This is a genomic window from Nonomuraea sp. NPDC052116 (genome assembly GCF_040680035.1).
GTDB lineage: Bacteria > Actinomycetota > Actinomycetes > Streptosporangiales > Streptosporangiaceae > Nonomuraea > Nonomuraea angiospora_A.
The window spans coordinates 1-55446 of sequence record NZ_JBFAWA010000017.1; the positions used below are offsets into that span (position 1 = coordinate 1).

54 protein-coding genes (1 of these 54 only partly in view) are annotated in these 55446 nt (G+C 71.4%); 30 read left to right on the forward strand and 24 right to left on the reverse strand.

What is annotated here, in order from left to right; all coding sequences use genetic code 11:
• Positions 1-280 precede the first annotated feature (280 nt).
• From AB0L65_RS29825 to AB0L65_RS29860, 8 genes are all read left to right on the forward strand, one after another.
• A complete protein-coding gene (locus AB0L65_RS29825) occupies positions 281-667 on the forward strand; it encodes a metalloregulator ArsR/SmtB family transcription factor (protein ID WP_364251635.1) in 387 nt (128 codons plus the stop codon).
• The gene (locus AB0L65_RS29830; protein ID WP_364251638.1) at positions 667-1566 is read left to right on the forward strand and encodes a cation diffusion facilitator family transporter; all 900 of its coding nucleotides are present in this window, start codon (positions 667-669) and stop codon (positions 1564-1566) included. The genes AB0L65_RS29825 and AB0L65_RS29830 overlap by 1 nt, the downstream gene beginning before the upstream one ends.
• Positions 1567-1655: 89 nt before the next feature.
• Positions 1656-2360, forward strand: a complete 705-nt coding sequence (locus AB0L65_RS29835; RefSeq protein ID WP_364251641.1) for a DUF4097 family beta strand repeat-containing protein — start codon at positions 1656-1658, stop codon at positions 2358-2360.
• A gap of 105 nt (positions 2361-2465) precedes the next feature.
• The gene (locus AB0L65_RS29840) at positions 2466-3464 is read left to right on the forward strand and encodes a DUF418 domain-containing protein (RefSeq protein WP_364251644.1); all 999 of its coding nucleotides are present in this window, start codon (positions 2466-2468) and stop codon (positions 3462-3464) included.
• A 3-nt stretch (positions 3465-3467) separates the two neighbouring features.
• Positions 3468-3986 carry a sigma-70 family RNA polymerase sigma factor gene (locus tag AB0L65_RS29845; protein ID WP_364251647.1) on the forward strand — a complete coding sequence of 173 codons (519 nt, stop codon included), beginning with the start codon at positions 3468-3470 and terminating at the stop codon, positions 3984-3986.
• Positions 3983-5140, forward strand: a complete 1158-nt coding sequence (locus AB0L65_RS29850) for a hypothetical protein (RefSeq protein ID WP_364251650.1) — start codon at positions 3983-3985, stop codon at positions 5138-5140. The genes AB0L65_RS29845 and AB0L65_RS29850 overlap by 4 nt, the downstream gene beginning before the upstream one ends.
• A 54-nt stretch (positions 5141-5194) precedes the next feature.
• A complete protein-coding gene (locus AB0L65_RS29855; protein ID WP_364251653.1) occupies positions 5195-6004 on the forward strand; it encodes an alpha/beta hydrolase in 810 nt (269 codons plus the stop codon).
• 64 nt (positions 6005-6068) lie between these two features.
• The gene (locus AB0L65_RS29860; RefSeq protein ID WP_364251657.1) at positions 6069-6887 is read left to right on the forward strand and encodes a patatin-like phospholipase family protein; all 819 of its coding nucleotides are present in this window, start codon (positions 6069-6071) and stop codon (positions 6885-6887) included.
• A gap of 128 nt (positions 6888-7015) precedes the next feature.
• Here the strand turns inward: AB0L65_RS29860 and AB0L65_RS29865 are convergent, their stop codons facing one another.
• Positions 7016-9169, reverse strand: coding sequence for a polysaccharide lyase 8 family protein (locus AB0L65_RS29865; RefSeq protein ID WP_364251660.1), 2154 nt, complete (start codon positions 9167-9169; stop codon positions 7016-7018).
• 15 nt (positions 9170-9184) lie between these two features.
• A complete protein-coding gene (locus AB0L65_RS29870) occupies positions 9185-10168 on the reverse strand; it encodes an AsnC family transcriptional regulator (RefSeq protein ID WP_364251663.1) in 984 nt (327 codons plus the stop codon).
• Between the two features lie 82 nt (positions 10169-10250).
• Here AB0L65_RS29870 and AB0L65_RS29875 point away from each other — a divergent pair, with 82 nt between their 5' ends.
• The gene (locus AB0L65_RS29875; protein ID WP_364251666.1) at positions 10251-11618 is read left to right on the forward strand and encodes an MFS transporter; all 1368 of its coding nucleotides are present in this window, start codon (positions 10251-10253) and stop codon (positions 11616-11618) included.
• Positions 11619-11621: 3 nt separating this feature from the next.
• On the opposite strand, the gene AB0L65_RS29880 is transcribed toward AB0L65_RS29875, so the two are convergent.
• The 3 genes from AB0L65_RS29880 to AB0L65_RS29890 all read right to left on the reverse strand — a co-directional run bounded on the left by AB0L65_RS29880 (position 11622) and on the right by AB0L65_RS29890 (position 15058).
• Positions 11622-13043 (reverse strand): WGR domain-containing protein, encoded by a 1422-nt coding sequence (locus AB0L65_RS29880; protein ID WP_364251669.1) that lies wholly within the window; start codon positions 13041-13043, stop codon positions 11622-11624.
• Positions 13044-13121: 78 nt separating this feature from the next.
• A complete protein-coding gene (locus tag AB0L65_RS29885; RefSeq protein WP_364251672.1) occupies positions 13122-14471 on the reverse strand; it encodes a hypothetical protein in 1350 nt (449 codons plus the stop codon).
• A gap of 119 nt (positions 14472-14590) precedes the next feature.
• Positions 14591-15058 (reverse strand): ATP-binding protein, encoded by a 468-nt coding sequence (locus AB0L65_RS29890; protein ID WP_364251675.1) that lies wholly within the window; start codon positions 15056-15058, stop codon positions 14591-14593.
• Between the two features lie 215 nt (positions 15059-15273).
• On the opposite strand from AB0L65_RS29890, the gene AB0L65_RS29895 reads away from it, so the two are divergent.
• Positions 15274-15450, forward strand: a complete 177-nt coding sequence (locus tag AB0L65_RS29895) for a hypothetical protein (protein WP_364251678.1) — start codon at positions 15274-15276, stop codon at positions 15448-15450.
• A 61-nt stretch (positions 15451-15511) separates the two neighbouring features.
• Here AB0L65_RS29895 and AB0L65_RS29900 read toward each other — a convergent pair whose 3' ends face one another.
• The 4 genes from AB0L65_RS29900 to AB0L65_RS29915 all read right to left on the reverse strand — a co-directional run bounded on the left by AB0L65_RS29900 (position 15512) and on the right by AB0L65_RS29915 (position 20777).
• Positions 15512-17809 carry a xanthine dehydrogenase family protein molybdopterin-binding subunit gene (locus tag AB0L65_RS29900; protein ID WP_364251681.1) on the reverse strand — a complete coding sequence of 766 codons (2298 nt, stop codon included), beginning with the start codon at positions 17807-17809 and terminating at the stop codon, positions 15512-15514.
• A 114-nt stretch (positions 17810-17923) separates the two neighbouring features.
• Entirely contained in the window at positions 17924-19372 is a 1449-nt protein-coding gene (locus AB0L65_RS29905; protein WP_364251684.1) for a multicopper oxidase family protein, read from the reverse strand.
• Entirely contained in the window at positions 19369-19758 is a 390-nt protein-coding gene (locus tag AB0L65_RS29910; protein ID WP_364251687.1) for a hypothetical protein, read from the reverse strand. Before AB0L65_RS29910 ends, AB0L65_RS29905 begins: the two co-directional genes overlap by 4 nt.
• Positions 19755-20777, reverse strand: a complete 1023-nt coding sequence (locus tag AB0L65_RS29915) for a carboxymuconolactone decarboxylase family protein (RefSeq protein WP_364251690.1) — start codon at positions 20775-20777, stop codon at positions 19755-19757. Before AB0L65_RS29915 ends, AB0L65_RS29910 begins: the two co-directional genes overlap by 4 nt.
• Before the next feature lie 166 nt (positions 20778-20943).
• On the opposite strand from AB0L65_RS29915, the gene AB0L65_RS29920 reads away from it, so the two are divergent.
• From AB0L65_RS29920 to AB0L65_RS29945, 6 genes are all read left to right on the forward strand, one after another.
• A complete protein-coding gene (locus tag AB0L65_RS29920; protein WP_364251693.1) occupies positions 20944-22113 on the forward strand; it encodes a sensor histidine kinase in 1170 nt (389 codons plus the stop codon).
• A complete protein-coding gene (locus AB0L65_RS29925; protein WP_350723993.1) occupies positions 22110-22769 on the forward strand; it encodes a response regulator transcription factor in 660 nt (219 codons plus the stop codon). Before AB0L65_RS29920 ends, AB0L65_RS29925 begins: the two co-directional genes overlap by 4 nt.
• A gap of 19 nt (positions 22770-22788) precedes the next feature.
• On the forward strand, positions 22789-23388 hold the full coding sequence (locus AB0L65_RS29930) for a sulfite oxidase-like oxidoreductase (protein ID WP_364251696.1): 600 nt from the start codon (positions 22789-22791) through the stop codon (positions 23386-23388).
• A 1-nt stretch (position 23389) separates the two neighbouring features.
• Positions 23390-24103 carry a ferredoxin reductase gene (locus tag AB0L65_RS29935; protein ID WP_364251699.1) on the forward strand — a complete coding sequence of 238 codons (714 nt, stop codon included), beginning with the start codon at positions 23390-23392 and terminating at the stop codon, positions 24101-24103.
• 11 nt (positions 24104-24114) lie between these two features.
• On the forward strand, positions 24115-24381 hold the full coding sequence (locus AB0L65_RS29940; RefSeq protein WP_185069447.1) for a DUF6510 family protein: 267 nt from the start codon (positions 24115-24117) through the stop codon (positions 24379-24381).
• 134 nt (positions 24382-24515) lie between these two features.
• Positions 24516-25922 (forward strand): LCP family protein, encoded by a 1407-nt coding sequence (locus AB0L65_RS29945; protein ID WP_364251701.1) that lies wholly within the window; start codon positions 24516-24518, stop codon positions 25920-25922.
• An 85-nt stretch (positions 25923-26007) separates the two neighbouring features.
• On the opposite strand, the gene AB0L65_RS29950 is transcribed toward AB0L65_RS29945, so the two are convergent.
• Positions 26008-26574: an NAD(P)-binding domain-containing protein gene (locus AB0L65_RS29950; protein ID WP_364251704.1), complete on the reverse strand. Its 567-nt coding sequence runs from the start codon at positions 26572-26574 to the stop codon at positions 26008-26010.
• A gap of 74 nt (positions 26575-26648) precedes the next feature.
• A complete protein-coding gene (locus AB0L65_RS29955) occupies positions 26649-27245 on the reverse strand; it encodes a TetR family transcriptional regulator C-terminal domain-containing protein (protein ID WP_364251707.1) in 597 nt (198 codons plus the stop codon).
• Positions 27246-27311: 66 nt separating this feature from the next.
• On the opposite strand from AB0L65_RS29955, the gene AB0L65_RS29960 reads away from it, so the two are divergent.
• Positions 27312-28580: a cytochrome P450 gene (locus AB0L65_RS29960; protein ID WP_364251710.1), complete on the forward strand. Its 1269-nt coding sequence runs from the start codon at positions 27312-27314 to the stop codon at positions 28578-28580.
• Here the strand turns inward: AB0L65_RS29960 and AB0L65_RS29965 are convergent.
• A complete protein-coding gene (locus tag AB0L65_RS29965; protein ID WP_364251713.1) occupies positions 28543-28713 on the reverse strand; it encodes a DUF3073 domain-containing protein in 171 nt (56 codons plus the stop codon). The two genes, AB0L65_RS29960 and AB0L65_RS29965, sit on opposite strands and share 38 nt — an antisense overlap.
• Before the next feature lie 87 nt (positions 28714-28800).
• Here AB0L65_RS29965 and AB0L65_RS29970 point away from each other — a divergent pair, with 87 nt between their 5' ends.
• Positions 28801-29133 (forward strand): metalloregulator ArsR/SmtB family transcription factor, encoded by a 333-nt coding sequence (locus AB0L65_RS29970; protein WP_090938046.1) that lies wholly within the window; start codon positions 28801-28803, stop codon positions 29131-29133.
• Here the strand turns inward: AB0L65_RS29970 and AB0L65_RS29975 are convergent.
• Positions 29126-29698 carry a hypothetical protein gene (locus tag AB0L65_RS29975; RefSeq protein ID WP_364251716.1) on the reverse strand — a complete coding sequence of 191 codons (573 nt, stop codon included), beginning with the start codon at positions 29696-29698 and terminating at the stop codon, positions 29126-29128. The two genes, AB0L65_RS29970 and AB0L65_RS29975, sit on opposite strands and share 8 nt — an antisense overlap.
• 59 nt (positions 29699-29757) lie before the next feature.
• On the opposite strand from AB0L65_RS29975, the gene AB0L65_RS29980 reads away from it, so the two are divergent.
• From AB0L65_RS29980 to AB0L65_RS29990, 3 genes are read left to right on the forward strand one after another with little or no spacing between them, the layout of a single operon-like run.
• Positions 29758-30270, forward strand: a complete 513-nt coding sequence (locus AB0L65_RS29980) for a PadR family transcriptional regulator (protein ID WP_364251719.1) — start codon at positions 29758-29760, stop codon at positions 30268-30270.
• 10 nt (positions 30271-30280) lie between these two features.
• On the forward strand, positions 30281-31159 hold the full coding sequence (locus AB0L65_RS29985; RefSeq protein ID WP_355193061.1) for a 1,4-dihydroxy-2-naphthoyl-CoA synthase: 879 nt from the start codon (positions 30281-30283) through the stop codon (positions 31157-31159).
• Positions 31160-31186: 27 nt separating this feature from the next.
• Positions 31187-32101 (forward strand): aminoglycoside phosphotransferase family protein, encoded by a 915-nt coding sequence (locus tag AB0L65_RS29990; protein WP_364251723.1) that lies wholly within the window; start codon positions 31187-31189, stop codon positions 32099-32101.
• On the opposite strand, the gene AB0L65_RS29995 is transcribed toward AB0L65_RS29990, so the two are convergent.
• A complete protein-coding gene (locus tag AB0L65_RS29995; protein ID WP_364251726.1) occupies positions 32089-33015 on the reverse strand; it encodes an NADP-dependent oxidoreductase in 927 nt (308 codons plus the stop codon). The genes AB0L65_RS29990 and AB0L65_RS29995 overlap by 13 nt on opposite strands.
• A gap of 142 nt (positions 33016-33157) precedes the next feature.
• Here AB0L65_RS29995 and AB0L65_RS30000 point away from each other — a divergent pair, with 142 nt between their 5' ends.
• Genes AB0L65_RS30000 through AB0L65_RS30010 form a run of 3 tightly spaced genes read left to right on the forward strand, consistent with a single transcriptional unit; the run spans position 33158 to position 40706 of the window.
• Complete coding sequence (locus AB0L65_RS30000) at positions 33158-33709, forward strand: hypothetical protein (RefSeq protein ID WP_364251729.1); 552 nt, start codon at positions 33158-33160, stop codon at positions 33707-33709.
• On the forward strand, positions 33709-35805 hold the full coding sequence (locus AB0L65_RS30005; protein WP_364251731.1) for a flotillin family protein: 2097 nt from the start codon (positions 33709-33711) through the stop codon (positions 35803-35805). Before AB0L65_RS30000 ends, AB0L65_RS30005 begins: the two co-directional genes overlap by 1 nt.
• Positions 35806-35810: 5 nt before the next feature.
• Complete coding sequence (locus tag AB0L65_RS30010; RefSeq protein ID WP_364251734.1) at positions 35811-40706, forward strand: DNA repair ATPase; 4896 nt, start codon at positions 35811-35813, stop codon at positions 40704-40706.
• Positions 40707-40856: 150 nt separating this feature from the next.
• Here AB0L65_RS30010 and AB0L65_RS30015 read toward each other — a convergent pair whose 3' ends face one another.
• Positions 40857-41276: a MarR family transcriptional regulator gene (locus AB0L65_RS30015; RefSeq protein WP_364251737.1), complete on the reverse strand. Its 420-nt coding sequence runs from the start codon at positions 41274-41276 to the stop codon at positions 40857-40859.
• Positions 41277-41377: 101 nt separating this feature from the next.
• Between AB0L65_RS30015 and AB0L65_RS30020 the strand changes: the two genes are divergently transcribed.
• Entirely contained in the window at positions 41378-42523 is a 1146-nt protein-coding gene (locus AB0L65_RS30020; protein ID WP_364251740.1) for an NAD(P)/FAD-dependent oxidoreductase, read from the forward strand.
• Here the strand turns inward: AB0L65_RS30020 and AB0L65_RS30025 are convergent.
• Positions 42485-43363, reverse strand: a complete 879-nt coding sequence (locus AB0L65_RS30025; RefSeq protein WP_364251743.1) for a 4-hydroxy-tetrahydrodipicolinate synthase — start codon at positions 43361-43363, stop codon at positions 42485-42487. The two genes, AB0L65_RS30020 and AB0L65_RS30025, sit on opposite strands and share 39 nt — an antisense overlap.
• Positions 43364-43434: 71 nt before the next feature.
• Between AB0L65_RS30025 and AB0L65_RS30030 the strand changes: the two genes are divergently transcribed.
• The gene (locus tag AB0L65_RS30030; protein WP_364251746.1) at positions 43435-44304 is read left to right on the forward strand and encodes a LysR family transcriptional regulator; all 870 of its coding nucleotides are present in this window, start codon (positions 43435-43437) and stop codon (positions 44302-44304) included.
• Here the strand turns inward: AB0L65_RS30030 and AB0L65_RS30035 are convergent.
• Positions 44301-44885, reverse strand: a complete 585-nt coding sequence (locus AB0L65_RS30035; RefSeq protein WP_364251749.1) for a TetR/AcrR family transcriptional regulator — start codon at positions 44883-44885, stop codon at positions 44301-44303. The genes AB0L65_RS30030 and AB0L65_RS30035 overlap by 4 nt on opposite strands.
• A gap of 82 nt (positions 44886-44967) precedes the next feature.
• On the opposite strand from AB0L65_RS30035, the gene AB0L65_RS30040 reads away from it, so the two are divergent.
• Complete coding sequence (locus AB0L65_RS30040) at positions 44968-45921, forward strand: zinc-binding dehydrogenase (protein WP_364251751.1); 954 nt, start codon at positions 44968-44970, stop codon at positions 45919-45921.
• A gap of 7 nt (positions 45922-45928) precedes the next feature.
• Here AB0L65_RS30040 and AB0L65_RS30045 read toward each other — a convergent pair whose 3' ends face one another.
• The 4 genes from AB0L65_RS30045 to AB0L65_RS30060 all read right to left on the reverse strand — a co-directional run bounded on the left by AB0L65_RS30045 (position 45929) and on the right by AB0L65_RS30060 (position 49798).
• Entirely contained in the window at positions 45929-46873 is a 945-nt protein-coding gene (locus tag AB0L65_RS30045) for a serine hydrolase (protein ID WP_364251754.1), read from the reverse strand.
• A gap of 70 nt (positions 46874-46943) precedes the next feature.
• Positions 46944-47471, reverse strand: a complete 528-nt coding sequence (locus tag AB0L65_RS30050) for a flavoprotein (protein WP_350724033.1) — start codon at positions 47469-47471, stop codon at positions 46944-46946.
• A 62-nt stretch (positions 47472-47533) separates the two neighbouring features.
• Positions 47534-48991, reverse strand: a complete 1458-nt coding sequence (argG, locus tag AB0L65_RS30055) for an argininosuccinate synthase (RefSeq protein WP_364251757.1) — start codon at positions 48989-48991, stop codon at positions 47534-47536.
• A 78-nt stretch (positions 48992-49069) separates the two neighbouring features.
• Positions 49070-49798: a class I SAM-dependent methyltransferase gene (locus AB0L65_RS30060; RefSeq protein WP_364251760.1), complete on the reverse strand. Its 729-nt coding sequence runs from the start codon at positions 49796-49798 to the stop codon at positions 49070-49072.
• Between the two features lie 127 nt (positions 49799-49925).
• Here AB0L65_RS30060 and AB0L65_RS30065 point away from each other — a divergent pair, with 127 nt between their 5' ends.
• The 3 genes from AB0L65_RS30065 to AB0L65_RS30075 all read left to right on the forward strand — a co-directional run bounded on the left by AB0L65_RS30065 (position 49926) and on the right by AB0L65_RS30075 (position 52813).
• Positions 49926-51293 carry an LCP family protein gene (locus AB0L65_RS30065; protein WP_364251763.1) on the forward strand — a complete coding sequence of 456 codons (1368 nt, stop codon included), beginning with the start codon at positions 49926-49928 and terminating at the stop codon, positions 51291-51293.
• Positions 51294-51419: 126 nt separating this feature from the next.
• A complete protein-coding gene (locus AB0L65_RS30070) occupies positions 51420-52349 on the forward strand; it encodes an ATP-binding protein (protein ID WP_364251766.1) in 930 nt (309 codons plus the stop codon).
• 77 nt (positions 52350-52426) lie between these two features.
• Complete coding sequence (locus AB0L65_RS30075) at positions 52427-52813, forward strand: SCO5389 family protein (protein ID WP_357746706.1); 387 nt, start codon at positions 52427-52429, stop codon at positions 52811-52813.
• Positions 52814-52846: 33 nt separating this feature from the next.
• Here the strand turns inward: AB0L65_RS30075 and AB0L65_RS30080 are convergent, their stop codons facing one another.
• The 3 genes in view from AB0L65_RS30080 to AB0L65_RS30090 are tightly spaced (at most 31 nt apart) and all read right to left on the reverse strand, a layout consistent with a single transcriptional unit that may run on beyond the window.
• On the reverse strand, positions 52847-53830 hold the full coding sequence (locus tag AB0L65_RS30080; protein WP_364251769.1) for an LLM class flavin-dependent oxidoreductase: 984 nt from the start codon (positions 53828-53830) through the stop codon (positions 52847-52849).
• Positions 53831-53858: 28 nt separating this feature from the next.
• Positions 53859-54530: a ribonuclease HII gene (locus tag AB0L65_RS30085; RefSeq protein WP_364251772.1), complete on the reverse strand. Its 672-nt coding sequence runs from the start codon at positions 54528-54530 to the stop codon at positions 53859-53861.
• Between the two features lie 31 nt (positions 54531-54561).
• Positions 54562-55446 carry the 3' portion of a LysR family transcriptional regulator gene (locus tag AB0L65_RS30090; RefSeq protein ID WP_364251775.1) on the reverse strand. The gene runs 93 nt beyond the window's last position, so only the last 885 of its 978 coding nucleotides appear in the window; its start codon lies off the right edge, out of view; it ends in the stop codon at positions 54562-54564.

Here is a 55446-nt window from a genome sequence, read left to right on the forward strand (position 1 = left end):
CCCGGCACCGCCGGATGCCGCCAGAAGTGCGCCTGCTCTTTCATTGAGGTCTGAAGGTCTTCGCGAACGTCTCGAGGCCCGGCCTGTTCAAGCCGGGCCTGACCACCGCAGGCTCCAACCCGGCCGGAGCAGGAGGCCCGGCCGGAGGAGGAAGCCGGGCCGGTGCCCCTTCAACGCGGCGGTCGGGTTTGAAAGAGGACGCGCGGAGAAAACTGACGGTGGGATCGCTTAGCGGGCTATTGTTGTTTATATGAATAGCTCTTCAAGTGAGCGAGTAGTCTTGTCCCCGGACGGCTGCGCGGTCCGGGTCGTCGACCCCGACCGGGTCGCCGCCGTGTGCGAGCGGATGCCGGCGGCCGACGATCTGGCCGACACCGCCGACGTCTTCGGCCTGCTGTCCGATCCGAACCGGCTGCGGCTGCTCGTGGCGCTGCTGGACGGAGAGCTGTGCGTGTGCGACCTCGCGGCGGTGACCGGCCAGAGCGAGTCCGCGGTCTCCCATGCCCTGCGGCTGCTGCGCGCCCACCGCATCGTCGTCGCCCGGCGCGCCGGGCGGATGGCGTACTACCGGCTGGACGACCCGCACGTACGCATGCTGCTCGACCTCGGGCTCGCCCACACCGAGCACACCGAGGCCATCCACCCCGAACGGGACGGGGCCGACTGATGGGCGCCGGTCACGGACACGGGCACGCCGGTGCCCAGCACCGGTGGCGGCTGGCGGTCTCCTTCGTCCTGATCGGCGCGTTCTTCGTGGTCGAGCTGGTCTACGGCCTGATCTCCGGCTCGCTGGCGCTGATGTCGGACGCCGGGCACATGGCCGCCGACGTCGTCACCCTGGGCGCCGCCCTGGTGGCCACCCGCATCGCCACCCGGCCGGACGCCACGGGAAGGCGCAGCTACGGCTCCTACCGGGCCGAGGTGTTCGCGTCCCTGCTGGCCGTGGTCATGATGCTCGGCGTCGCACTGTACGTGGTCATGGAGGCCATCGGGCGGATCGGCAGACCCGCGGAGGTCTCCTCCGGGCCGATGCTCGTCGTCGGCGGCATCGGCCTGGTCGTCAACCTCATCGCCCTGTTGCTGCTGCGTGCCGGGGCCGCCGAGAGCCTCAACGTCAAGGGCGCCTACCTGGAGGTCGTGGCCGACACGGCCGGGTCCGTCGGCGTCATCGTGGCGGGCTGGCTGATCACGGCCACCGGTCAGACGTTCTGGGACACCGTCGTCGCCCTCGCCATCGGCGTCTTCGTCGCCCTGCGCGCGATCTCCCTCGGCCGGCAGGTCTTCGCGGTGCTGGGGCAGCACGTGCCCGAGGGCATGGACGCGGCCGCGGTGGCGGCCGACCTGGCGGCGCTCGAAGGCGTACGCGACGTGCACGACCTGCACCTGTGGACCCTCACCTCCGGCATGAACGTCGCCACCGCCCACCTGGTCACCGTCGACCCGAAGGACCACCACGCCATCCTGGACAAGGCCCGCGACCTGCTGCTCCGCCGCCACGGCGTGGCGCACGCGACCCTTCAGGTGGAGCCCGCCGACCACACCGGCTGCGACGAACTCGGCTGGTGACCGCCCCCCGCCCCTGAGGGACTCTTCAGGGACGTCTCAGGGAACTCCCCGACGCCCGGGCAGGGCCCGGTGAACCACACTTGAGCGTCATGGGCATGAAGAGAGCGGGCATGATCGCAGGGCTGCTGGGGGTCGCGGCGGTGTTGACCGGGTGCGGCCTCGCCGGCCCCCTCGATGAGGACACCAAGTCCTACGACGTCACCGACAAGGTGGCCGGCATCAGGATCGGGTCCGACTCCGGCACCGTCGAGGTGGTGGAGTCGGACCGCCAGGGCATCCGCGTGACCGAGCATCTCGTCTGGCGCAAGAACAAGCCGGAGACCAGCCACGGCGTGGAGGGCGACACGCTCGCCCTGACGTACAAGTGCCCCCGCAGCTGGGGGCTGGGGAACGGGGCTGTGGCCTGCGACGTGGACTACAAGGTGGAGATCCCCAAGGGGCTCCGCGTCAAGATCGACTCCGACTCCGGGGACCTGACGCTGAAGGACCTGTCCGGCGAGGTGGACGTTCACAGCGACTCCGGGGTGATCGAGGCCGGCGGGTTGTCGGGCAAGCGGGTCGTCACGGAGACCGACTCGGGGGACGTCGAGCTCGTCTTCACCGCGCAGCCGGACAAGGTCGTGAGCTCCTCGGACTCGGGCTCGATCACGGTTCGCGTGCCGCAGGGGCCGTACAACGTGATCGCCAAGACCGACTCCGGCAGCAAGGACGTCACGGCGGCCACCGACGCCTCGGCGCCGCGTACGATCGAGCTTTCCAGCGACTCCGGCGACCTGGAGGTCGCCACCCCCTGAACCCCCCTGAACCACCTGAGGGCACAGGTCCGGCCGAAAGTACTGTCGCGAACCCTGCTTCCGGCCGAAGCCGCCACCGGCATGAGGCCCGCAGGATGAGGCGTCATGCCACCCGAAACTCCCGATTCCCGAAGAAGGGCGCGGATCACCGCGCTCGACGTCATACGCGGCTTCGCGCTCTGCGGGATCCTCCTGGCCAACGTCCAGCCGATCTCCCACGTCGGCGACGCCCTCGTCCCCGTCCAGCACGCGGCGCAGACCCCTGGCACGATGTGGATGGGGCTGCTGGTCGAGCAGCGGTTCTTCCCGATCTTCTCGCTGCTGTTCGGCATCGGCTTCTCGCTGCTCCTGGAGTCCGCGGCAGGGCGCACCGCCAGTCCGCGGCTGCTCCTGCTGCGCCGGCTCCTGGTGCTGCTCGCGATGGGCCTGGTGCACATGTTCGCGCTCTGGCGGGGCGACATCCTGACGATCTACGCCGTCGTCGGCCTGGTGGTGCTCCTGCCCTCGACCTGGCTGCCGCGCTGGGCCGTGGCGGGCCTCGCCGTCGCGTTCCTCGCCGCGGCGCTGGCCTTCGGCGGCGGGACCGCTCTGGTCCCCGGGCTGTTCCTGGCCGGGTCCGCGCTGACCCGGTACGGGGTGATCGACCGGATCGAGCGCTCCGCCCCCGTGGCGCTGACCGTGCTCTTCGCGGCCGGCGCGGCGGTCGCCCTGTGGCTGCAGGCCCGCGCGCAGGACGGATCGCTCGCCGTCGGCGGGCTCCTGATGGCGGGCGTGTACGTGTGCGGCCTGCTGGTCCTGCTCAGGACGCCGCTCCGGCCGGTCCTGCAGGCCGTCTTCGCCCCGCTGGGCCGGATGGCGCTGACCAACTACCTGTCCGCCACGATCCTCGTCCTGGTGATCTCCCGGTTCGTGGCGAGCCCGCCGGAGACCTGGCCGGTGACGACGGTGCTGCTGATCGCCGGCGCGATCCTCGCGGCCCAGTGGCTGGTCTCCACCCTCTGGCTACGCAACTTCCGGTACGGCCCCATGGAGTGGCTCTGGCGCTGGGCCACCTGGCTGCGCCGCCCGGCGATGCAGCGGATCGGGGACGGTGCGCGTTCCTAAGGCATGAACGGTGAGACAGTCGCTCGCGCGCCCGCGCCACCCGAAGCCGAGGCGGTGCTGGCGAGTCTGTACCGCGAGCACTGGCTCGCCCTGGTGCGCCTGGCCGTGCTGCTCGTCGGCGACCGGGAGAGCGCCGAGGACGTCGTGCAGGACGTCTTCTCCAGGTTGCACGGCAAACGCCCCGGGAAGCTCACCCTGGCCTACGTCCGCGTCTGCGTCCTGAACGCCTCCCGCTCGGTCCTGCGCAGGCGCGGCGTGGCCGCCCGGGCGCCGCTGGGCGGGCCGGGCGAGCCGGTGGACTCCGCGGAGACGGCGGCGCTGCTGGGAGAGTCGCGCGAGGAGATGCTCGACGCGCTTGCCCGGCTGCCCAGGCGGCAGCGCGAGGTCCTCGTCCTGCGTTACTACCTCGATCTTTCCGACGCCGAGATCGCGAAGGCGACGCGCGTCAGGCAGAGCACCGTGCGGTCCACCGCCTCCAGGGCCCTGGACCGGCTCCAGCGCGAACTGGGAGGCAAGGCATGACCGGCATCGAGGAACGCCTCAGGGACGCGCTGGCCGCCAAGGCCGAGGCCGTGCGCGACGACGGGCGGCCCCGCCGGCTGCCCGCGCCGCGCGAGCGGTCGTCCGGCGCGAGGTGGTGGGCGCCGCTGGCGGTGGCGGCCGCGATCCTGATCGTGGTGGCGACCACTGTCGTAGTCACCCGTACGGTCACGTCACCCGCTCCGGCGGTCCGGCCGACCCCCGACACGTGGGCGCCCCCCGTCGAGCAGGTGTGGCCGGGCGCCGTGCACGAGATCCCGGCCGAGGGACCGGGCGGCGCGGTGTTCATGCCGGACGTGTTCGTCAGCGATCGGGTCGTGGTAGGACGGGGATACCCCAAGCGCCGGCCTGACGAGATCTGGTCGTACGACCTGGACAAGCGGACGTTCACCAGGATCGCGCAGCTCGAGAAGAGGAGCCCGCCGTTCGGCCCGATGGTCTTCGGCGACGGTCACCTGGCGTGGGCGTCGATCCGCGGCCCCATGAAGGAGGTCTGGACGGTACCGGTCAAGGGTGGCGTGCCCCGCCGGATCTTCTCGGACCGCGCCACGGTCATCCGCGACAACATGGTCCTGGGGATCCGCCGCATGGCCATCGCGGACGGCATGGTCGTGTGGTCGCCCGACGACGGTGGCGTCCACCGGGCCCCGCTGAAGGGCGGCAAGGCGACCTTGATCGACGGGACGAAGGGTTACAGCCTGGTCGAATGGCCCTGGGCCGGGTCGCCGCGAAATGACAACCTGGCGGACGACTTCAGCCGGCGTCCCGTGGAGCACCTGAAGAACGTGCTCACCGGCGAACGCAGGGATGTGGTCCCGCCCTCCGGAAGAACGTCGTGGACCGACTGCGGGGTGACGTGGTGCTTCAACGGTTCCGAGGCATGGCGGCGCGACGGCACGGCCCTGCGGAAGCTGCCGGGGAGCGCCCACGGGGAGCTCTCTTCGGGCCGCTTCGTCCGGCTCCTCCAGGGGGCCTCCGGAAAACAGGCGATCGGCATGCACGATCTCGCCACGGGACGCACCGGCCTGCTGTTCCAGATCCCGACGCCCACCACCCTTCACCTGAAGGACGGCATCGCCTGGCTCCAGAGGGAACGGAGCACCCTGGTCATCAATCTGGCCGCCATCGGCCGATGAGTTTCGCCGGCGACGCGAGTCAAAGCGACGACGGTGAAACGACTGGAGGTTTCCATGACGACCACGCACACCCTCGCCATCCCGGGTGGACGCCTGAGCTACGAGGTCCGCGGCGCCGGCCCGGTGCTGGTGATCACGGGGTCGCCGATGGCCGCGGCCGACTTCGCGCCGCTGGCCGAGGCGATGGCGGGCGACTACACGGTGGTCACCCACGACCCGCGGGGCATCTCGGGCAGCGTGCTCGACGACCCCACCCAGGACTCCACCCCCGAGCTGCGGGCCGACGACCTGGCCCTGCTCCTGGACGCCCTGGGCGCCGAGACCGCCGACGTGTTCGGCAGCAGCGGCGGCGCGGTGACCGGCCTGGCGCTGGTGGCCCGGCACCCCGGCCGGGTCCGTACGCTCGTCGCGCACGAGCCGCCCTCGCTGGAGCTGCTCCCCGACGCCGCCGACCAGCGCGCCGCGACCGAGGACATCATCGCGACCTACCACCGGGACGGCGTCTGGGCGGCTTTCGCGAAGTTCATGGCCACCGCCGGGTTCGACGAGGGCGACGAGGGCGCCCCGGCCGGCCCTCCCGGGGAGCCGACGGAGCAGATGCTGGCCGACAGCGCGCGCTTCTTCGCCCATGAGCTGCGCGGCACCACCCGCTACGTGCCCGACGTCGCCGCGCTGAAGGCCGCCCCGGCCCGGGTCGTGGTGGGCATCGGTGACGAGTCGGGCGGGCTGGTCACATACCGGACCTCCGTGGCACTGGCCGAGCTGCTGGGCACGACTCCGACGGAGTTCCCCGGCGACCACGGCGGATTCATCGGCAGGACCGAGGAGTTCGCCGCGGTGCTGCGCAAGGTGCTCGCCGGCTGAGATCGGCGGAAGACGCCCGCGGGCCCCGGGCGTTGGGGTGGAAGAACCCCTATGAGGAGGGCCGATGAGCAAGCGGGCACTGGTACTGGGTGGCGGCGGGGTCGCCGGGATCGCGTGGACGACGGGCGTGCTGGCGGCGCTCGCCGACGGCGGTGTGGACGTGACAGGGGCCGACCGCATCGTCGGCACGTCGGCGGGCTCGGCGGTCGCCGCCCAGGTCACCAGCGGCCGGCCGCTCTCCGAGCTGTTCGAGCGGCAGGTCGATCCCGCGCTCCAGACGCTCGAACTGCCCAGCGGGGTGCGGGTGGAGGAGATGTGGGCGAAGCTCATGGAGGTCTACGAGAGCACGTCCGACCCGGTCGAGCAGCGGCGGAAGATCGGCGCGCTGGCGCTGGCCGCCGACACGGTCAGCGAGGCCAGGCGGCGCGAGGTGATCGAGGCCCGGCTGCCCGTGCACGAGTGGCCGCGGCGTGACCTGGTGATCGTGGCGGTCGAGGCGGTCAGCGGCGAGACCCGGCTGTTCGATCCCGGGTCGGGGGTGGAGCTGGTGGACGCGGTGGCGGCCAGCTGCGCGGTGCCCGGCGTGTGGCCGTGCGTGACGATCGACGGGGTCCGGTACATGGACGGCGGCGTGCGTACGAGCACCAACTCCGACCTCGCGGCCGGCTTCGACCGGGTGCTGGTGCTGGCCCCGATGCCCGACGTCGGCGAGCCGTCCTGGGCCGCGCTCGACGGCCGCGTCGAGGTGATCGGGCCGGACGCCGACTCGCTGGCCGCCTTCGGGATCGACCCGCTCGACCCGGAGGTACGCACGCCCAGCGCCCGAGCCGGTTACACCCAGGGCCGCGGCGCGGTGGCCCAGGTGGCGGCGCTCTGGGAGTGAACGGCTTGAACCTCCCGCCCGGTCCTGCTGCGCGTCTGGGCGGACGCCGGGCACGGCGGCACGAACTGGAGCACGGTCGTCGCCCAGCAGACGGACTGGCTGGCCTTCGTCATGCGTGAGCTGGGCCTTTAGCCTGAGCGACGCACGGTCGTGGAGGCGCCCTCCCGGCCTCCCAGGCCGTCGAAGGTGAACGTCTCCCCCGCCCACGTGACGGTCAGCTCGTCGAGGTCGCACCGGGGGTCCGACACGGTCAGCGCGTCCCCGCGCACCAGCACCGCGCACGGGGCCGAGGCGGTCAGGCCGCCCGCGGTCCCGGCGTCCCAGAAGTTCGCCGCGGTGAGGCCCAGCGAGGGCACGTGGACGGCCTGCAGGCGGTCGGTGTTGGCGAGCACGCGCACCCAGTCGGGGTCGGCCGCCCGCGCGCTGGTCTCCTCCTGGCCGGCGCCCGGCATGAGCAGGTAGACGTATCCGGCCGAGCGCGGATCGACGCCGTGGTCGAGCCAGAGCGTCACGTAGTCGCGGGTCACGCCGCCGCCGGCGCGGCGCTCGCGCAGCGTGCGCAGGGGCCCGCGCACGACGTAGCCGCCGTGCCCTTCGAGGTGGGCCCAGCCCTCCCGCACTGTCAGCGCGGCGCCGGTCCTGCGGTTGTCCACGACCGTCTCGACGGGCACGCCGTCCTCCGCGGTGATGCCCGCGCCCAGGCACACGATCGCGTCGTCGAGGAAGAACCACGACCTGAACGCCTCCATCGTGCTCTCCAGGCCGTTCAGGTGCTGGCCGACGGTGGCGTACGTGCCGTCCGTGGCCCCGCCCACCCACCGGCCCGGCGGGCAGGTGTCACCCCAGTCGCCGCCCGCGCCGTCGGGCAGTCTCTTGGTGGAGACGGTCGTCCCGGGCAGCCGGTAGGGGTCCACGGTGGGCCAGAAGTCGTCCGAGTACTGGTCGCCGTGGCCCTCCGCCCACCAATAGAGCATCCCCGAGCCGGTGTGCCAGCCGCGCAGGTTCTCGCCGTTGCCGTGCTCGTAGTGGCCGATCCTGGAGGAGGCCATGCTGAGCGCCGCGCACCAGCCCGGCCTGCGGTGCACGGCCCGGGCGCTCATCGGCAGCAGCCGGTGCCCGACCGGCTCCTGCGCCGCGGGCACGGAGGCGTCGTCCACGACCGCGGCCAGCCGGGCGTGGAAGGCGGGCTCGGGGTGCTCCAGCATCGGCCGGTACGTGTCGCGTACCGCCCAGCCCTTGACCATGGCGTGCCAGCGCGCCCGCTCGGCGGCCGGGGCGCCCTCCCCCAGCAGCAGGACCGCGGCGGCGATCTCCCGCCCGCGCTCGTGGTCGCCGAACGGCTTCCTGGCGACTCCCCTGCCGCGGACCAGATCCATGCAGGCGCCGTCGCGGACGAAGGGTGCGAACGACCGCTCGACCATGTCGAACACGTTCTGGTCGGAGACCTCCCACGGCGTGCCCCGCAGCACCGCGAACATCGTCGCCAGCCCCGACAGGAGCGTCACCCCATAGGCCCCCTGGTAGGGCACGTGCGTGTGCTGGATGAACGACCCGTCCCGGTAGAACCCGTCGCCCTCGCCGACGAGGCGGAACACCGGCGCGAGCGCGGACGCCGCCAGCGCCGCCTTGCCGTAGTCGGCGTCAAGCATGGCCCGCAGCAGCATCACCAGGCACAGGTCCACGCGGTTGGCCGCGGTGCTGTTGCCCCTGTACCGGCCGAGCCGGCGTTCCGGCACGAAGTGGTCGACCGCGTCCCGCAGCCGCGCGCTCTGCGGCTCGGGCAGGCCGACGAGCACCGCCGCGTCGAGCAGCGCCTTCGGCACGCCGATCTGCCAGTGCCACCAGTTGCCGGTCGCCTCGGCGCCGTCGGCGTACACGCTGCGCCGGTAGTGGTCCACCCCTTCCGCGACCGCCGCCGCCAGTCCCGCGTCGCCGGTCAGGCCGGTGCCCTCCAGCGCGTACGCCTGCGCCATGGCCCGCAGCCGCCGCGGTGTGGCAACGAAGGAGGGGAACGCCTGGTCGGGCCAGAGCGAGCCGCGGCCGGGCGCCATGGTGTCGCGGTGGCGGGCGGCCGTCCTGCCCAGCCTGTCCAACCAGGTCCGGTACGGCTCTGCGGCCGGATCGTACCCGCCGCCCACCATGACCTCCAGCCAGCGGCGGCGTAAGCGCAGGAAGGAGTCGTCCGGGGTGTGCGCGGGGTCGGCGGGCACCAGCGCGCCGAGCAGCCCGGCCGCGGTCACGCCGCCGAGCCGGAGGAACGAGCGCCTGGTTGGCCGGTGCACGCCTCGATTATCGGGTCAGAGCGGGAGCACGGCCCCGAACCGCTTCACGGTCCTGATGATCGGCGCGGTCTCGATGCGCCCGATCGCGGGCAGCGCGCCCAGGCTCTCGGTCAGATAGCGGTAGAACGCCGCGTCGTCGCGGCACACGACGTTGGCCATCAGGTTGGCGGGGCCCGTCGTCGCGCCGACGTACGCGACCTCCGGGTGCCAGGTCAGCGCCCGCCCGGTGGCGTCCAGCTCGGCCGGCGGCACCGACATCCACAGCTGCGCCTCCACCCGGTGGCCCAGCAGCACGGGCATCACGTCGAGGTGGAAGAAGAGCGCCCCCGTCCCGTAGAGCTGCTCCACCCGGCGCCGGACCGTCGACTCGGACCAGCCCGTCGCCGCGGCCAGGTCCGCGTAGGGCGCCCGGCCGTCCCGCGACAGCGCCTCCAGCAGGGCGTCGTCACCGGGGCCCAGCGTGATCTCCTCGTCCTCGGCATGGCGGGCGAACGCCCGTCCCTCCTCGATGCCCGCCGCCTGCTCGGGGGAGAGCGCGGTCAGCCCGGCCCAGCCGACCCGCCCGCCGACGAACCTGTGCAGGGTCCGGTGCGCCGTGACCGACAGCACGCGGTCGGTCTTGGCGAGCCTGCCCAGCAGCAGCGACTGGCGCTCCTTGGCCGTGCGCTGGATCGTGGTGCAGGAGATCTCGGTGCCTCCGGACAGGAGATTCACCCAGAACGTGTCGGAGCGCCGCGCGAGCGCCTCGGCGATCGAGACCGCCGCGTCGGGGGTGCACCGCAACCGGATGGACCACGACTCGAAGCCGAGCCGCCGCCCGTCCACGGCGCCGACCACCCGTACGGTGCCGCTGGCGCGCAGCCGCCGGTAGCGGCGGGCCACCCGCTGGTCGGACACCCCGAGGACCTCGCCGATGCGGCTGAACGCGGCCCGCCCGTCCACCTGCAGCGCGTGCAGGAGCCCTCGGTCCAGCTCGTCCAGCGCGATGTTTTTCACCATCACAGGCTAGCTCGTGGGGAAAAGCGCCAGAAGTGCTGCTTCTGCTGGCGAATATCCCCATGCGGGCCCGATCTTATCCCCCATGACCCAGACCTCCACAGCGACGAGGACCGGCTGGTGGCCGTTGGTGGCCGCGTGCACCGGCGCTTTCATGCTCCTCGTCGACGTGACCATCGTGATGGTCGCGCTCCCCGACATCATCGACGACCTTCACATGTCCTTCACCGGCACCCAGTGGTTGCTGGACGGCTACGCGCTGGCCCTGGCCGCCCTGCTGCTCGCCGCCGGTTCCTTCGCCGATCACGCGGGACAGCGCAAGGTCTATCTGTGGGCGCTGATCGTGTTCGCGCTGGCCTCGCTGGCCTGCGGGCTGGCGCCCAGCGGCGGCGTGCTGCTGGCCGCCCGCGTGGTCCAGGGCGCGGGCGGGGCCGCCATGATGGCCACGACCCTGGCCCTGGTCAGCGCCACCTATCACGGCAGGCAGCGCGGCATCGCGTTCGGCGTGTGGGGCGGCGTCAGCGGGGCCGCCGCGGCCGTCGCCCCCGTGCTGGGCGGCCTGCTCACCGAGCACCTGCACTGGCGGGCCATCTTCCTGGTGAACCTGCCCATCAGCCTGGGTGCCGTCTGGCTGACCCTGCGCACGGTCGAGGAGTCGCGCCGGCCGGGCAAGGGGCGGCTCGACTGGGCGGGCATGGTGACGTTCACGGTGGCGGCGGGCGCGCTCACGTACGGGCTCATCGAGGTCGGGCAGCACGGCTGGACGTCGGCGCGGACGCTCGTGCCGCTGGCCGCGGCGGCGGTGGCGCTCGCGGTGTTCGGCGTCATCGAGACGCGCGGCGACCACCCCATGCTGGACCTCAGGCTCTTCGCGAACCGGTCGTTCAGCGGCATCATGACCGGGGCCATGCTGCTGGTGCCCGCCGCGTTCGCCTGCCTCGCGTTCACCTCGCTCTGGCTGCAGCAGGACCTCCGGCTCGGCCCCGTGATGGCGGGGCTGGCGCTGTCGCCGATGGCCCTCGCCTCCCTGGTGACCTCGGTCGCCGCCGCCCGGTTCCTCCCCGGGCTGTCCCCGAGGGCGGCGATCGGCGGGGGGCTGCTGCTGATCGGCGCGGGCGCCTTCCTCCAGGGCACGCTCGACGCCGACTCGTCGTGGACCGCGCTGGTGCCCGGCCTGATCGTGACGGGGGTGGGCGTGGGGCTGTCCATCCCGTCGCTGAGCTCGGCCGCCATGTCGTACGCCCCGCAACACCGCGCGGGCATGGCCGCGGGCACCGTCAACACGCTCAGGCAGCTCGGGTACGCGCTCGGCGTCGCCGTGTTCGGCATCCTGTACCAGGACGGCCTGGCCCCGTACGCCGCGCTCGACGACGTCTACCGGGCGAGCGCCGTCACCGGTCTGGCGGCGGGGCTCCTGGTCCTGGCGACCGTCCGTCCCGCGAGAGCCGCGTGAGCGTCAGAGCAGCCGGCGGATGTCCCCGTACGCGCGGTAGAAGCCGCCCCGGCCGGCGGAGCGCACGCCGTCGACGAGGTAGCGGGCTCCGGCCTCCCGGATGTCCTTGGGGAACTGCACGTTCCACGTCTCGAAGCCGGGGCTGACGACGCGGACCCGCAGCCGCTCGCCCTCCTTGAAGCACTCCACCACCACGCCGTCGCCCGCGTCGGTGGTGGTCTCCAGCGTCACCGACGGCTCCACCACCTGCAGCGACGCGGCCGCCTTGACGTCGAGCGGCTGCGGCACGGTGCCCGTGCGGGCCGCGGCGATGGCCGCCTCACTGGCGTCGATGCAGGCCAGCGAGCCGTCGGTGGTGACGATGTAGAGGCGGTCGTCCAGGAACTGCATGGAGAACGCGGAGCCGCAGCCGGTGCCGAGCTTCCACAGCCGCTCGCCGGAGGCGTCGAAGCAGTAGACCGACGAGCGGTCGTCACCGGCGAAGACGTGGCGGCCGCCCGGCGAGGTGGCGCAGGAGTAGACGGCGCCGTCGCACTGGTAGGCGGCCTCGATCCGGCCGTCGCCCTTGGCCAGGCGGATCACGCGGCCCACGGAGCCGCGGGCGGTGCCGGCGTAGACGGAGTGCGCCTCCTGCCAGCCGAACAGCACCTGCTCGCCGAGAGCGGTCTGCCAGACGGGCGTGCCGTCCTGGACGTCGTAGCGGGCCACGCCCTTGGAGTGCCCGTGGTAGACCGAGTCCTCGTCGCACCTGACCATCCAGGCCGAGTCGCCGGCGACGCCGCGCGACCACTGGAACTCGTCCTCGTAGTCGATCGTGGTGACCCCGCCGGCGCGGTCGGAGACGCCGAGCACGCCGTCGTGGATGTCGAGCCAGTAGATGTCCACGTCGGTGGCGATCTCGTACGCGGACCTCGGGACCTTGCCGCTCAGGTCGTACACGCGGCCGTCGTCGCAGCCCGCGTAGATCCAGAAGTCGTCGGCCACGATGCACTTGACGCCGTCCGGCAGCTTGAAGCGGCCGGTCACGGTGCCGGAGTGGGTGACGGTGTAGACGTCGCCGTGCTGGTTGCCGACCCAGCAGCGCTCGTCGTCCACGAAAATGCCGAACGCCGAGGCCCCGCTGTCGAAGCGCCACAGGACCGGCGCCTGCTGGGCGGTCGACCGCGTGCTGGGGATGGCCCGGTGGGTGACGGCCCGGCGCTGGCGCACCCCGCGGACCGCCGCGGCGTACCCCTTGCGGGTCTTCTCGCCGATCTTCTTGGCGGCCGCGGCCTGGGCCTTGGCCGCGGTGGGGAAGTCGGTGACCTTGGTCTGGCCGCTCTCGCCGATGCGTCCGTAGGTGATCGTGACGCGGGTGCCCGCCACGGTCACGTCGTAGAACTTGTGCGATCCGCCGCCGTCCTCTGACAGCTCCAGGTAGGTCATGTCCGTACTTCTCCTGATTTGCCGGGCTTGATCACTTGCCCCGGAGAGTAGAGGACGGTGGCGACAAATCGCAGGGACTTACTTGTCGTACTCGTACGCTCCGGCGTCGACCGCGCCGTCACTGCCGTCGATGGCCCGGCCCGTCACGTCGCTGTCGCTGAACTTGGTGATCCCGAAGTCGATGGCCGGGCTCCCGGCACGCAGGCTCAGCGGGTTGGCGGTGTTCGACAGGTTGAAGCGCGGGTCGGCCGTGATGTTGTCGTGGCCGCCCATCTGGTGCTGCGAGGCGCCGAAGAACACGTTGTGGTGGCTGTCGGTGACGTTCGGGCCGTAGGCGGTCTTGGCCGTGACCTGGATGATGTTCTGCGACATCGACAGGTGGGCGTTGGTGCAGCCGGCGTCGCAGACGACGCCCTGGGAGCCCGCCTGGGGCAGGTACACGGAGTTGTTGCGGAACACGGTGCCGAACACGGGTCCGTTCGGGTCGGGGTCCTCCCCGGGCTCCTGCGGGCCGCGGGTGACGAGGGCCGCGCCGGTCTTGGGGCCGGTGATCACGTTGTACTCGAAGATGTTGCCCGAGGTGCCGTCGGGGTCCGCGGGGTCGCCGTTCTCGTCGACGTCATGGCTGGTACCGAGCTCGGTGAAGGTCTCGTTGTCCACCGAGATGTTGTGGTGGATGCGGTTGTCGGAGCCGAGGAAGATCTCCACGGCCGCGCCGTCCAACCCGTAGTCGTAGCTGGTCGCGATCGAGCCGCGGAACTCGTTCCAGCCGATGTCGGAGTTGTCACCCTGGACGAGGATCGCGAACGCGCCCGAGTCGTCGTTGCCCGGCTCCTCGGTGTTCTTGCTCATGAAGTTGTTGTCGATGAAATCGTTGGCCGTCACCGCGTTACGCTGCGCCTTCGGCGCGATGTAGACCCCGGCCGCGGCGCCCGTGATGTAGTTGCGCTCGACGACGTTGTCGTTGCCCGTCACCTTCACGCCGGCCCACGAACAGCGGCCGTCGTCCTGGGGCACTCCCACCTGGAGGTTGTAGACCTCGATGTGGTCGCCGTCCAGGCTCACGCACGCCTCGTTGTCCCCGGAGACGATCGGTCTGGCGCTGCTCGTGCCGTAGGTGTCCACGACGATCGGGGCTTCCGCCGTGCCCGACTCGGTGATCGCGAGTTGCTGCCCCTTCCACCTGCTGCCGCGCTTCAAGAACAGCTTGGCGCCTACGGGCAGGTTCGCCGCCGTCGCCTTGGTGAGGGTCTTCCACGCGGTGGCCTCCGAGGTGCCTGAGGCGGAGTCGTTGCCGTTGACGGAGTCCACGTAGAAGACGGCGGCGTCCGCCGATGCGGTACCTGTGGCCACGGTCGTGGCGAGCGTGGTGGTGACGAGCGCGAGCGCTGCCGTCGACGCGCCGGTCCGCAAGTTCCAGCCTGACATTTCAGCCTCCAGAACTGCCGGGGCTCCGTCACGCAACGAAGATCATCCCCGGCTTGCGGCTGACACATTAACCGGATTTAGTCGGAAAGTCCCGATTTTTCCTGACTCAAATCGGAGGTTTAGGTCCCGGCCCTGATCGGCACCACGTTGCCGGGCGCCCCGCTGCGCGGCAGCGCGAACCAGGTGGCCTTGCCCACGAGATCGGGGTGGGTGACGTAGCGCTGGGGATGGCAGCCGTAGAACCCGTCGGAGAGCCTGGCGATGATCCGCAGCCCCCGCCCGTGCTCGGCCCGCTCGTCCGGCGGGGCAGGCTCCGGCAGCAGCGAACTGCTGTCCACGACCACGCACATGATCTCTTTCGCGTCGATGTGCAGGGCCAGTTCGTACGGGCCGTCACCGTACATCAGAGCATTGGTGATCAATTCGCTCACCATGAGGACGGCGTCGTCAACGAGATCCGAACAAAGGGAGAGTGCCGACAATTCTTCGCGGATGATCGCCCTTGCGTGGCCGACCGTCCGGACGTCCTCGCGCAGCGGCCACACGTACTGCATCCGGCTCCGACGAGCTGATCGCAGCGTGGTCATGGCATCTCTTTCCTGTGTTTGCCGGGCTTCCGGGACAGAGGGACAGCGAATGCGCGTTTCACTCAACAAGAGAGCCTGCCTTTGGGTCGACGTACATGGCCGTCGAAACCTGTACGCACGGGGAGGCCTTTTGGGTCGAATCTTCGGTGAGAAATCGCAATTCTTTTTAGCCGCCGCCCGAAACGACGGGTATGGGCCCGGGTATGGGCCCTGCCATGAGCACTGACGAGAACACACCCGAGATCGACTCCCAGCCCCCCGCCGCCGCCCGGCGGCCGGGCCGGCGTGGAGAGCCGCCGCCGAAGCCCAAGCCCGCGGGGATGCAAGCGCTGGAGCAGGCGCTGTCGCGGGCGGGCAAGGAGTTGAAGGACATCCTGTGGGTCCGGCCATGACCACTGGCTCCTGAGGGCCCTGTTCGCGTCGCCGCTGCCGAGGCCCGGCGACGCGACCGGCTCACGAGGTCTCGGCCACCCCCGCGAGCAGGGACCAGACCGAGTACGGGGTCAAGGGGACGTCAGTGATCCGGCCGGCGATCTCCGGGAGGGCGGCGGCCACGGCGTTGGCGATGGCGGCCGGCGGGCCGATCGTGCCCGACTCCCCCACCCCCTTCATCCCGCCGGGCGTCAGCGGCGACGGCGTCTCCAGCATCACGACCTCGATGTCCGGCACCTCCCGTGTCGTCGGCAGGAAGTAGTCGGTGATGGGCTGGCCTTCGGGGGTGTAGACGATCTCCTCGGTGAGCGCCTGGCCGATCCCCTGCACCACGCCGCCGCGGATCTGGCCTTCCACGACGGCCGGGTTGACCAGCACCCCGGCGTCGTTGACGACCCAGTAGCGCTCCACCTCCACGGCCCCGGTCTCCGGGTCCACGGCCACGGCGGCCGCGTGGGCCCCGTAGGCGAACGTGTAGGCGTCGGGGTCGTAGCTGACCCGTTCCTCCAGGCCCGGCTCGACCCCGTCCGGGAGGTCCCAGCCGCGCCACGCCGACGTGGCCAGCTCCCGCAGCGTGAGGGACGCCGCCGGGTCGCCCTTCACCCGCACCACGCCGTCGGCGATCTCCAGGTCGTCGGGGGCCGCCTCCAGGCGGTGCGCGGCCAGGGCCACGAGCTTGCCGCGCAGCCGCTCCGCGGCCCGGGTGAGCGCCCCGCCGCCGACCACGAGCGAGCGGCTGGCGATCGACCCGACCGACGAGTACGGCGTGGCCGCCGTGTCCCCCAGCACCACCCGTACCCGCTCGATCGGCACCCCCACCCGGTCGGCCGCGAGCTGGGCCAGCGCCGTCTCGATGCCCTGCCCTATCGACACCACCCCCGACGAAACGACCACGGACGCGTCCTGCTCCATGCGCAGGAACACCGACTCGTAGCCGCCCGCCTGGATGCCGGCGTCCCTGAACTCCTTCGAGGGCCCCATGCCGGTGGTCTCCACATGGCAGGAGTAGCCGATGCCGCGCCTGCGCCCGTCGGCCCTCTCGACCGGGGTGACCAGGTCGCGCAAAGTACGCAGGGCGTGCGGGTAGTCGCCGGAGTCGTAGCGCTGGTAGACGCGGTTCGTGTACGGCAGTTCGCCGGGCCCCAGCATGTTGCGCAGCCGCAGCTCGACCCGGTCGATCCCCAGCCTGCGGGCCGCCTCGTCGATCAGCCGCTCCCTGGTCAGGCTCCCTTCCGGCTGGCCGAACCCGCGATAGGAGCCGGTCGGCGTGGTGTTCGTGACGACGCCGCGCACGCGTACCGCCACCCGGTCGAACCGGTACGGCCCCGGCAGCAGGGTGGCCGTCACCGCGAAGGTCGACGCGCCCACGTTCGAGGGGTGCGCGCCGATGTCGCCGACCAGGTCCACGTACATCGCCACGAAGCGCCCGTCCCCGTCGAGCGCCAGCCTCCCCCGGTGCACGGCGGCCCGCGCCGGCAGCGTGGCGACCAGCCGGTCGCCCGGCGACTCCGACCAGCTCACCGGCCGGCCCAGGCGCATCGAGGCCAGGCAGATGAGCGCCTCGTCCGGGTAGACGTGCTCCTTGCCGCCGAACCCGCCGCCCGTGTCGCGGCTGATGACGCGTACCCGGTCGTGGGAAAGCCCGAACGCCTCCGCCAGGTGCTCGCGCACCTGGTGCGGCGCCTGCGAGGAGGTGTGCACGGTCAGCTCGTCGTCGGCGTACGAGGCCACCACGCCGCGCGGCTCCATGGGGTGCGGCGAGACGCGGCCCATCGTGAACGTCAGCTCCACGACGTGCGCGGCCCCCTCGACGAAGGCGGCGCAGTCCTCGTCGCCCATCGTGAAGTCGGTGAGCACGTTCGTGCCCCACTCCGGATACAGCAGCGGGGCCCCGTCCCGCATCGCCCGCTCCGTCCCGACCACCGCCGGCAGCTCGTCCAGCGAGAGATCGACGAGCTCGGCGGCGTCCCTGGCGGCCTCGGGGGTGCGGGCGACGACGAGCGCGAGCGGCTGGCCCGCGTACCTGATGGCGTCGTCCAGCACCCGGTAGGACTGCAGCCGCTGGCCGGGGGACAGGTGGACGCAGGGCAGGCGCAGGTCGGCGGCGTCGCCGGGGGTGACGACGTCGAGGACGCCCTCGACCGCCCAGGCCGCCTTGGCGTCGCAGCCGAGCAGCCGGCCGTGGGCGATGGGGCTGCGGACCACGTACGCGTGGACCGTTCCCGGCAGCCGCACCGCCCCGACGTACCTGCCTCGACCGGTCAGCAACCTGGCGTCTTCCCGCCGCGGCGTCCTGGCGCCGACATAAGGCTCACCCATGGTCCCGATTCTGAGCGCGCCCGCCCCGACTGTCGATGACCCCACAGCCAAACCCCCACCCGTCCCTCCCAAGAGGACCGCCCCCGTCCGTCCCTCCCCAAGGGACGGCGGGTCTCATACGACCTCGAAAGCCGCCATCATCGCCATGTCCTCGTGTTCGAGGTTGTGGCAGTGCAGCACGTACCGCCCCCGATAGTCGGTGAACCTGGTGACGATCTCCACGGTCTGCGCCTCGCGCAGCTCGACGGTGTCCTTCCACTCGGGCGGCCCCTGCGGTCGCTCCCCGTTCACCGTCAGCACCTGGAAGTGGTCGAGATGCAGGTGCACGGGATGCGCGACGTCACTGGTCAGCCGCCAGACCTCGATGTCCCCGAGCCTGGGCCTGGCCTCCATGCGCTTGGGGTCGAACGGCTTGCCGTTGATCAGCCACCCCATCCCCCCGCTGCTGAACTCGAACTCCCGCGTCACCTTCGCCTTCCCGGGATCGAGCGCCTCCACCGTGGACAGCCGCTCCGGCACGGACGACTCGTCCTTCTCATCCCGATCCACGACGAACCGCATGACCCTCGCCTGCGCGCCCTCCCCCGCCAGGTTCCGCAGCTCGACCTGCTGCCCCACCTTGTACGCGGAGAAGTCGACCACCACGTCGGCCCGCTCGCCGGGAGCCAGCCGGAGCTGCCGCACCGTACGCGGCTGAGCCAGCAGCCCGCCGTCGGAGCCGATCCGGACCAGCGGCCCGCCGGTCGCCAGCTCGTACGTCCGGGCGTTGGAGGCGTTGCACAGCCGCAGCCGGTACCGGGCCCTGGCCACCCGCAGCTCGGGCCACGGAGCCCCGTTCACCAGGATCACGTCCCCGAGCACGCCCCCCATGTACGCCTCCCGCACCCCGGGCCGCCCCTCCAGCCCCGGATACAGCATCGTGCCGTCGGCGGCGAACGACCGGTCGCAGATCAGCAGCGGCAGGTCGCGTTCCCCGGCGGGCAGCGGCAGCGCCTCCTCCTCCGCGTCCCGCACCAGGAACATCCCGGCCAGCCCGCGCCAGACCTGCGGCCCCGTGTAGTCCATGCGATGGTCGTGGTACCAGAGCGTGGCGGCCCGCTGCTCCAGCGGGAACACGTACTCGCGGGACGCCCCCGGCGCCACCAGGTCGGTGGGGAAGCCGTCGGACTCGGGCGGGGTGTGCCCGCCGTGCAGGTGCAGGACGGTCGGCTCGCCGAGCTGGTTGACCAGCTTCACGACGGTCCGCCGCCCGGCGCGCGCCTCGATGGTCGGGCCGGGGAACGTGCCCCCGTACCCCCAGATCCCGGTACGCAGGCCCGGCAGCACCTCCACCTCGGCCGCCCGCTCGGTCAGCTCGTAGAAGTCGGCCCCGCCCGCGCTGCGCACCGGCTTGGCCGTCTCCGGGACCGGCAGCGGCACCGCGTACGGCCTGGGCAGCGGCGCCGCGCTCGTCAGGAGCTGCGGCTGCGGGGTGCCGGCGATCAGCGAGCAGCCCGGCACCCCGGCCACCGCCACCGCGCCCAGTCCCAGCAGCCGCAGCACGTCGCGTCGTGTGGATGTCATCGCCGCGAGGTGACCCTGGCGAGCTGGGCGACCCCGCCGCCGAACATCATCACCCCGAGCGGCACGTGCACGGCCTTCACGTGGGCCGCGCCGAGGATCGCCGCCACCACCGTGGCCACCAGCAGCGCCACGGCCGGAGCGATGAACTTCGCGGTCCCCCCGCCCGGCCACCGGACGAGGATCGCCACGACGACGTGCGCGAGCCCGACGGCGAGCAGGGCGATCGCCGAGGCCATGTGCAGCGCCCGGCCGCCGGGCATGGAGAGCAGCTGGCCCGCCGTCACCGCTTGGACCAGCAGCGCGACGACGTGCAGGCCCGCCACGGCCGTCAGCGCCCGCATGGGCCAGGTCACGGGCCGGACGGCAAGGGTGTGTTGCGCGGTCATGATCCATCTCCCGAGAGTGCTCGCGCGGGGAGTGCGTCCCCGTGTCCTGAGGCGGTGATGAAGGTCTCCATGCGTTCCATGGCCGAGACGGCGCCGAACGCGCAGAGCCGTACCAGGTCCGCGTCCGGCCGCGAGCCGCGCCAGGCGGCCACGTCGGCGTCGGTCACCCGGTACGGCGCGAGCGCGGCGAGCAGGGCCAGCCGAGCCCCGGCGCGCTCCCCCGCCGGAACCTCGGCGAGCGGCGCGTCCAGCCAGGCGCCGCCCATGGGCGGGTGCTCCCCGTCCCAGGCCGCCACCGTGTCCGCCACGGCGGCGCGGGCGGCGTCGCCGAGCAGTTCCCCACCGGCGGCTCCGGCGGCCCGCAGCGCGGCGTAGGCGGCGCCGACGGCCGTGCCGGCCCCCCAGGCGGGCTCCGGCCGCGCGGGCAGGTCCGCGACCAGGGGCAGGCTCGCGCCCGGCGCCAGCCGCCTGCGCACGGTACGGGCCATCACCCGGCCGCCCACGCTCCTGACCAGGCGCGATTTCTGGAGGTTCGCGGGCAGGAGGTTCTCGGTGAGCAGGGCCGAGGCCATGCGGTTGATGAAGTGGAAGGTCAGCGCCGTGCCGACATGCTCCGCCCCTGTCCGGGCCGCGCCGCCCCGCGACGTGGCCCAGGCCAGCAGCGCGGCGTGCTCGGGGTCATCGGGCGTGCCGCCGGCGGCGATGGTCTCCGCCAGCCGGTGATCGCCGGTCGCGTGCAGCAGCGTCGTGTGCGCGGCCACGCAGAACGGGCACCGGTTCGCCATCGACACGCCCAGCGCCACGACCTCCTTCCCGGTCCTGGACGCGGTCCCGGCCAGCAGCGACTCGCGCAGCGTGGCCCAGGTCGCGGCGAGCACGTCCGGCGCGGGCGACAGCGTCAGGAAGACCGCCATGCGCGCCATGCCGAAGTCGTCCGCGAGTTGCGCGTAGACCTGGGCCACCCGGCCGGTCGCCGCCTGCGGCTGCACCGGCGTGACATAACGGAACTGTGTCTCCATAGCCGGACATCGTGGTATTTCTCATGCCTCGTGGCGTCGTGCCGTGGTTGACTCATGCACCTACCGCCCCGGAAGCACCTTCGTGCGGAATACTTCGCCGGGAGTAGTCCGGAATTACATCCAGGCGGCGAGGCTCGTGCCCTGGTCAACGCTCTAATGTGCAGAGATGACCTTTCTGCGCGGATGGCACCCGCTCGCCGTGGACAGCGCGCTCGCCGCCGTCGTGGCCGTCATGCTGGCCGCCACCGTGCTGGTCACGCCACAGGCGGGCGCCCTGGACCTGGCCGCCGTCCTGGTCGGCTCGCTCTCCCTCGTCGCGTGGCGCCGCGCGCCCCTGGTGCCGCTGGTCGTCGGCACGGTCAGCATGCTCGTCTTCTCCGTGCACGCCCAGCCGGGCCCGCCCGCCGCCTTCCCCGTGCTGATGGCCGTCTTCGCCGCGGTGTGGGCCGGACACCGGCTGCTGCCCGCGCTGGCGAGCGCGGTGTTCCTGGGCGTCAGCCTGGCGATCAACCTGGCCACCGCCACCGGGCAGAGTCCCAAGGACATCGTCCAGGGAACGACGTTGCTGCTCGGCTGGTTCCTGGCGTCGGGGGTGACGGCGACGGTCACCCGGCAGCGGCAGGCGTACCTCGAGCAGGTCGAGCAGCGGGCCGTGGAGGCCGAGCGCACCCGCGAGGAGGTCGCGCGCCGGCGCGCGGGCGAGGAGCGGCTCAGGATCGCCAGGGAGCTGCACGACTCGCTCACGCACAGCATCTCGGTCATCAAGGTGCAGGCTGGCGTGGCCGTGCACCTGGCCCGCAAGCGCGGCGAGGACGTGCCAGGGGCGCTGCTGGCCATCCAGGAGGCCAGCGGGGACGCCATGCGCGAGCTGCGCGCCACGCTGGAGGTGCTGCGCGACACCGACGCCGCCGACGGCTCCGACGGCTCCGACGGCTCCGACGCGCAGGACAGCCGGCTCGACCGGCTCGACGATCTGGTGGAACGGGCCCGCTCGACCGGGCTGGCCGCCACGGTGACGATCTCGGGGGTACGGCACGAGCTGCCGCCCGAGGTCGACCGGGCCGCGTACCGGATCGTCCAGGAGGCGCTCACCAACGTCTCCAGGCACGCGGGCGGGGCGGCGGCGTCCGTACGCGTCGACTTCGGCGGCGACGAGCTGGTCGTGCAGGTGGACGACGACGGCCTGGCGAGCAGGGACGCGCCGCCCGTGCCCGGCGTGGGCCTGCTCGGCATGCGCGAGCGGGTCACGGCGCTGGGCGGCCGGCTGCGGGCCGAGCCCCGCCCGGAGGGCGGCTTCACCGTACGCGCAGAGCTTCCACTGGGGGAACCGACGTGATCCGCGTGCTGCTCGTGGACGACCAGGCACTCATCCGCGGCGGCTTCCGCGCCCTGCTGGAGGCCGAGGACGACATCGAGGTCGTGGCCGAGGCCGCCAACGGCGAGCAGGCCCTCGCCCTCGCCCTCGAACACCTGCCCGACGTGGCGCTCGTCGACGTCCAGATGCCGGTGATGGACGGCATCGAGGCGACCCGGCGCATCGCGGCCGACGAGCGGCTGAGCGAGGTCCACGTCGTGATCCTCACCAACTACGGCCTCGACGAGTACGTCTTCAACGCGCTCAGGGCGGGCGCGAGCGGGTTCCTGGTCAAGGACACCGAGCCCGCCGACCTGCTGCAGGGCGTCAGGGTCGCGGCCCGCGGCGACGCGCTGCTGTCCCCCGCCATCACCCGCCGCCTCATCGGCGAGTACGTGGCCCGCCGCCCCGAGCCGGACCCGCAGGGCCTGGAGGTGCTCACCAACCGCGAGCGCGAGGTGACCGCGCTGGTCGCCCGCGGCATGTCCAACGACGAGATCGCCGCGCACATGGTGATCAGCCCGACCACCGCGAAGACGCACGTCAGCAGGGCCATGACCAAGCTGCGGGCACGCGATCGGGCACAACTCGTGGTCTTCGCGTACGAGTCGGGCCTGGTGACACCGCGTCAGAGCTGATCGCGTGATGAAATGAGGCGTGAACATCATTTCGCGCGGTTTCCGCGGACGGCACCGGCCGGACGGCGACCGGGTGCCGCCGGGGCAGTACCTCGTCGACGACTTCCCCGTGCTGTCGGCCGGGCCGACGCCGCGGGTGCCGCCGGACCGGTGGGAGTTCGCCATCGACACCGAGGCGGAGCAGACCCACCGCTGGTCGTGGCAGGAGTTCATGGCACTGCCCAGTGAGACTCCCACGGTCGACATCCACTGCGTGACCAAGTGGACCAAGCTGGACACCACCTGGGAGGGCGTCTCGCTCGACGTGCTCTTCGAGGACGTCGAGACCGCCGCCGAATACGCGCTCATCTACTCGTACGGCGGCTACACCACGAACCTCCCGCTCGAGGACCTCCTCGACGGCAAGGCGTGGATCGTGCACCGCTTCGACGGCGAGGAGCTGGAGCCGCGGCACGGCGGCCCGGCCCGGCTGATCGTGCCGCACCTGTACTTCTGGAAGTCGGCCAAGTGGGTACGCGGCATCCGGCTGCTGAACGAGGACTGGCCCGGCTTCTGGGAGACCGCCGGCTACCACAACTACGGCGACCCGTGGCGCGAGCAGCGCTACGAGGGCGACTGAGGTGCGCCGCCTGGTCTGGCGGGCGGCCGAGCTCGCCGAGATCGTCACTGAGACCGCGACCGCGCGCACGCTGCGGTTCCGGGTGCCCGAATGGCCGGGGCACCTGGCGGGGCAGCACGTGGACGTGCGGCTGACGGCCGAGGACGGCTACACCGCGCAGCGCAGCTACTCGCTGGCCGGCCCCGCCGACGGCGACCTCGTCGATCTGACCGTGGAGACCGCCCCGGACGGCGAGGTGTCGCCGTACCTGACCGAGGTCATCGAGGTCGGCGACCAGGTCGAGCTGCGCGGCCCGGTGGGCGGCTGGTTCGTCTGGCGGCCGGAGAGCAAGGCGCCGGTCGTGCTGGTGGCCGGCGGGTCAGGGATCGTGCCGCTGATGGCGATGATCCGGGCTCGCAGGCAGGCGGGCAGCCGGGTGCCGTTCCGCCTGCTCTACTCGCTGCGTGACCCGGACCGCCGCTACTACGCCGAGGAGCTGCGCCGACCCGACCCGGGGCTCGACATCTCCTACCTCTACACCAGGTCCGCGCCGTCCGGCGTGTCCCGCCCGGCGGGGCGGATCATGCTGGACGACCTGGCCGAGGGCGGCTGGCCCGCGACCTTCGAGCCCGACTGCTACGTGTGCGGGCCGACGGGGTTCGTGGAGGCGGCGGCCGACCTGCTGCTCGCGCTGGGGCACGCGCCCGAGCGCATCCGTACCGAACGTTTCGGATAGGGGGAACTGACATGACCGCAGAACACCTCGACGGCAACGCGCTGGCGGGCCCGCTCGGAGAGATCTTCGCCGTGGACGTCACCGCCGCCACCGGCCGCTGCGCGAGCTGCGGCCTCGCGGGCCCGGTCGCCTCGCTCCGCGTGTACGGCCCCGACCCCGGGCTGGTGGCCCGGTGCCCCGGCTGCGAGGAGGTGATCCTCCGGCTGGTACGCGGCCCGGGCACGGCCTGGCTCGACCTGCGCGGCACGGTTTCACTGCGCGTTAACCTGCCCGACTGACGACGTTGGGGACAGATCGTTCCTCATGAAGGTGCCCGACTGAGTACACTCGGGCAGGTTCAACCGGCCGAGATCTGTACGGCGAGGCTCTTGGCCATGGGCGGCGACCCGCGGCCCCGTCCCTCTGGAGTCACGTGAGCAGCGGGCTAGTCGACGCGCCCCCGTCCGAACCGAGCGCGCCACCCCGGCGGCGCCGCCGCTGGCTGCGCTGGACGATCGCGGTCACCGTGACCGTGGTCCTCCTGGTCGCGGGCGTGGCCGTCGGCGTCTACGCGAAGCTGACCGGCAACGTCAAGCACATCGACGTCACCGCCGACGACCTCGGCGCCACCCGGCCGCCCAAGGTCGCGGGCACCGCCATGAACGTCCTGGTCGTCGGATCGGACCAGCGCGACGGCAAGAACGCCAAGTACGGGCACCACATCGCGGGTGAGCGCACCGACACGATCATGCTGGTGCACGTGTCGTCCAAGCGCGACAACGCGATGGTCGTCAGCTTCCCGCGCGACTCGCTCGTCCAGCTCCCCGCCTGCCGCGCCACCGGCGCCCTGCCCGGCCAGCGGCCGCACCTGGGCATGATCAACGAGTCGTTCAACTCCGGGGGCATCGCCTGCACCTGGAAGACGATCGAGACGCTCACCCACATCCGCATCGACCACTTCGTGAAGGTCGACTTCACCGGCTTCAAGAGCATGGTCAACGCCATCGGCGGCGTCGAGATCTGCCTGCCCGAGCCGGTGAACGACAAGAAGGCCCTGCTCCACCTGCCCGCCGGGCGGCAGACACTCACCGGCGAGCAGGCGCTCGGCTACGTACGCGCCCGCTACAGCATGGGCGACGGCTCGGACATCGGGCGCATCCAGCGGCAGCAGATGTTCATCGCGTCGATGGTCAAGAAGGTCATGAGCGGCGAGACGCTCACCGACCCCGCCAAGCTGCTGGGCATCCTCGACGCCGGCACCAAGGCGGTAACCACCGACCGCGGCCTGAACTTCGGCGTCATGAAGGACCTCGCGACCAGCCTCCAGGGCCTGAACGCCGGCCAGATCCGCTTCATCACCACCCCCTGGCACTACTCCCTCACCCAGCCCGGCCGGGTCGAGTGGGTGCAGCCGCAGGCCGGCCACCTGTTCCAGATCGTGGCCAAGGACCAGAGCGTCCAGGGCGTCAAGGGCGGCCAGGCCAAGGTGGGCCGTACCAAGATCCAGATCGAGCTCCGCAACGGCACCTGGCGCGGCGGCCTCGGCACCCAGGTGGCCGCCGCCCTGGAGCAGCGCGGCTACCACATCACCAAGATCGGCGACTCGGCCCGCAAGCCGCAGGCCAAGACCACCCTCCTGTACGGGCCCAACGGCGAGACCCGCGTCCCCACCCTCACCAACGACCTCCAGAACTCCACGCTGCGGAAGGTGGCGGGGGCGCAGACGAACCGGCTGGTGCTGGTGATCGGCTCGGACTGGACGGGGCTGAAGCCGTTGCGCGCGGACGACACGGAGTCGATCAAGGGCTTCGACGCCACCCACGACACCTGCGCCACCTGACCCCCGGCGCGGCGGGAGCGGTGGGGGGCGGGTGCGCGGTGTGGTGGGCCGGGAGCGGGGGTTCGGTGGCCGGGTGTGGTGGGGGTCAGAGGGCTTCGGAGAGGCCGCCGCCGTCGATGGCCGTGAAGCCGGCGTCCTCGATCAGCGGCACCACCGCCTTCTTGGCCGCCTCGTCGTCCCCCCAGTAAGGCATGTCGGCCCGCGACCCGCCCCGCTGCCCCGCCGTCCCCAGCGTCAGCAGTTCCTTCGAGTACTTCGTGTTGAACGTCCGCACCAGCCGGACCTCCGCCCCGAGCACGTGCTGCTGGTACTGCGGGCTGGTGAGCCCGCCAGGGACGGCGACCACCACGGACAGGCCGTCCCGTTCGGCGATCGGGTTGCTGGGGTCGACGACGATCTTGCCGGAGAGCGCGCCGTCGAGCTCCGCCGACACGGCGCGGAACGCCTCCCACCCCACCGCCAGCACGATGACCTCGCCGAACCGCGCGGCCTCGCTCGGCGTGCCGCCATCGGCCTGCCCGCCGGTCGCCGCCGTTGCCGCCTCCACGCGGCCGGGATCGGCGTCGCTGAAGAACACCTCGTGTCCGCCCGTCGAGAGCAGGCGGCCAAGAGGCACGCCGAGTCTTCCAGAACCCACGATTGCCACACGCATGTCTTGATCACCTCGTCACCGAAAGGAACCCACCAGACCCCGCCGGTGACATTCCTCCCCAGGTCAGAGGCTTGCTACGCGATGAGCGACGAGAGAGCGGCGAGGGAGTCGACGACCTGCCGGGCGTCGGGCGTGGCGGCCGGGTCGAGCAGCCACTGCAGCAGCAGCCCGTCGGTGATGGCGACCAGCACCGACACGAGCGCCTCGGGCGCCACCGGCAGGTCGATGTCGAACTGGGCGACGGCCCGGCGCACCATGTCGGCGCCAGCACGGCGACAGCGGGCGTACGACTCGGCCAGCCGTTCCCGCAGCACGCTCTCGCGCAGCGCCGCCGGGTAGCCCTCGACGAAGACCACGAGCTGCGGCCGCAGCTCCTCGAACCTGTCGACCAGCTCCGTCATGGCGCGCTCCAGCATCTCCCGCGCGCTGGCCGGCTCCGAGCTGAACATCGCCCGCTCGACCTCGGCGATCCACTGGTCGAAGAACTCGGCCAGGGCCTCGTTCAGCAGCGCGTCCTTGCCGCCGAAGTGGTAGCCGATGGAGGCCAGGTTGGTGCCTGAGGCGGCTACCAGGTCCCGGGCCGTCGTACGGGCATAGCCCTTCTCCTGCAGGCAGCTCACCGCTCCCGCCAGCAGTCTCTCCCGGTATCCACCGGCCTCTGTCCGTGCCACGTGATCCATGCTACAGATATATACAAACGTCTATGACAGACGTACGTATACAAGGAAAGGTCGGAAATGATTCCTCCAGGGCCGAGACTCCCCTCGGCGGTGCAGACGGCGTGGTTCATCCGGGACGCGCCCGGCATGCTCACCAGGCTTCAGCGCAAGTACGGGCCGATCTTCACGGTCCGCTTCACCGGCATCCCGCCGGAGGTCTACGTGACCACCGGGGAGCTGGCCGAGCAGATCTTCCGGACCGACCACGGCGGCGGGCGCGCGGGCGAGGCGAGGCGCGAGTTCCTCGCGCACATGGTCGGCGAGCACTCCGTCCTCACGCTCGACGGCGACCCGTGGTGGCGGCACCGCAAGCTGCTCAACCCGCCGCTGCGCGCCAAGCAGGTCGCCGGCTACCGCGACGACATCGCGGCCATAGCGGCGGAGCGGATCGCGACCTGGCCGCTGGGCAGGCCGTTCGCGCTGCGCGACCGCATGCAGGACATCACGCTGGAGATCATCATCCGGTTGATCTTCGGCATCCGGGACGCCGGGCGCGTCAGCCGGCTCCGCGCGCTGCTGCCCCACCTGATCGAGACCGGCGGGTCCCCGCTGATCCCCCTGCTCCCGGAGAAGTTCCGCAGGATCCCGTTCGGGCCCTACCCCCGGTTCGTACGGGTGAGCACCGAGGTGGACGCGATCCTGTTCGACGAGATCCGCCGCCGCCGGGCCGCCCCAGGAGGCACCGACGTGCTCGGCCGCCTGCTGGACACCGAGCTGGGCGACCATGAGATCCGCGACGAACTGATCACCATGCTCCTCGCCGGGCACGAGACCACCGCCACCGGCCTCGCCTGGGCCTTCGAACGGCTCCTGCGCATGCCCGAGATCCTCGACCGGCTCCCCGACGACGAGACCTACCTCGACGCGGTGGTCAAGGAGGTGCTGCGGGTCAGGCCGGTCGTCTACGAGGCGCCGAGAATGCTCGACGCCCCGCTACGGCTCGGCGAGTACGAGATCCCCGCCGGATGGTACGCCGGACCGTTCATCCCGCTCGTGCACCACGACCCCGCCGCCTTCCCCGAACCCGACGAGTTCCGCCCGGAGCGCTTCCTCGACGGGCCCCAGAGCAGGGCCTGGATGCCGTTCGGCGGCGGGCGGCGCTTCTGCGTCGGCGCGCAGCTGGCGCTGCTGGAGATGCGCGTCATCATCCGCGAGGTACTGCACCGCCTGGAGCTCACGGCGCCCGATCAGGCACCGGAGGCCAGGCGGCTGAAGAACGTCACGCTCGCACCCGCGAACCTGACCCGCGTCACTGCGCGCGCTCGGACTCCTGCTCGGACGCCGTAGGCGGATAGATCTCCTCGCTATGCGCATCGGCTCCCAACTCCTCGCGAAGCCGGTCATAGTCGATGCTGTGGTTGGTGTACTTCAGCTGGCGAGCGACCTTCGTCTGCTTCGCCTTGGCTCTTCCTCGGCCCATGGCTACTCCCTAGTCCCCGCTGTCATGCTATCCAACAACGTTACGACTTGAAGAATTATGCAACTGCGCTGGATTAGTCTGGGCTATATGCACGTGGAGGTCCACCAGGCCAAGGCCGACTTCTTCAGAACGCTCGGCCACCCCGCTCGCATCCGAGTGTTGGAGCTACTCCAGGAAGGGCCGCTTCCCGTCCGGGATCTGCTGGCCCAGATCGACATCGAGGCCTCGAGCCTCTCCCAGCAGCTCGCCGTCCTGCGCAGAGCGGGGATCGTGAGCGCGATTCGCGAGGGCAGCACCGTCGTCTACACGCTGGCCACACCCGAGCTGGCCGACCTGCTCGGGGCTGCCCGCAGGATTCTCACCGACATGCTCGCCGACCAGGGCGAGCTGCTCGCGGAGCTGCGAGCGGAGGTCACTTAGCAGGCGCCTGCCGCACGCGCTTGGGGTACCAGGCCGTGAAGACGGCGGGCAGAACGAATGTGAGCACCTTGATGGCGATGACCAGCGTCGTCGCGTGAGGTGAGACGGAAAGCACGAGCGTCAGGGAGGCCGCGGCGACGGTGAAGGCCGCCGCCCAGATCGTGGTGATCACCGCGTTGACGCGGTAGAACCGCGGGGTCTCCCAGACCTCCTTCGGCGCCATCGTGCGCGCGATGCCGAGCGTGAAGGGCCTGCGGATCGCCAGCGAGCCCCAGGCGGTGCCCGCCAGCCAGACGTTGACCAGCGCGGGGCCGTACGGCGTGAGCGGCGAGTGCGGGGCCACCAGCGACAGCGCCGTGAGACAGGCGAAGAACAGCGCCGCGCTGCTCTCGATCACCATCTCGTCCCAGGCCTTGCCCGCCCTGCGGTCGATGACGACGAGGCCGAGGGCGATGACGAGCCCGGTGATGGCGCCCCAGCGCCACTCGTCGCCGGTGGCGATGACCGCGTAGACGATCCAGGGCAGGAAGCCGAGCAGGCCGCGCATGGTGGGGTGTCCTTCCATATTCCTAAAGTGACATGTCGAAGCTAGAACCTCCTGCGCTGATATGTCAACATAGGAATATGAGCCTTCGACACGCCGTGCTGGGACTGCTCTCCGAGGGACCCGCGAGCGGATACGACCTGATGAAGATGTTCGACATCTCGCTGTCGAACGTGTGGCCCGCCACACAGAGCCAGCTCTACGCGGAGCTGGGCAAACTGGCCGACGCGGGTCTCGTGGACGTGTCGGCCGAGGGCCCGCGCGGCCGCAAGGAGTACGCGGTCACCGAGGCGGGCCTGACCGAGCTGCGCCACTGGATCACCGAGGTCGAGCCGACCAGGGTCCTGCGCAGCGACATGCTGCTCCGGGTGTTCTTCCTGGCCCAGGTCGCGCCCGAGCAGGCCCGCGGATACCTCCGCCACCAGGCCGAACGCGTCCGCAAGCACGTGGAGCACCTCGAGGGTCTCCGCGAGTTCCTCGAGAACCGCGAGGACAACCTCTCGGCGTACGGCCGGATCAGCCTCGAATACGGCCTGCGGCTGGGCAAGGCCCAGCAGGAGTGGGCCGAATGGGCCGAAGGTCAGATCCGTTAGGCTCTGGCGCATGGTCTCCGAGCTGTTCGATCCCAAGGCGTGGCAGGCGGTCGAGGGATTCGACTTCACCGACATCACCTACCACCGGGCAGTCGACCAGGGCACGGTGCGGATCGCGTTCAACCGCCCCGAGGTGCGCAACGCGTTCCGCCCCCAGACCGTGGACGAGCTCTACCGCGCGCTCGACCACGCCAGGCAGACCACCGACGTCGGCTGCGTGCTGCTCACCGGCAACGGCCCCTCGCCCAAGGACGGCGGGTGGGCCTTCTGCTCCGGCGGCGACCAGCGCATCAGGGGCAAGGACGGCTACCAGTACGCCGACGGCTCGGCGGCCACCGGGCGGCTGCACATCCTGGAGGTGCAGCGGCTCATCCGGTTCATGCCCAAGATCGTGATCTGCGTGGTGCCCGGCTGGGCCGCGGGCGGCGGCCACAGCCTGCACGTCGTGGCGGATCTCACCCTGGCCAGCGCCGAGCACGCCCGCTTCAAGCAGACCGACGCCGACGTGGCCAGCTTCGACGGCGGCTTCGGCTCGGCCTACCTCGCTCGGCAGGTCGGGCAGAAGTTCGCCCGCGAGATCTTCTTCCTCGGCGACACCTACACGGCGGCCGACGCGCACCGCATGGGCATGGTCAACGCCGTCGTCCCGCACGAGGAGCTGGAGCGCACGGCCCTGGAGTGGGGCCGCAAGATCAACGGCAAGTCGCCGACGGCGCAGCGCATGCTCAAGTTCGCCTTCAACGCGATCGACGACGGGCTCGTGGGGCAGCAGGTGTTCGCCGGTGAGGCGACGCGGCTGGCGTACATGACGGAGGAGGCCGCCGAGGGGCGTGACTCCTTCCTGCAGAAGCGCGAGCCCGACTGGTCGCCGTACCCCTGGCACTTCTGAACCGGCGTCCCCGGGCAGACTGGCGGTATGAAGATCAGGGTGCCGGAGGCGTTGACCGAGTCCCACGTGAAATACGACGGGGAGGCCGGTCGCGCCTGGTCCGCGGGGCTGCCCGCGCTGGCCGAGCGTTACCTGGAGGAGTGGGCGCTGCGGCTGGACGGGGAGCCCAGGCACGGGGTGGTGTCCCTCGTGCTGCCCGTCGTACGCGAGGACGGCACGAAGGCGGCGCTCAAGCTCCAGCCCGTCAACGACGAGAACGCCACCGAGGCCCCCGGCCTGCGCACCTGGGCCGGTGACGCGTCGGTACTGCTGCTCGACTCCGACCCCGGGACCGGCACCCTGCTGCTCGAACGCCTGGAGGCCGACCGCTCTCTGTCCGGCATGCCGGACGACATGAGGGCCCTGGGCATCCTCGCGGACCTCCTGGCCCGCCTGGTGTCCTACCCGGCGCCCGAAGAGATGCGCCGGTTGGGCGACATCGCCCGGGCCATGCTGGACGACGTGGACGGGGCCGTGGCGAAGCTGCCGCGCGAGAGCGACCGCCACTGGGTGCGCTACTGCGCGGGCGCCGTCGGCGAGCTCGTCTCCGAGCCGGGCGACCGGCTGCTGCACTGGGACCTGCACTACGACAACGTGCTGGCCGCCGACCGGGAGCCGTGGCTGAGCATCGACCCCAAGCCGCTGGCGGGCGACCCGGGGTTCGACCTGCTGCCCGCCCTGCACAACCGCTGGGACGACGTGGTCGCGTCCGGCGACGTGCGGCGGGCCGTGCTGCGCCGCTTCGACCTCATGGTGGACCGGCTCGGCCTCGACCCCCGGCGGGCGGCCGGGTGGACGCTCGGCCGGGTGCTGCAGAACGCCCTGTGGGACGTCAAGGACGAGGAGACCGAGCTCAACGAGATCGGCCTCGCCGTCGCCGAGGCCGTACGTCAGCGGATCTGAAGGACGATCTTGCCCTGGCCGTGGCCGGTCTCGATCTCCCGGTGCGCCTCCGCCGCGTCCTCCAGCGGGTACGTCCTGCGTACCGCGAATTTGAAGGCGCCCTCGGCGTACAGGCGGGCGTAGCGCCCGAGCCGCTCGGCGGAGCGCTGCCCCTGCACCACCCGGACGCCCAGCTCGGCCGCCTTGCCGTGCTCGACCAGCGTGACGATCCGGGCGCGGTCCTTGACCAGCTCGATCGATACCTCCAGCGCGTGGCCTCCGGCCCCGTCGAGCGCGGCGTCCACACCGTCCGGGGCGAGCGCGCGTACCCGGTCGGCGAGCCCTTCGCCGTAGACCACCGGGACGGCGCCGAGGTCGCGCAGGTAGTCGTGGTTGGCCTCGCGGGCCGTGCCGATCACGGTGGCCCCGCGCCGCCGGGCGATCTGCACGGCCGCCGTGCCCACGGACCCGGCCGCGCCGTGCACGAGCAGCGTCTCGCCCTCCGCGAGGCCGAGCCCGTCGATCGCCAGCTCGGCGGTCTGCACGCCCGAGGTCAGCCCGCCGGCCACCTCCCACGGCACCTCCGCCGGCTTGGGCGCCACGTCCGTCCCCGGCACCACGATGTACTCGGCATAGGCGTACAGCGCCGAGAACCCGAGCACCTCGTCCCCCGCGGACACCCCGGTCACCCCGTCGCCCACCTGGTCCACCACGCCCGCGAACTCGTTGCCCGGAATGCGCGGGAAGGGGGCAGGACCCATGTACGGCGGCAACCACCCCGCCCGTACGGCCGTGTCGAACGGCTGCACGCCGGCCGCGCGCACCCGCACCCTGACCTGGCCGGGACCCGCCTGCGGCGCGGGCAGCTCCATCACCTTCAGGACCTCCGGGCCGCCGGGTTCGGCGAAGGCCGCGGCTCTCATCACGTCAGTCATGACCCCAACCCTGCAACCTCAACCTAAGTGGAGGTCAAGCGGGGAAAAGTCACCAGACTTTTCGGGAACTTTCCGCTTTAGTCGCGCTTTATCTGTATATAGTCCGTCAGGACATCAACGGGGGATGGGCACACGGGGCGGGATGATCGAGTTCTTAGACACCGTACTGAGCTTTCCGACTGTCATTTTCACTTTCCTTCTCGTGGTGGTCATCGGCTATTGGCTGACCGTGATCACCGGGCTGTTCGAACTGGAAGATGACGCCACCTGGCTGGGCCTCGGGGGAGTTCCGGCCGGGATCGTGCTTTCGCTGTTGATTGCCCTGGCCTGGTTGCTCTGCCTGATAGGCAGCGTGGTGGCGAGTGGCGGCCTGCTGATCGCCGTCCCCTTCGCCGCACCGGCCGGGGCCTGGCTGGCCATCCGTGGCCTGCTGGGTCCGCTACGCAGGCTGTTCCCCGCCGGGGACCGGCACTCGCGTGGCGACTTCGTCGGCCAGATGTGTGTGATCCGCACCGGCGCGGCCACCCCTGACTTCGGCCAGGCCGAGGTCACGGCCGCCGACGGCTCGTCCGCGATCGTGCAGGTACGCACGACCGGCGAGGACCGCCTTGCCCGCGGCGACGACGCACTCATCTTCGAATACGACAAAGACGGCGAATTCTTCTGGGTCATGCCCTACGAAAGTGAGCACTGATGGACGTCATCTCCACCGGCTTCGGCGTATTTCTCGCCGTCATCCTGGTCATCGTGATTGGCCTGCTCGCCGTCATCGGCCGCCTTTTCCGCAAGGTGGATCAGGGCAAGGCACTGATCATCTCCAAGGTTAACAAAGTGGACGTGACGTTCACCGGCGCCGTCGTCTTACCGGTCGTCCACAAGGCCGAGACCATGGACATCTCGGTCAAGACCATCGAGATCGAGCGGACCGGCCGCGAAGGGCTCATCTGCCAGGACAACATCAGGGCCGACATCAAGATCACGTTCTTCGTCCGCGTGAACAAGACCGCCGAGGACGTCATCAAGGTCGCCCAGGCCATCGGCACCGTGCGCGCCAGTGACGAGTCGACGTTGCAGGAGCTGTTCAGCGCGAAGTTCTCCGAGGCGCTCAAGACGGCCGGCAAGCAGCTCGACTTCGTGGACCTCTACACCAAGCGCGACGAGTTCAGGGACCAGATCGTCCGGCTCATCGGCACGGACCTGAACGGTTACAGCCTCGAGGACGCCGCCATCGACTACCTCGAGCAGACCTCGCTCCTGCAGCTCGACAAGAGCAACATCCTCGACGCGCAGGGCATCCGCAAGATCACCGAGCTGACGGCGATCGAGCACGTGCGCACGAACGAGTTCCAGCGCAACGAGGAGAAGGAGATCACCCGCCAGAACGTCGACGCCCGCGAGGCCATCCTGGAGCTGCAGCGCCGCCAGGCCGACGCCGAGCTCAAGCAGCGGCGGGAGATCGAGACCGTCAAGGCCCGCGAGGAGGCGGAGATCGCCCGCGTGCAGGCCGAGGAGCGGCTGCGCGCCCAGAGCGCCAACATCAAGGCCGACGAGCAGCTTGGCGTGCAGAACGAGAACCGCGCCCGTGAGATCGCGGTCGCCGAGAAGAACCGCGAGCGCGTGATCGCGATCGAGTCCGAGCGGATCGAGAAGGACCGCGTGCTGGAGGTCATCGCCCGCGAGCGGGAGACCGAGCTGTCGCGCATCGCCAAGGACAAAGAGGTCGAGACCGAGAAGCGGACCATCGCCGAGGTCATCCGCGAGCGCATCGCGGTCGACAAGACCGTGGCCGAGCAGGAAGAGAGCATCAAGCGGCTGCGCGTGGTCGAGGAGGCCGAGCGCACCCGCCAGACCGTGATCATCGCCGCCGAGGCCGAGGCCCAGGAGAACCTGGTCAAGGACATCAAGGCGGCCGAGGCCGCGGAGGCCGCGTCCAAGTTCAAGGCGCGCGAGGAGCTGGTGCTCGCCGAGGCCAGGCAGCAGGCGGCCGAGCTGGAGACCAGGGCCAAGATCCGGCTGGCCGAGGGCATCCAGGCCGAATCGGCCGCGGCCGGGCTGGCGGAGGTGCAGGTCAAGGAGCGCGACGCGGAGGCCATCGAGAAGGTCGGCCGCGCGGAGGCCCTGGTGCTGAAGGAGCGGCTGGCCGCCGAGGCCGAGGGCGCCAAGTCCATGGCGCTGGTCGAGGGCGACCGGCTCAAGGCGCAGGCTGCGGGTGAGCAGGCGATGGCGCTGGCCGGGGCGGCCGCGGTGGGCGAGAAGCTCAAGGCCGAGGCCGAGGGTCTCACGCAGAAGGCGGCCGCGATGGCGGCGCTGGACGAGGCCAGCAGGGCGCACGAGGAGTACCGCCTGCGCCTGGAGGCCGACAAGGAGATCCGGCTCAAGCACATCGACGTGTCGCGGCAGGTGGCGGAGTCGCAGGCCAGCGTGCTGGCCGCCGGTCTCGCCAAGGCGAACATCGACATCGTCGGCGGCGACACGATGTTCTTCGACAAGGTGGTCGGGTCCATCACCGCGGGCAAGGTGGTCGACGGGTTCGTGGACCACTCGGAGGTCGCGGGCGCGCTGGTCTCGCCGTACGTGAACGGCTCGGCCAGCCTGGCGACCGACCTGGCGAACGTGATCGGCGGCGTGCGTACCGAGGACATCAAGAACCTGACCGTCTCCGCCCTCCTCATGCGGCTCATCCAGGACGGCGGCCCGCAGGCGACGGCGCTCGGCGAGCTGCTGGAGACGGCCCGCAGGCTCGGCGTGGCCGACTCCCCCGTGGCGGCGCTCGCCGGGGCCGCTCGGTGACCCAGGTGACCCAACTGGAGGCGGGGACCTACGAGGTCCTCAGGAACAGGCTCCAGGCCCAGGCCAAGACCCTGACGGCGGCGGTCGAGGCGCTCAACGGGGCGCGGCTGAAGGTGTTCGGCGGCGCGGAGCTGCGCCTGCTGGGCACCGAGCGGATCCGCACGGAGAACAACTGCGTCCCCAGGGACATCGTCTCCCTGGGCGACGTGATGCTCTTCGGCTACAACGTCTTCATCGGGCTGAAGCCGGAGACGGCGGTGGCGGACGTGTTCGCGGTGCACCGGTTCTCCAGGGACGGTGACGCGTTCAGGTTCGACGCCGACAAGCTGGAGACGCTGGACGATCCGGCGTTCAAGAAGGACTTCGCCGAGCTGTACCGGTACTACAAGGAGACCAGGCTGCAGCAGCTGCGGCGGGTCGAGGGCAAGCTGCTGGCGGTGTTCCAGACGGGGCCGGCGGACCTGCGGGTGCTGCGGTGGACGGTCGACAACGGCGGAGTCCCGAAATATGTGGATAACCGGGGGGAGCGGGACCACACCTTCCCCCCGTCCCACGACTTCGAGTGGACGCCGACCACGCGCGACGACCACGTGCTCGGACGGCACCCGCACATCTCGATCGAGGGAGAGGTGTTCGTCGAGACGGTCGGCGGCGACCTGACCATCAAGATCGAGAACAACACGGAGACCGGCGCCGGCATCTACGCCGAGCCGGTCGCCGAACAGCTGCAGAGCCTGGCGGACGCCGACGTCGAGTACGCCAGGGTCGGGCCGCTCGTCCTCATGCGGATCAGGCCGTACAAGGAGACCGAGCGGCGCCACCTGGTCTTCAACACCCGCACCAAGGCCGTCATCAGGCTTGACGGCCTCGGCCAGGCGTGCCAGCGCCTGCCCGAGGACCAGGGGCTGATCTTCCCCGGCGGCTACTACCTGGCGACCGGGGCCAGCAAGACGTTCGACACGGACGTGGCGGACCTGGAGTTCGAGCGGGTGGTCCGCTCGCCCAACGGCGAGGACGTCCTGTACGTCTTCCACGCCAGAGGCGACGGGCGCTCGCTGCTGCTGCCGTACAACGTGATCAGGAAGGAGGTCGCCAACCCCATCGTCTGTCACGGCTACTCGCTGTTCGACGACGGCACGATGGTGGTCTTCCGCGCGACCTCCGACGAGCCCACCCGGGTGCACCCGATGCAGGTCTGGCAGACGCCGTACGTCTCCGACACGTACGCCGCCGCCCAGCCCGCCGGGACGGGGCCCCTGGAGCGCATCGGCAACGCGGAGCTGGTGCGCGGCATCTCCGACTGCCTGTCCGTGTCGCGGATGGTCGAGGAGATGGCGGCGTCCGCGGGGACGTTCGAGGGGCTGATCGCGGCCTGCACGCGGACGTTCGACTCCTACCACTGGCTGGAGGAGCACGGCCTGAGCGGGCCGCTCGCCGACGTGCGGGCCACGGCCGAGCAGGTGCTGGACGAGTACGAGAACGTCGAGCAGCTCACCCGCCAGGCCGCGGAGGCGCTCACCGCCGCCTCCGAGGAGACCACCCACCTGGTACGCGAGGCGCGGGGGGACAGTCCGGTCACCGCGGACGCCTGGGTCGACACGCTGGCCACGCTGCGGCGGGCCCAGGGTCGCCTGGTGACGTTGCGCGAGACCCGCTACATCGACCTGGCCGGCCTGGACGCGCTGTCCTCCTCCGTGACGGAGGAGCTGGCGTCCGTCGGCCGGCGGGCAGTCGAGTTCCTGCAGGGCGCGGAGGCGTTCACCGCCTACCACGCGGCCGTCGAGGAGCTCGCCGCCGGGGCGGCCGCGATCGGCACGGTCGCGGAGGCCGCCCCCGTGGCGGACCGGCTGGCCGCACAGGCGGAGGGGCTGGAGGTGGTGACGGAGGTCGTCGGCTCGCTGGACATCGCCGACGCGACCGTACGCACCTCCATCCTGGGCCGGATCGCCGAGGTCCTCGGCGGGGTGAACCGGGCGCGCGCCATCCTGGACGGGCGCCGGCGCGAGCTGCTCGGGACGGAGGGGCGGGCCGCGTTCGCCGCCGAGTTCGCCCTGCTCGGCCAGTCCATCACGGGCGCGCTGGCGATGGCGGACACCCCGGCCAAGTGCGACGAACAGCTCGGGCGGCTGATGCTGCAGCTGGAGACCCTGGAGTCGCGCTTCGGCGAGTTCGACGACTTCGCGGCGCAGCTGTCGGCCAAGCGGGAGGACGTCTACGAGGCGTTCTCGGCCCGCAAGCAGACCCAGCTCGACGACCTCGCCCGGCGCGCCGACCGCGTCTTCGCCTCCGCCGAACGCATCCTGGGCAGCATCACCCGCCGCCTCGGCGCCCTCGCCTCCCTGGACGATGTCAACACGTACTTCGCCACCGACCCGATGGTGGCCAAGGTCCGCTCGGCCGCCGTCGAGCTGCGCTCGCTCGGGGACGCCGTACGGGCCGAGGAGCTGGACGGGCGCGTCAAGTCGGCCCAGCAGGAGGCGGGCCGGGCCCTCCGGGATCGCCTCGACCTCTTCTCCGACGGCGGGGAGACGCTCCGGCTCGGCCGCCACCGCTTCGCCGTCAACACCCAGCCCATCGACCTGACGCTGGTGCCGCACGGGAGCGGGTCAAACGAGCCCGGAAGCGGCCGTGAGCATGAGCGCGTGTCCATGCACTTCGCGATCACCGGGACCGACTACCGCTCGCCGGTGCCCGCCTCCTTCGCCGACACCCGGCCCTTCTGGGACCAGCTGCTGGTGTCGGAGACGCCTGAGGTGTACCGGGGCGAGCACCTGGCCGCCTCGCTCCTGGACTCCCTCTCCCCCGGGGCCGCTCTTGAGGACGCGGTGCGGCAGGCGGTGGAGTCGCGCTATGACGAGGGGTACGAGCGCGGGGTCCACGACCACGACGCCGCTGCCATCCTGGACGTGCTGGTACGGCTGCGGTCGGGGGCGGGGTTGCTGCGGTACCCGGCCGAGGTGCGGGCGGCGGCGCAGCTGTTCTGGGCCTTCGGGTTGGACGAGGTTTCACGTAAAACATTCACCACGCGCGCCGTGTCGCTCGTCCGCGCCCGCGCCGTCTTCGGCCCCACCCCTGCCCTGGACTCGCTGGCGGTCGAGCTGGAGACGTTGATCGCGGACTTCCTCGGCGGCCTCCGCACCCCAGCGACGGACCCCACCGTCGGCACGGGGGCCGGGCTTGCGGGGGAGTATCTCGTCGAGGAGCTGGGCGGCGGCCCGTTCGGGTTCGTGACCGGCAAGGCGGCCCGTGACCTCCTGGACGGCTTCCGCCAGGCCCTGGGCCCGGCCAAGCTGCGGGAGTTCGAGGACGAGCTCAAGAGCGTCCCGCTCCCCGAGCGCCTGCAACTGGCCCACGCCTGGATGGCCGCCTACCACCAGGGTCCCGAGGTGGCGGAGGCCATCGCGGTGCAGCTGTGCGACGTCCCCCGCCACGACTCCAGCGCCGCCGTCCAGGAGACCGTGGACGGCCTCCTGGGCGCCCACCCCCGCATCAAGGACCGCAAACTCGACATCCGGCTGGACGAGCTCCTCACCAGGACCCGCCGCTTCCGCCAGGAGCGTGTCCCGGCGTACCGGGCCTACCAGCGGCGCAGGAGCGAGCTGGTCGAGGCCGAGCGCCACCGCCTGCGCCTGGACGAGTACAAGCCCAAGGTCATGAGCGCCTTCGTGCGCAACCGCCTGCTCGACGAGGTGTACCTGCCGCTGATCGGCGACAACCTGGCCAAGCAGCTCGGCGCGGCGGGCGCGGGCAAGCGTACCGACCAGATGGGCCTCCTCCTGCTCATCTCACCGCCCGGCTACGGCAAGACGACCCTGATGGAGTACGTGGCCAGCCGCCTGGGCCTGGTGTTCGTCAAGGTGAACGGCCCGGCCCTGGGCCACGAGGTGACCTCGCTGGACCCGGCGGACGCGCCCGACGCGACGGCCAGGCAGGAGGTGGAGAAGATCTCGTTCGCGCTGGAGACGGGCAACAACACGCTGCTCTACCTCGACGACATCCAGCACACCTCGCCGGAGCTGCTGCAGAAGTTCATCTCGCTCTGTGACGCCCAGCGGCGCATCGAGGGCGTGTGGAACGGCCGCACCCGCACGTACGACCTGCGCGGCAAGCGGTTCGCGGTGTGCATGGCGGGCAACCCGTACACCGAGTCCGGGCAGCGTTTCCGCATCCCCGACATGCTGGCCAACCGCGCCGACGTCTGGAACCTGGGCGACGTCCTGTCGGGCAAGGACGACCTGTTCGCGCTGAGCTACGTGGACAACGCGCTGACCTCCAACCCGGTGCTCGCGCCGCTCTCCGGCCGCGACCGCGCGGACGTCGAGCTCCTCGTACGGCTCGCCAGGGGCGACACGACCGTCCAGCCCGACCAGCTCCGTCACCCGTACAGCAAGCCGGAGCTGGACCAGATCCTCAGCGTGCTGGCCAAGCTCGTACGCGTCCAGGAGGTCGTGCTGGCCAACAACCAGGCCTACATCGCCTCGGCCGCCCAGTCCGACGCGGCCCGCACCGAGCCCCCGTACCGGCTGCAGGGCTCGTACCGCAACATGAACAAGCTGGCCGAGCGCATCGTCCCCGCCATGAACGACGCCGAGCTGGAAGCGGTGATCGACGACCACTACCTGGGAGAGGCCCAGACCCTGACCACGGACGCCGAGGCCAACCTGCTCAAGCTGGCCGAACTGCGCGGCCGCCTCACCCCGGCCCAGGCCGGACGCTGGGCGGAGATCAAGACCGCCTACCTCAAGGCCAAGGCCCTGGGCGGCGCCGACGACGACCCGATGGCCCGGGCCGTCGGCGCCCTCGGCCTGCTGGCCGACCGCGTGAGCGAGGTCGGCACCGCCATCCGCGAAGCCGACCGCGTGGGCGAGGTGGACACGACCGTCCGCGAAGCCGACCGTTAGGCCACCGGCCCCGGCTCGCTCGCCCTGGTGCGGTGGCCCGTGATCCCACCCACCGGCCGCCACACCGGGGCCCCATCCCGCCGACCCCGGTGCGCCGTGTGCAGGGTGTCCGCGCCGGAGGTCGCGCGTGATGGCGCAAGGACAGCGGGGCTAGGTCGTCAGGTCGCGGGTGGCCGCGCGCTGGAGGGCCGTGGCGCGGGTGACGTAGTCGAGGATCAGCTCCAGCTCGTCATCCGTGTACCGCGCGTACAGCTCCCCCAACGCCGCCACGAACGGCTCGAACAGCTCGCTGAACCCGGCCAGCCGCTCGTAGTTGATCTCCACGATGACCCGCCGCCGGTCCCGCGTGTCGCGCACCCGCCGCACCAGCCACTTCGACTCCAGCCGGTCGATCAGCCCGCTGACGGTGGCCGGCGCCAGCCCCGCGTGCTGGCCGATCTCCCCCGCCGTCAGCGGCCCCATGCGCTGCAGCAGGTCGAGCGTCTTCTCCTCGGTCATGCCGAGCCCCAGCCGCTCGCCCATGGCGGTGTGGTACATCACGGCGGCGTTGCTGTTGTCCCGCCCCGCCATGCCGAGGGCCTCCAGCAAATTCTTTCGCCGCTCCGAAATATCTCTGGACACAGGTAAAGCCTCCGCATATATTTCGTTCGACCGAACGAAAGGTTATCACTATGAAGGCTCTGATCATAGGCTGCGGCATCGCCGGACCCGTCACGGCGATGGCCCTGCGCGAGGTGGGTGTGGACGCCGAGATCTTCGAGGCGTACGGGCAGGGTGCGGAGGACGTGGGCTCGTTCCTGAACGTCGCCTCCAACGGCCTGGCCGCGCTCCGCGTGCTGGGCGCGCACCACAAGGTATTGTCGCAGGCCATCCCCACCCCGCGCATGGTCATGTGGAGCGGCTCGGGCAAGCGGCTGGGCGAGGTGGCCAACGGGCTGCGGCTCGACGACGGCACGGTGAGCCACACCGTCCTGCGCTCCGACCTCTACCGGACCATGCGTGACGAGGCCGCCCGGCGCGGCATCGAGGTCACGTACGGCAAGCGCCTGGTCTCGTACGACGAAAGCGCGAGGCAGGTGACGGCCAGGTTCGCGGACGGCACGGAGGCGACGGGCGACCTGCTGATCGCGTGCGACGGCGTGCACTCGAGCACCCGCACGATCCTCGACCCGCAGGCTCCCGCCGCCCGCTACAGCGGCCTCTACAGCTTCGGCGGGATCGTCAAGGACTCCGGCTTCCCCGGCGAGCCGGGCGTCTACAACATGGTCTTCGGCAAGCGCGCGTTCTTCGGCTACGCGCTACCCGAATCGGGCGAGACCTGGTGGTTCGCGAACCTGCCCAGGCGGCTCGGCGACGTTCCGAAGGACTGGAAGCCGGTGCTGGTCAGGGCGTTCGAGGACGACGCGAACTTCTCCGCCGAGCTCATCCGGCGCAGCGACGTCGAGCCGGGGTCGCCGATCTACGACCTGCCACCCGTGCCCGTGTGGCACCGCGGCCGGGTCCTGCTGATCGGGGACGCCGCGCACGCCACCTCGCCCAGCTCCGGCCAGGGCGCCTCGCTGGCCATCGAGGACGCGGTCGTGCTGGCCAGGTGCCTGCGCGACAGCGGGAGCCACACGAAGGCGTTCGAGCGCTTCGAGGCCGAACGGCGGCCCAGGGCGGAGCGGGTGGTGGCGTACTCGCGGACGATCAGCAACAGCAAGGCCGCGAGCCCGGTCGCCCGGGTCTTCCGCGACCTGATGCTGCCGTTCTTCCTGAAGAAGAGCGCGAGCCAGGAGTCACTCGCCTGGATGTACCGCTACCAGGCGAGCCTGTGAGACTGCCGCCTCCCCGGCCGGGACCAGCGGCAACCGCACGTCCGGGGTCGGGATCAGGCCCTGGGCGTGCAGCACTCCCTTGATCACGGTGGGGTTCGGCTCGGCGAAGAGCGCGGCCGAGAGCCTGGCCAGCCGGTGTCCGAGCGCCCTCGCCCTGGCCGCGTCGCCCGCGTTCCAGGCCTCCACCAGCTCGACGTAGCCGCGGGTCTGCAGATGTGCCGAGGCGAGGATCCCGCCGACGGCGCCCAGCGCGAGCAGCGGAGAGATGAACGCGTCGTCGCCCCCCACCACCTCGAACCCCTCGGGCAGATCCCCCAGCAGGTCCACCGCGTCCTGGTCGATCCCGCCCGCCGCGTACTTCATGCCCGCGATCATCGGGTGCGCGCCCAGGTGCCGGAAGGTCGCGGCGCCGACCGCCTGACCCGTCCGGTACGGGATGTGGTAGATCACCAGCGGCACCGGCGTCGCCTCCGCCAGGGCCTCGAAGTGCGCGATCACGCCGCGCTCGCCCGGCCGCAGGAAGTACGGCACCGTCACCAGCGCGGCGCCGACCCCCGAGGGCAGGCCCTGCAGGGCCCGGGCCGTCGAACGCGTGTCGTTCCCCGTCACCCCCACCGTCAGCAGCGCCTGCCGCTCCGCGCACACCCGCGCGCACGCCTCGACCACCAGCTCCCGCTCGCCGGGGTCGAGCGCGGCCACCTCGCCCGTCGTGCCCAGCGCGACCAGCCCGGCGGCGCCCTGGTCGAGGTAGTCCGACGCGAGCTTCTCGATCGCGTCCACGGCCACCTCCCCCGACGAGGTGAACGGGGTGACCAGCGGTACGTGTAGTCCTCTCAGCATGGTTCGAGCCTGTCCTGCCCGGACCCGTTAGGTCCAGCGCGGATTTCTTCGTTTGAGATTAAGCTCAGCTTATGCTCGACCCGCGCAAGCTCCACCTCCTCCGCGAACTCGCCCGGCGCGGCACCATCGCCGCGGTCGCGGAGGCGGTGACGTTCACGCCTTCGGCCGTCTCCCAGCAGCTCAGCGCGCTGGAGCGGGAGGCGGGCGTGCCGCTGCTGGAGCGCACCGGCCGTACCGTGGCGCTGACGCCCGCCGGGCACCTGCTGGTCGAGCACGCGCACGCCGTGCTGGAGCAGCTCGAACGCGCGTCGGCGGCGCTCGCCGCCGCACGTGGCGGGCCTTCGGGGCCGCTGCGGATCGGCGCGTTCCCGACGGCGGCCCGCGTGCTCCTGCCCCCGGCGCTCGTCGAGCTGACCGGGGCGCATCCCGGGCTGGTGCCGATGGTCTCCGAGATCGACCCCGCCGACGTCTCGGCCGCGCTGCGGGCGGGCGAGCTGGACGTGGCGCTCGTGCACGAGTACGACTTCGTGCCGCCCGTGACGGACGCGTCCATCGAGACGGAGCCGCTGTACAGCGAGCCCATGTACCTGACCGACCGGCCCTCCGTGGCCGACGCCCGCGCCGACGCGTGGATCACCGACAGACCGGGCACCCTCTGCCACACCATGGCGATCCGGGCGTGCCAGGCGGCGGGGTTCGAGCCGCTCGTACGGCACCACATCGACGACTTCGACACCGTGCTCGCCTTCGTCGCCGCCGGGCAGGGGGTCGCGCTCGTACCGCACCTGGCGGCGATCGACCCGCCGGCCGGGGTGACGCTCACCCGCCTGCCGCTGAGCCGCCGCACGCTCGCGGCCTTCAGGAAGGGGAACGGCGGGCATCCGGCGATCAGGGCGGCCGTCGCCGCCTTCCACGCGGCGATCCCCCACCTGCCCCTCTAACGCAGCAGCCCTCTGACCAGGTCGGCGAAGCCGGCGGCGAGCCGTTCGTGCTGCCCGGCCCGCAGCTGGCTCGCGATCGGCTCCATGTGCAGCGTGCCGAGCAGCATGTGGGCGATCTGCTCGGCGTCCACGTCGGACCGCCCTTCGGCGATCAGCCGGGACACGTGCCGGTGCCAGGACCGGTAGATCGGGTTCTCCTCCCTGCGCTGCTCGCCGTGGGCCTTGGTGGTGACCCTGGCGTGCTCGATGGCGCTGACGAGGTTCCCGTTGCGCGCCGCCAGCACGGCCACGTCCGCGAAGAAGGCGACCAGCCGCTCGACCGGCTCCGCGCCCGGCCCCAGCGGCGGCGGCCCCTCGGTGAACGCCTGCTCGAACTCGCGCGCCCGCTCGCTCATCAGCTCCAGCATGAGCCCCGTACGGCTCCCGAACCGGTGGAACACCGTCCCCTTGCCCACGCCGGCAGCGACCGCCACCCGCTCGACCGAGACCTGCTCGGGCGGGTGCCGCTGCAGCAGCTCCTCGGCCGCCCGCAGGATGGCCTGCCTGTTGCGCGCGGCGTCGGCCCGCTCTCGACGTTCCATCCGGTCATTCTTTCCCATGGACAAACTTGACCAGTGGTCCATATATTAACTGGACCATCGGTTCAGTTAAAGGAGTTCACGCATGCGCGCGATCGTCCTGTCGGAAAAGGGCGGCCCCGAACGGCTCGAAGTGGCGGACCTGCCGCGCCCCGGCCCAGGCGAGGGCCAGGTCCTCATCCGCACCCAGGCCGTCGGCGTCAGCTACGCCGAGACGCAGATCCGGGCGGGGACGCTGCCGTTCCCGCTGCCGCTGCCCGCCGTGATCGGCGCGGAGGCGGTCGGCGAGGTGGTCGAGGTCGGCGAGGGGGTGGACGCGAAGCTGCTCGGGAGCACGATCGTGGGGGTCACCGGCGGCCTCGGCTCGTACGCCGAGTACGCCGTGCTCCCGGCCGCTCTGACGGCCCCGGTGCCGGACGGCGTGCCGCCGGACCAGGCGCTGGCCGCGGGGGCGCCCGGCGCGCTGGCCCTCGCCCTGCTGCACAAGGCACGCCTCGCCGGCGGGGAGACCGTGCTGGTCGAGGCGGGCAGCAGCTCGGTGGGGACGTACCTGGTGCGGCACGCGAAGGAGTTCGGGGCCGGGCGGGTGATCGCCACCGCCGGCTCGGCCGCCAAGCGGGACCGGACCGCCGAGCTGGGCGCCGACCTCGTGCTCGACCACGGCCCGGCCGACTGGCCCGACGAGCTGCCCGAGGTGGACGTGGTGTTCGAGTCCATCGGCGGCACCACGGCCAGGCGGGTGCTCGACCACCTCACCCCAGGCACCGGCCGGATGCTGTTCTACGGGATGCTGACCGGGGAGCCCGCCGCCGTCACGGCCGCCGACCTCATGGAACGCGGGGTGACGCTCACCGGGTGCAGCGGGCCCGGCTGGGCCGGGGAGGTGTTCGGGACGCACTATCCGGCGATGCTCGACCGGCTCGCCTCCGGGCGCAGCGTCGCCTACATCGACCGTACGCTGCCGCTGGAGGAGGCCGCGCAGGCCCACCGCCTCCTGGAGGGCCGCGCGGTCACCGGCCGGATCCTGCTCATTCCGTAAGGAACCCTCAGGAGGCGAGGACCGCTTCGAGCACCGCTTTGGAGCTGTCCCCGCTCTGGTCGTAGTCGCCGGCCGTCAATGCCACGACCAGCTCCTCCTCGGGCAGGACGAGCAGGTGCTGACCGCCGTTCCCGAGGCCGCCGACCCAGTGGCGGTCCTTGGTGTTCACGTACCACTGGTAGCCGTACTCGAACCCGTCCTCGATCACCACCCGCGAGCGCACCAGCTCCCGGAGCCACTCGGCGGGCACGATGCCCCGGCCGCCGTCGAGCACCAGCTGCCCGACGGCGGCCAGGTCGACCGGCCGCAGCCGCAGGCCGGCCGCGGCGCTCACCGTGTCGTGGAATCCCTTGGACCACTCGAACGCGTCGATCCCGAGCGGGCGGAAGAGCGCGGTCGCGGCGTACTCCTCCAGCGGCCTGCCGGCCCCGCGGGCGATCAGGCCGCCGAGCAGGGCGCTGGCTCCGCCGCAGTAGTGCCAGAGCTTTCCCGCCTCCTCCACGACGGGCCGCTCCAGCAGGTACCGGTACCGGTCGGGCGCCAGCTCCATCGCGATCTCGCTGTTGGCCGGGCTGGTGTAGGGGGCGCTCTCGTCCCATTCGAGGCCGAGGGTCATGGTCAGCGCGTGCTCGACGGTCAGATGAGCGCGCTCCGGATCCGCCACCAGATCCTGATATTCCGGAAATTGGGCTACCAAGGGCGCACCCGGCTCCGGCACGAGCCCTTCGCCCAGCGCGATGCCGTACAGCAGCGCCACCATGCTCTTGGACACGGAGCGCAGGTCGTGCAGCGTGTCCCGGTCGAACTCGACGTGCCCCAGCGAGTCGCCCAGCCGGTGGTCCGGCCCCGCGCCGTAACGCTCCAGCACGATCTCCCCGCCGCGCATCACCACGAGACCGTGGAAGTTCGGCGCCTTGCCCGTGCTCAGGATCTCGTCGACCCGCTCAGCCATTGCCACGATGTTCCTCCTGAAAGTCGGCACATCCTGGCATACCGCCTCACACAGTGTCAGGCGCAAGCCCTCAAGACAGCTCCGACAGCGCGCGTTCCCAGGGGAAGCGGTGGGCGCCGGCGTCCGGCTCGTCCGTGGCGACCTGCCGTGGCAGGCCGAACACGACCCGGACGCCCTCGGCGCGCAGCTCGTCGATGCTGCGCAGGAAGGGCCGGCGGGCGGCCAGGGCGCTGTTGACGAAGGGCAGCACGACGACGGGGATGCCGAGCCCGGGCGCCTCGGCCAGCAGGCCCAGGGCATAGGTGTCGGCGATGCCCCCGGCGAACTTGTTGACCGTGTTGTACGTGGCCGGCGCGACGATGATCGCGCCCGGTCGAGGGGGTTTGGGCTCGTGCGGCTTGCGATAGCGGCTGCGGACGGGCCGGCCGGTCTGGGCCTCCAGGGCGGCCACGTCGATGAAGTCGAGAGCCGACGGAGTGGCGACGACCTGGACGGCCCAGCCCCGCTCCTGCGCCATGGCGACCAGCCGGCCGACGTCCGGGGCCGGCCCGGCGGCGCACACGATGATGTAGAGCTCGTCGCCCTGCGGTTCGGCCACGCGTCGGCTCCCGGGGGGTTCGGCGGTGCCGCGGCTGCCCGGCAGCCGCGGCCGTCTCCTCGTCAGTCGGTGCCGGACTCCATCGCGGCGTGGTCGAGCAGCTCGTCGTCGCCGGGGATCTCGCCGCGCTCGCCACGGTTGGCGATCGCCTCGGCGCCGCCCTCGGGCATCTCGCCGATCAGCTCGGTCGAGGCCGTCTGCGGCACGTCGGTCAGCATCGGGTGCTGGGGGCCGACGATGCCGAGCCCGGCGTACTGCTCCAGCTTGGCGCGGGTGTCGGCGATGTCGAGGTTGCGCATGGTCAGCTGGCCGATGCGGTCGACCGGTCCGAAGGCGGAGTCCTCGGTGCGCTCCATGGACAGCTTGTCCGGGTGGTAGCTGAACGCCGGTCCGGACGTGTCCAGGATGGAGTAGTCCTCGCCGCGCCGCAGCCGCAGGGTCACCTCGCCGGTGACCGCCGTGCCGACCCAGCGCTGCAGCGACTCGCGCAGCATCAGCGCCTGCGGGTCCAGCCAGCGGCCCTCGTACAGCAGCCGGCCCAGCCGCCGCCCCTCGGCGTGGTAGTTGGCCAGGGTGTCCTCGTTGTGGATCGCGTTGACCAGCCGCTCGTAGGCGGCGTGCAGCAACGCCATGCCCGGCGCCTCGTAGATGCCCCGGCTCTTGGCCTCGATGATCCGGTTCTCGATCTGGTCGGACATGCCCATGCCGTGCCGGCCGCCGATGGCGTTGGCCTCCAGGACCAGGTCGACGGCGGTGGGGAACTCCTTGCCGTTGATGGTCACCGGCCGGCCCTGGTCGAAGCCGATCGTGACGTCCTCGGCGGCGATCTCGACGTCGGGGTCCCAGAACCGCACGCCCATGATCGGCTCGACGATCTCGATGCCCGCGTCGAGGTGCTCCAGCGCCTTGGCCTCGTGGGTCGCGCCCCAGATGTTCGCGTCGGTGGAGTACGCCTTCTCCGTGCTGTCCCGGTAGGGCAGCCCGTTGGCGAGCAGCCACTCGGACATCTCCTTGCGTCCGCCGAGCTCGGTGACGAAGTCGGCGTCCAGCCACGGCTTGTAGATCCGCAGGGAGGGGTTGGCGAGCAGGCCGTAGCGGTAGAACCGCTCGATGTCGTTGCCCTTGAAGGTGGAGCCGTCTCCCCAGATCAGCACGTTGTCGTCGAGCATCGCGCGGACGAGCAGGGTGCCAGTGACGGCCCGCCCGAGGGGCGTGGTGTTGAAGTAGGTGCGCCCGCCGGAGCGTATGTGGAACGCCCCGCAGGCCAGGGCCGCGAGCCCCTCCTCCACGAGCGCCGCCCGGCAGTCGACCAGCCGGGCGACCTCGGCGCCGTACGCCGTGGCGCGGCCGGGCACCGAGGCGATGTCAGGCTCGTCGTACTGGCCGATGTCGGCGGTGTAGGTGCACGGCACCGCGCCCTTCTCGCGCATCCACGCGACAGCGACCGAGGTGTCGAGGCCACCGGAGAAGGCGATCCCGACACGTTCACCGACAGGCAGAGAGGTGAGCATCTTAGACACGAGTCGAAGTATATACACACCTATGCATGACCATGCAAACCCCCTCGCCGGATTTCCGCCGCGATGTGCATCGCCGGCTCAGGCGGCGGGTTTCCTGACCTCCAGGATGCCGGTGCTGAACCACGGTCCGCCGTACCAGAACCGCCAGCCCGCGTCGCGCCGCCGCACGTCGACCACGCCGAGCGAGCGCAGCGTGTCCTCGTACGCGGCGGTGTGCTGGAAGTCGGCGATCAGCATCAACCCGCCGGGGCGCAGCACCCGGTGCGCCTCGCGCACGGCCTGCGCGCGCCCGTCGGCGTCGGGGATGTTGTGGATGGCCAGGCTCGACACGATCGCGTCGAACGCGCCGTCGCCGAACGGCAGGTCGCGCATGTCGCCCGTCACCAGCTCGACGCGGTCGGCGACGCCCTCGGCGGCGGCGTTCGCCCTGGTCTTGGTCTCCCGGTTGCCCGACTGGTCCTTCGACTGCCACAGGTCGATGCCGGTGGCCTTGCCGTGTTCCAGCCGCCGGGCCGCCATCAGCAGCACCGCGCCCCGGCCGCAGCCGAGGTCGAGCAGGAGCTCGTCGCCGTTCAGCCGCTCGAGCTCACCGGCCCAGACCGCGAACTTGCCGCGCCGCGTCGTATAGAGGTAGCTGGCCGCGCTGGCCAGCGTGTAGAACCCGCCGAGCAGGAACGCGATGCCCGCCAGGGGGATGTCGAGCAGGAACGAGACCGACGCCAGGGCCAGGAGCACGAGCGCTCCGAACAACAAGCCGACCAGCGCCCAGGGAGCGTCGAATCCGTAGCTTCCGTGTCGCTTGCGCACACTCACGTTATATCTCAAGGTGGTCTTGACATGGAATTGACCTGACCCGTCCCTTCCTACCGTCTTTCCCGCACAGCGCATTACTAAGGTGGCGTGGATGGGCGCGCAAATGGGGGTTTGACCAGGCATGACGGAGAAAGAGCGGGGATTCGGCCTGGGGGCGAGCATGGCCCTGACACTGGCATCGTCCTTGTTGTGGGGAGTGGCACATCTGGCCGCGGAGCGCCGTAAGACGGGCTTGGCGCTCATGTTCGGATATGTCGTGATGCTGGCCGGCATCCTCATGGTGTTCACGGCGTACAGCACTCACCTGCTGTCGCTGGCGGTGCAGCCCCGCTGGCTCGTCGGGTTCACCGTGGTGCTGGTGGCGATCGCGATCGCCTGGACCGGCGTGGTCGTCTGGTCCTTCGTCCTGGTGCGCCCGCCGAGCTCCGACAGGATCGGCCGCTTCCTGACCACGGCGCTGACGCTCGCGCTCTGCGCGCTCATCATGACCCCGACGGTGTACGCCACCAGGCTCGCGTACCTGTCACGCGACGTCGTGAACACCCTGTTCCCCAGCACCACCGCGACCGCGCCCATCATGGCCCAGGACCCGTGGAACGGCGCCAGCCGGGTCAACTTCCTGCTCCTGGGCGGCGACGCCGCGCCGAACCGGCCCGGCGTGCGTACCGACAGCATGACCGTGGCCAGCGTGGACACCGATACCGGCGCGACCACCCTGTTCGGCCTGCCGCGCAACCTCCAGCGCGTCGAATTTCGCGCGGGCCCGGCCCGGGACCAGTTCCCCTACGGGTTCACCGGCACCGGCCCCGACACGCCCGGCCTGCTCAACGAGATCTTCCAGTACGCCGAGGAGCACCCCGAGGTGGTGCCGGGCGTGGAGCGGCGCCAGCGCGGACCCGCCCTGATCAAGCAGACGATCGGCGACATCCTCGGCCTCAACGTGGACTACTACGCCCTGGTGGACATGAAGGGGTTCGCGGAGATCATCGACGCCATGGGCGGCGTGAAGGTCACCATCAAGGAGCCCATCGTGTACGGCAAGTACCGCGAGGGCCTGCTGCCGGCCGGCACCCGCAGGCTGTCCGGCGAGGAGGCGCTCTGGTACGGCCGCTCGCGAACCGACAGCGACGACTACGTCCGCATGGGACGCCAGAAGTGCCTGCTCAACGCGCTCGCCAAGCAGGCCGACCCGATGACCGTGATCAACAGCTTCGAGCGGCTGGCCGTGGCGACCAAGCGGGCCATCTCCACCGACCTCCCGCAGGACCTGCTGCCGGCCGTCATCGACCTCGCGCAGCGGGTCAAGGACGCCAAGATCCGCAGCCTCAGCTTCGTGCCGCCGCTGATCAACACGGCGTACCCCGACTGGTCGTTCATCCGCCGCAAGGTCGCCGAGACCCTGGAGGCCGGCCCGACCAGGGCCGGCACCGCCGCCGAGCGGACACCTGACCCGGAGACCCCGGTCAACCTCGACGCCACCTGCACCTGAGTCGCCCGTCCGGAAAGGCCACGTGGAAGCCCGGCCACGTGGCCTTTTCGCGTTCCCGCACACGCCCAGCACGGAGTGTGGCATGATGACAACGGAAACGGTTTTCATATCCATCTGGAGGTGGCCGTGAGAGTGGCGTTCGTCGGAAAGGGCGGCAGTGGCAAGACGACGATGTCCGCGCTGTTCGCCAGACATGTGGCGAGCCAGGGCGGGCCGGTGGTGGCCGTGGACGCCGACATCAACCAGCACCTGGCCATGGTGCTCGGCCTCGACCGGCAGCCCGAGCCGCTCGGCGCCCACCTGACCGAGATCAAGGAGCGGCTGCGCGGCGACAACCCCCGCGTCCCCTCCGCCGACGCCATGGTCAAGACCACCCCGCCCGGCCGTGGCTCCCGGCTGCTGAGCTTCGAGGACCTGGCCGCCGACCCGTACGCGCTGACCACCCCCGACGGGCTGCGCCTCCTCGCGACCGGCCCGTTCAGCGAGGACGACCTCGGCGTGGCCTGCTACCACTCGAAGGTCGGCGCGGTGGAGCTGCTGCTCAACCACCTCATCGACGGCCCCGGCGAGTACGTCGTGGTGGACATGACCGCGGGCGCCGACTCCTTCGCCTCGGGGCTGTTCACCCGGTTCGACCTGACGTTCCTCGTCGCCGAGCCGACCAGGCAGGGCGTGAGCGTCTACCGGCAGTACCGCGAGTACGCCGCCGCGTACGACGTCGCGCTGGCCGTGGTCGGCAACAAGGTCCACGGCCCGTCCGACGTCGACTTCCTGCGCGAGCACGTGGGTGACGACCTGCTCACCTGGATGGAGCACTCCGCCGCCGTCCGCGCCATGGAGCAGGGCCGCCACTTCACGCTCGACGACCTGGAGCCGGTCAACGCCGACGCGCTGGCGGTGCTCCGCAAGACCCTCGACGAGCAGGAGAAGGACTGGGCGCGCTTCGGCCGCCAGACCGTGGACTTCCACCTGCGCAACGCCCACGCGTGGGGCAACGACCGGACCGGGTCCGACCTGGCCTCACAGATAGACCCGGATTTCGTGTTCGGCCCCTGAGTGCCCCCCTTCAGGCATCTGGAGCGATTACGAATCCCCACTTAGCGTCAGATTGATCCCATTCGAGAGGAGACAGCATGTCGCTGACCGTTCCGAACGAACTGCTCGACCAGGCCAGAGCAGGTGACGTGGACGACGCGGCCTTCATCGCGTGCGTCCGCGACTCGCTGCCGTACGCGTGGTCGCTGATCAGCGGGCTGGCCGAACAGCGCGAGCAGACCGGAGCCGAGTTCGCCGACAACCAGGTGCCACCGCCGTCCGAGGAAGCCCGCGGCCAGCTCCTGCGCTGCCTGGCGAGCGACGCGATGCGCGGAGCGCTGGAGCGCCACTTCGGAGTACGGCTGGCCTTCCAGAACTGCCACCGGGTCGCCGTCTTCGACCCGACGGCGACCAAGGCCCTGCACGAGTTCGTCACCCCGAGGGCCCAGATCCTCAACCAGAAGCCGGAGCTGGTCGACTGCTGACCCGGCCGGCCCGGTGACCCGGCTCACCCCGGGTCACCGGGTTCGCAGCATCGGCAGCACCTCCGCCCCGAACCGCCGCACGTTCTCCAGCGTCCGCCGGTGCTCGCCCAGCCCCTCGACCAGCAGGATGAACCGCTCGATCCCGGTGTTCTCGGCGGTACGCAGGATCGTCGCGGCACAATGCTCGGCCGACCCGACCGGATGAATCCTGGCCAACAAATCCACATATGCCGGGATGTTTCGCATAGGTCGGGGGCGATCGTCCACCGGCACGTACCCCGCCAGCCCCGGCCCCAGCCACCGTGGCAGCGACTCCTTGATCTCCCGCACCGCCTCCGCCGTGGAGTCGGCCACGTAGGCCACCCCCGCCGCCACGTGATCGGTGGCGGTCCCGCCCCGGGCGACGTAGTCCTCGACCAGGGCGGCCTTCTCGGCGTCCCCGATGTGCATCCCGAGCAGCATCGGCAGCCCCCGCTGCGCCGCCACCCCCACGGTCGCCTCGGAGGTGCACGCGACCACCGGCCGCATGCTCGCGCCCGGCACCACCCGGACCTCCCTGAACCGGAAGAACTCCCCGTCACCGGCGACGGGACCGCCGGAGAGCCCGTCGAGCAGGAGGTCGAGCGACTCCCCGAACCCCCGCTCGAACCGCTCGGCCCCCGTCCCGAACACCTCCAGGTCCACCCACGGCCCGCCCCTGCCGACCCCCAGCGTGAACCGCCCGCCGGACAGGTGGTGCAGCATGGCCGCCTGCTCGGCCAGCGCCACGGGATGCTGCGTGGACAGCACGCTGACGGCCGTGCCGAGCCCAATGCGCGAGGTCCTGCCGAGCGCGACCGCCGCCAGGGTGGTCGCGGAGGGGCACACGCCGTAGGACATGAAGTGATGCTCGGCGACCCACGCGTCGTCGAACCCCGCCTGCTCGGCGGCCACGATCACTTCGACGGCATCGGCCAGCACCTGCCCGGCCTCCTGGCCGGGGAACTGCGCCGCGATGACGAAGACGCCGATTCGCACCCACCCGATGATGCCCGATGGCCCCCGTTCAGCCGAACAGGCTGGCCTGGCCCTCTCCCACGAGCGGGTCCCGGTGGTGCTTGAGGTGCCGCCATCGAGGGAGGTCGTCCAGGTAGGACCACGAGAGCCGGTGGTGGGGCGTGGGGCCGAGCCGGGCCAGGGTCTCCTGGTGGAGGGGTGAGGGGTAGCCGGCGTTGTCGGCGAAGCCGTACTCCTCGCAGCCGATCGTCCCCATGTACGCGTCGCGCCGGACCTTGGCCAGGACGGACGCCGCCGCGACCGAGATGCTGGCCGCGTCGCCCTTGATCTCCAGGCGTACCGGCCAGGGCGGGCCGATGTAGTCGTGCTTGCCGTCGAGGATCACCGCGTCCGGGCGCACCGGCAGCGCCTCCAGCGCCCGCCTGGCGGCCCGGCGCAGGGCCTCGGTCATGCCCAGCTCGTCGATCTCCGTGTGGGTGGCCTCGCCGAAACCGATGCCGGCCGCCCACGCGGTCAGCTCCTCGGCGAGCGGGGTGCGCCTGGCCGCCGAGACCTGCTTGGAGTCCGTGAGGCCGGACGGCGGCTCGGACAGGTCGGTGACGACGGCGCAGACCGTGACCGGCCCCGCCCACGCGCCACGGCCCACCTCGTCGATGCCCGCGACCGTGCGGGTGCTCGGCTGGGAGAGCAGGAGGTGCTCGATGTCGTACGTCGGCGCCATAACGGCAGACGCTATCGCCTCACTGGGCCATTCACTGGGCCGCCTCGTCATCTTCCAGCGGATCGCCGGGCCGGCGGCGGTCCGCCGGACGTACCGGATCCAGGTCCGCGGCCAGATAGCGGGCGGCCACGTGGATCGCGCGGAGCGTCACCGACACCGACGGCCGGTTGACGCTCGAGTTGCGGGCGACCGCGTGCACGTCGCGTCCCACCGGGTTTCCCGGGAACTGGCGCACCGCCAGCCCCCGCACCCCTGCCGCCAGCGCGAGCGCGGGCACGGCGGCGATGCCGATCCCCTTCGCCACCAGAGAAAGGATCGTTCCCAGCCCTTCGAACTCCCACGGCGTGGGCCTGGTCCCGCCCACGTCCACCAGGAGCCGGTCCACCGCCAGCCGGGACGGCTCCCCGTCGGGCGTCGCCATCCACGGCTCGTCGCGCAGCTCCCGCAGGTCCACCGGCACGTCGGGGTCGGCCAGACGGTGCTTGCGCGGCACCACCAGCACCAGGGGGTCGCGCAGCAGCGGGAACACCCGCAGGCTCTCGTTGTCGCGCACCTGCCCGTACCAGTCGTCCACGAGCGCGATGTCCACCTCCCCCGACTGCACCTCGCGCATGCCCCGGCCCGACCTGCTCTGCCCCAGCCGGAGCGTCAGCTCGGTGTAGCGGCGCAGCGAGCGGGCGAGCGCCGGGGCGAACGCGACCGCTGCCGTCGGGAAGGCGGTGACCACGACCCGCCCCGCGGGGGTCCCCGCATGGGCGGACAGGTCCGACTCCGCCTCCTCGACCATGGACAGGATGCGCTCCGCGTGCGCCACCAGCCGCCGCCCCGCGTCGGTCAGCTCGGCGCTGCGCGCGGTCCTGTCGATGAGGACCGTTCCGGTCTCACGTTCGAGCGCGACCAGTTGCTGCGACACGGC

Coding starts and splice junctions, on each gene's coding strand:
- AB0L65_RS29950 (WP_364251704.1), bottom strand. CDS start 26,574: ATGCGTGTGGCAATCGTGGGTTCTGGAAGACTCGGCGTGCCTCTTGGC.
- AB0L65_RS30015 (WP_364251737.1), bottom strand. CDS start 41,276: ATGGCGGGGCGGGACAACAGCAACGCCGCCGTGATGTACCACACCGCC.
- AB0L65_RS29970 (WP_090938046.1), top strand. CDS start 28,801: ATGCACGTGGAGGTCCACCAGGCCAAGGCCGACTTCTTCAGAACGCTC.
- AB0L65_RS29875 (WP_364251666.1), top strand. CDS start 10,251: ATGACCCAGACCTCCACAGCGACGAGGACCGGCTGGTGGCCGTTGGTG.
- AB0L65_RS30085 (WP_364251772.1), bottom strand. CDS start 54,530: ATGGCGCCGACGTACGACATCGAGCACCTCCTGCTCTCCCAGCCGAGC.
- AB0L65_RS29900 (WP_364251681.1), bottom strand. CDS start 17,809: ATGGGTGAGCCTTATGTCGGCGCCAGGACGCCGCGGCGGGAAGACGCC.
- AB0L65_RS29940 (WP_185069447.1), top strand. CDS start 24,115: ATGACCGCAGAACACCTCGACGGCAACGCGCTGGCGGGCCCGCTCGGA.
- AB0L65_RS30025 (WP_364251743.1), bottom strand. CDS start 43,363: ATGCTGAGAGGACTACACGTACCGCTGGTCACCCCGTTCACCTCGTCG.
- AB0L65_RS29870 (WP_364251663.1), bottom strand. CDS start 10,168: ATGGTGAAAAACATCGCGCTGGACGAGCTGGACCGAGGGCTCCTGCAC.
- AB0L65_RS29855 (WP_364251653.1), top strand. CDS start 5,195: ATGACGACCACGCACACCCTCGCCATCCCGGGTGGACGCCTGAGCTAC.
- AB0L65_RS29840 (WP_364251644.1), top strand. CDS start 2,466: ATGCCACCCGAAACTCCCGATTCCCGAAGAAGGGCGCGGATCACCGCG.
- AB0L65_RS29850 (WP_364251650.1), top strand. CDS start 3,983: ATGACCGGCATCGAGGAACGCCTCAGGGACGCGCTGGCCGCCAAGGCC.
- AB0L65_RS30000 (WP_364251729.1), top strand. CDS start 33,158: ATGATCGAGTTCTTAGACACCGTACTGAGCTTTCCGACTGTCATTTTC.
- AB0L65_RS29830 (WP_364251638.1), top strand. CDS start 667: ATGGGCGCCGGTCACGGACACGGGCACGCCGGTGCCCAGCACCGGTGG.
- AB0L65_RS29890 (WP_364251675.1), bottom strand. CDS start 15,058: ATGACCACGCTGCGATCAGCTCGTCGGAGCCGGATGCAGTACGTGTGG.
- AB0L65_RS30045 (WP_364251754.1), bottom strand. CDS start 46,873: ATGGCTGAGCGGGTCGACGAGATCCTGAGCACGGGCAAGGCGCCGAAC.
- AB0L65_RS29920 (WP_364251693.1), top strand. CDS start 20,944: ATGACCTTTCTGCGCGGATGGCACCCGCTCGCCGTGGACAGCGCGCTC.
- AB0L65_RS30040 (WP_364251751.1), top strand. CDS start 44,968: ATGCGCGCGATCGTCCTGTCGGAAAAGGGCGGCCCCGAACGGCTCGAA.
- AB0L65_RS30065 (WP_364251763.1), top strand. CDS start 49,926: ATGACGGAGAAAGAGCGGGGATTCGGCCTGGGGGCGAGCATGGCCCTG.
- AB0L65_RS29985 (WP_355193061.1), top strand. CDS start 30,281: ATGGTCTCCGAGCTGTTCGATCCCAAGGCGTGGCAGGCGGTCGAGGGA.
- AB0L65_RS30020 (WP_364251740.1), top strand. CDS start 41,378: ATGAAGGCTCTGATCATAGGCTGCGGCATCGCCGGACCCGTCACGGCG.
- AB0L65_RS29880 (WP_364251669.1), bottom strand. CDS start 13,043: ATGACCTACCTGGAGCTGTCAGAGGACGGCGGCGGATCGCACAAGTTC.
- AB0L65_RS29975 (WP_364251716.1), bottom strand. CDS start 29,698: ATGGAAGGACACCCCACCATGCGCGGCCTGCTCGGCTTCCTGCCCTGG.
- AB0L65_RS29910 (WP_364251687.1), bottom strand. CDS start 19,758: ATGACCGCGCAACACACCCTTGCCGTCCGGCCCGTGACCTGGCCCATG.
- AB0L65_RS29895 (WP_364251678.1), top strand. CDS start 15,274: ATGAGCACTGACGAGAACACACCCGAGATCGACTCCCAGCCCCCCGCC.
- AB0L65_RS29965 (WP_364251713.1), bottom strand. CDS start 28,713: ATGGGCCGAGGAAGAGCCAAGGCGAAGCAGACGAAGGTCGCTCGCCAG.
- AB0L65_RS30005 (WP_364251731.1), top strand. CDS start 33,709: ATGGACGTCATCTCCACCGGCTTCGGCGTATTTCTCGCCGTCATCCTG.
- AB0L65_RS29835 (WP_364251641.1), top strand. CDS start 1,656: ATGGGCATGAAGAGAGCGGGCATGATCGCAGGGCTGCTGGGGGTCGCG.
- AB0L65_RS29860 (WP_364251657.1), top strand. CDS start 6,069: ATGAGCAAGCGGGCACTGGTACTGGGTGGCGGCGGGGTCGCCGGGATC.
- AB0L65_RS30035 (WP_364251749.1), bottom strand. CDS start 44,885: ATGGAACGTCGAGAGCGGGCCGACGCCGCGCGCAACAGGCAGGCCATC.
- AB0L65_RS29885 (WP_364251672.1), bottom strand. CDS start 14,471: ATGTCAGGCTGGAACTTGCGGACCGGCGCGTCGACGGCAGCGCTCGCG.
- AB0L65_RS29960 (WP_364251710.1), top strand. CDS start 27,312: ATGATTCCTCCAGGGCCGAGACTCCCCTCGGCGGTGCAGACGGCGTGG.
- AB0L65_RS29905 (WP_364251684.1), bottom strand. CDS start 19,372: ATGACATCCACACGACGCGACGTGCTGCGGCTGCTGGGACTGGGCGCG.
- AB0L65_RS29980 (WP_364251719.1), top strand. CDS start 29,758: ATGAGCCTTCGACACGCCGTGCTGGGACTGCTCTCCGAGGGACCCGCG.
- AB0L65_RS29990 (WP_364251723.1), top strand. CDS start 31,187: ATGAAGATCAGGGTGCCGGAGGCGTTGACCGAGTCCCACGTGAAATAC.
- AB0L65_RS29845 (WP_364251647.1), top strand. CDS start 3,468: ATGAACGGTGAGACAGTCGCTCGCGCGCCCGCGCCACCCGAAGCCGAG.
- AB0L65_RS30075 (WP_357746706.1), top strand. CDS start 52,427: ATGTCGCTGACCGTTCCGAACGAACTGCTCGACCAGGCCAGAGCAGGT.
- AB0L65_RS30030 (WP_364251746.1), top strand. CDS start 43,435: ATGCTCGACCCGCGCAAGCTCCACCTCCTCCGCGAACTCGCCCGGCGC.
- AB0L65_RS29995 (WP_364251726.1), bottom strand. CDS start 33,015: ATGACTGACGTGATGAGAGCCGCGGCCTTCGCCGAACCCGGCGGCCCG.
- AB0L65_RS29915 (WP_364251690.1), bottom strand. CDS start 20,777: ATGGAGACACAGTTCCGTTATGTCACGCCGGTGCAGCCGCAGGCGGCG.